We start from the raw sequence: 57,428 nt of genomic DNA on the forward strand, positions 1-57,428 counted from the left end.
CCACTTTGCCGGCGACCTGGCCTTGGCGCGCACGTCGCAGCTGGACCCGGAAATCCGCGTCTGCTACGACATCGCCAATGGCGACGTCTATGTCAGCTTCATCAACAGCGGCAAGGACGCCTGCACGTTCGAAGTCACGCCCAACGCTTACTACACCAACAATGAGCGGTGGACGCTGACGGTGCCGGCGGGCAGCAAGGTGGAACAGCACTGGGCGCTGGAAGCCAGCGGCCACTGGTACGACTTCACGGCCCGCCTGGCCGAAGACCCGTCGTACCTGCGCCGCTTCGCCGGCCACGTTGAAACGGGCAAGACGTCCATCACCGACCCGGCGATGGCGAGCTAAGCCCCAAGGGCGTAAGCCCTAAGCAGGCAAGCCCTGAGCAGGTATGCCCTGAGCAGGCAAGCCCCCAGCATCAGGCGGTGGTTTGCGGTTCGCGCGCCCGGAAGGCCGTGGCGCACGCTTCGCAGATCGCCGCCGTGATGCTCTGGCGTGCGTGCTCGCGCCGTTCCAGCATGCCGATGGCCCGCGAAAGCGGGCCTAAGTCTTGGGGCAGCGTCAGAATCCGAAGTTCGGGGCTGTGTTGCCAGTTGGACCCGTTGATCAGCGGCAACAGGGTCACGCCGACCTCTTGGCGCACCAGCTCCACCAGCGTCTCGATGGCGTTGAGTTCCAGGAATTCGTTCAGCGGCACCGCCAGGCGCCGCAGCAGGCGGTCAATCTGCAAGCCCGTGCGTTGCGTGCGGTCAAAGCGCAGGAAGGGGTTGTTCGCCAGCACCTGGCGGGCGTCCTTGCCCGTGGCGGATGCCGGCGCAATCACCACCAGCTGCTCTTCATATAGGGGAGTCCAGCGCGTGCTGGCCATCTTGCGGCCGGCTTCGACCAGAAAGGCCGCGTCCAGCTCGCCGTCTTCGACCTTGCCGGCCAGCTCGCTTGCCTTGCCCGACAGGATGCGCACGTCCAGCTTGGGGTGGGCCTTCTTCAAGCCCGACACCACCTTGGACAGCGTGCCCATGCACGACACGATGCTGCCCACCGAGACCGACCCGGCCAGTTCGCCCGGCACCGTGCGCGGCAGGCGCATTCGGTCGTATAAATCCAGTAAATGCTTGATTTCAGGTAGCAATTCCCGGCCGGCTGCGTTAAGAATGGCAAGCCGGCCGCTACGGTCGAAGAGTTCGCGCCCCAGCTCCGCTTCCAGCGAGCGCATTTGAAAGCTGACGGCAGCTTGAGTCAGCGCCACTTGCTCGGCCGCTTCGGAAAAAGAGCCATGGTGGGCAACCGCCAGAAACGTGCGCAAAAACCGGATGGTGCTCATAGCGATGACCCATAAAAATTTCTTTTATGACGGAACAAAAAATCAAATTGATTTAATTAGATCACGAGAGTACCTTCGCCTGCTTAACCCGATTTGACCCGTTCAGACCTGTTTAGAGACAAGCCACATGAAATCCTTCGACTGGGGCAACCCGTATCCTTCCGTTCGCATCCCGCTGTTTGCGCGCAACGTGGTGTCCACGTCGCATCCGCTGGCAGCCCAAGCCGGGTTGCGCATGCTGCTCAAGGGCGGCAACGCCGTGGACGCCGCCATTGCGGCCGCCGCCACGATCGTGCTGGTTGAACCGGTCTCCTGCGGCTTGGGCGGCGACTGCTTCGCCATCGTCTGGGACGGCAAGGAACTGCATGGTTTGAACTCGTCGGGCGTGGCTCCGGCGGCCTGGAACACCGCGTACTTCAAGGCGAAGTACGGCACAGGCCCCGACGGCCTGGCCATTCAGCCCAAGCGCGGCTGGGACGCCGTGACGGTGCCGGGCGTGGTGGCCGGATGGGCTGCATTGCATGAAAAGCTGGGCAAGCTGCCGTTCGAACAACTGTTCGAACCCGCCATCGAAATCGCCGAGCGCGGCTACGCCGTGCCGCCGGTCGTGGCGCACAAGTGGGGCGCCGCCGCCGAAGAACTGAAGTCGCAGCCGGGCTACGCCCAGGCGTTCATGCCGGAAGGCCGCGCGCCCAAGGTTGGCGAACACTTCCGTTTCCCGGATGCCGCCAACACGCTGCGCCGCATCGCAGAATCCAAGGGCCGCGACTTCTATGAAGGCGAGCTGGCTGAACGCATCGCCGCCTTCAGCAAGGAATGCGGCGGCGCGATGACGCTGGAAGATCTGCGCAATTACCGTCCGGAATGGGTCAAGCCGATTTCCAAGTCGTACCGCGGCTACGAACTGCACGAGATCCCGCCGAACGGGCAGGGCATTGCCGCGCTGATCGCGCTGGGCATCGTCGAACGCTTTGACATGTCTGACATCCCGGTGGATTCGGTGCAGTCGCAGCACATCCAGATCGAAGCCATGAAGCTGGCGTTTGCTGACCTGTACAAGTACGTGGCCGACCCGCGCGCCATGCMGGTGACGCCCGAGCAGATGCTGTCGGACGCCTACCTGGACAGCCGCGCCAAGCTGATCCGCCTGGATCAGGCCACGCACTTCGAAGCGGGCCGCCCGCATGCCGGCGGCACCATCTACCTGACCGCCGCCGACGAAAACGGCATGATGATCTCGTTCATCCAGTCCAACTACATGGGCTTTGGGTCGGGCGTGGTGGTGCCGGGCACCGGCATCAGCATGCAGAACCGTGGCGTGGGTTTCTCGATGGACCCCAAGTCGGCCAACGTGGTCGAAGGCGGCAAGCGCCCGTTCCACACGATCATCCCGGGCTTCCTGACGCGCGGCGGCAAGCCGGTCATGAGCTTTGGCGTGATGGGTGGCGACATGCAGCCGCAAGGCCACATGCAGACCGTTGTGCGCATGATCGACTACCACCAGAACCCGCAGGCCGCSTGCTGCGCSCCGCGCTGGAAGGTCAACCGSGAYTTCACGCTGGACATCGAAACCAATATGAAGGCGTCCACCATTGCAGGCTTGAAAGACCTCGGGCATGCTTTGAAGTCTGTTGACGATCCGTACATGGACTTTGGCGCGGGCCAGTTCATCTGGCGCATGTCGGAAAGCGACAACGAGCTGGGTTACGTCGCCGCCAGCGACAGCCGCCGCGACGGCCAGGCCGTCGGCTTCTAAGACGGCCATCCACATTCAAGCATCGCAAGCAACAAGGGGAAATAACACAATGAAACGCTTGACCTTGACCTTCGGCGCCAGCCTGCTGGCGCTGGCTGCGGGCGCCGCGTGCGCCCAGAACATCCGGATCGGCCTGCAGGAAGATCCCGACGTTCTGGACCCGCATCGCGCCCGCACCTACGTGGGCCGCATCGTGTTCACGTCGCTGTGCGACAAGCTGGTGGACATTGATCCCAAGCTGCATTTCGTGCCGCAGCTGGCCACGTCGTGGTCGTTCAGCCCTGATAACAAGGTGCTGACGTTCAAGCTGCGCGAAGACGCGCTGTTCCATGACGGCGCGAAGTTCGACGCCGCCGCGGCCAAAGCCAACCTGGAACGCGCGATGACGCTGCCGGACAGCCTGCGCAAGGGCGAACTGGCCTCGGTTGAAAAAGTGGACGCGCCGGACGCCACGACCCTGGTGCTGACGCTGAAAAAGCCCGACGCCACCTTGCTGGCCCAGCTGTCTGACCGCGCCGGCATGATGCTGTCGCCCAAGACCTTCGCCGACGCAGACGTGGCCTCGGTGGGCCGCAAGCCCGTGTGCTCGGGCCCCTACAAGTTCGTTGAACGCATCCAGAACGACCGCATCGTGCTGGAAAAATTCGACCAGTACTACGACGCCAAAGACTACGCGTTCAAGCGCGTCACCTTCCTGCCCATTCCCGACACCACGGTTCGCTTGTCGAACCTGCGCGCCGGCGATCTGGACTTGCTGGAACGCCTGAATCCGTCCGACGCGCCGCAAGTGAAGACCGACGCCAGCCTGACGTTTGCGCCGGTGGCCGGCCTGGGCTTCCAGCAGTTCATGTTCAACGTGGCCAACGGCAAGCGCGCCGAAGACAACCCGTTCAAGAACAAGCTGGTGCGCCAGGCGTTCCAATACGCCATCGACCGCAACGCCATCAACGAAGTGGCAGGCGGCGGCATTTTCGAACCGGCCCAACAGCCGTTCCCGCCGGCAAGCCCCTATCACAGCGACAAATTCCCCGTCACCAAGCGTGACGTGGCCAAGTCCAAGGCCTTGCTGAAAGAAGCGGGCCTGGACCGCGTGAAGGCGGAGCTGGTATTCGGTAACAACACCACGACCTCGTCAGTGGCTGAAATCGTTCAGGCGATGGCGTCCGAGGCGGGCTTTGACCTGTCCTTGCGCCCCACGGAATACGCGGCCCTGCAAAAGGAATCGTCGGGCGGCAACTTCCAGGTCGTGATGCTGGGCTGGTCTGGCCGCGTGGACCCGGATGGCAACATCCATTCGTTCGTGACCTGCAAGGGCGCGCTGAACGATGGCCACTACTGCAATCCGGAAGTGGACAAGCTGCTGAACGAGGCCCGCACGGTTACGGATGAAGCCAAGCGCAAAGCGATTTACGAGCAGGCGCAGACCATCATCCAGGACGAACTGCCGGGCGTGTACAACTACTACCAGCCGTGGCCGTTTGCGATGGGCAAGAAGGTCAAGGGCTTTACGCCGTATCCTGATGGCATGATCCGCCTGAAGGGTGTGACGTTCGCGCAAAAGTAATGACGACGCGCGGCGCGCCTTTTGGGGCGCTGCGCACATGGGATGCGGCGACGCATCCCATGGTTCTTTGCGGCGGCCGCGCGCCAGGTGTTGTTGGCCTGACGCCGTCCGCCGTTCCTGTTCTACGGTTTTTCCCACATGCTTAAACTAATCTTGCGCCGCGTGATCGTCGCGATACCGACACTGATACTGGTGTCGATGATCGTGTTCATGCTGCAGAAAATCCTGCCCGGTGATCCGGTGCTGACCTTGGCCGGCGAAGAGCGCGACCCGGCCGTCCTGGATTACCTGCGCGACAAATACCGCCTGAACGATCCGCTGCCGATGCAATACGCGGCCTGGGCCGGCCAGGTGCTGCAAGGCGATCTGGGCAAGTCCCTGCGCACCGACGTGCCCGTCACGACGCTGATCGCGCAAAAGCTGCCCGTTACCCTGCAACTGGCCGCCATGGCCATGTTCTTCGCGCTCTTGATCGGCATCCCGATGGGGATCATCGCCGCGGTGCGCAAGGGCAAGCCCATTGAAATGGGCGCCAACATCGCGGCGCTATCCGGCATGTCCATCCCCAACTTCTGGCTGGGGATCATCCTGATCATGGTGGTATCCGTGCAGTGGAAGCTGCTGCCGGCGTCCGGTTATGTGTCGCCCGCGGAAGATTTCTGGCTGTCGATCAAGACCATGCTGATGCCGTCGCTGGTGCTGTCCACCGCGATTGCCGCCTACCTGATGCGTCACACGCGTTCGTCCATGCTGGAAGCGCTGTCGGCCGATTACGTGCGCACCGCGCGCGCCAAGGGCGTGTCGCCGCGCCAGGTCGTGCTGCGCCACGCGCTGCGCAATGCGCTGATGCCGATTGTGACGCTGGTGACCTTGCTGTTCGGTGAATTGCTGGCCGGCGCCGTGCTGACCGAACAGGTCTTCACGATTCCGGGCTTCGGCAAGCTGGTGGTGGACGCGGTGTTCACGCGCGATTACGCGGTGGTGCAGGGCGTGGTGCTCTGCGTGGCGGTGGGCTTCATTCTGATGAACCTGCTGGCCGACATTCTGTACATCCTGGTCAACCCCCGCCTGAGGCACTCATGAGCGCACTTCCTGCAACGGCCGCTGCCGTCACGCCGCCCCGCAGCCGCAATCGCGCCTGGGGAAAATTCAAACGCAATCACATCGCGATGCTGGGTCTGGCCATCGTCGCGTTCTTCGTCCTGTTGGCCGTGCTGGCGCCTTTCATCGCCAACCACGACCCCTTGCAGACCAGCTTCACCACCATCCGCAAGGCGCCGTCGGCGTCGTACTGGCTGGGCACCGATGAGCTGGGCCGCGACATTTTCAGCCGCATGGTCTATGGCGCCCGCGCGTCGTTGATGGCGGGCCTGGTGTCGGTGCTGATCGCGCTGGTGGTCGGTGTGCCGTTCGGGCTTGCCGCCGGTTATTTCGGCGGCTGGACGGACAGCATCATCTCGCGCGCCACGGAAGCGCTGCTGGCCATTCCGTTCCTGATCCTGGCCATCGCGCTGGCCGCCTTCCTGGGGCCGAGCCTGACCAACGCGATGATCGCCATCGGCGTATCGGCCGCGCCCAAGTTCGTGCGTTTGACGCGCGGGCAGGTGCTGGCGGTGAAGAACGAAGACTATGTGCAGAGCGCACGCGCGTTGGGCGCATCTGACCTGCGCATCATCGGCCGGCACGTGTTCCCCAACGTGATGCCGCCGCTGATCGTGCAAGCCACGATCACCATCGCCACGGCCATCATCGCCGAGGCCAGCCTGTCGTTTCTGGGCCTGGGGCTGCAACCGCCGACCCCGTCGTGGGGCTCGATGCTGAACACGGCCAAGAACTTCATGACCCAGGCGCCCTGGATGTCGATCTTCCCCGGGTCGGCCATTTTCCTGGTGGTGCTGGGCTTCAATCTGCTGGGCGACGGCCTGCGCGATGCGCTTGATCCGCGTCAGGAAAAGTAATCACTATGGCAACCATGGACCCTAAACGCGTCGTTCAGGTCAGTGACCTGACCGTGCGCTTCAAGACCCCCGACCGCACGGTGGAAGCCGTGCGCAATGTGTCGTTCCACGTTGACCGTGGCGAAACGCTGGCGATTGTCGGCGAGTCCGGTTCGGGTAAGTCGGTAACGTCGCTGGCGCTGATGCGCCTGGTGGAATACGGCGGCGGCAAGATCGTCAATGGCGATATGTTCCTGCGCCGCCGCAATGGCGAGGTGCTGGACTTGGCCCATGCCCCCGACACCACGCTGCAACGCGTGCGCGGGGCGGACGTGGCGATGATTTTCCAAGAGCCGATGACCTCTCTGAACCCGAGCTTCACGGCCGGCAACCAGATCGCCGAAGCCCTGCAATTGCACCAGGGCCTGGACGCGGCAGCCGCGCGCGCCGAGACGCTGCGCATGCTGGAACGCGTGCGCATCCCTGAGGCCCGCGCCATTCTGGACCGCTATCCGCACCAGTTGTCGGGCGGCATGCGCCAGCGCGTGATGATCGCGATGGCGTTGTCCTGCAAGCCTCAACTGCTGATCGCCGACGAACCGACGACGGCGCTGGACGTCACCATCCAGGCCCAGATCCTGCAACTGATTCGTCAGCTGCAAGAAGAAATGGACATGGGCGTGATTTTCATCACGCACGATATGGGCGTGGTGGCTGAAGTGGCTGACCGCGTGCTGGTGATGTATCGCGGCGACAAGGTGGAAGAGGGCGGTTCGGACGAGATCTTCGCGCGTCCGCAGCATGCCTATACGCGAGCGCTGTTGTCGGCGGTGCCGCGCCTGGGCGCGATGCATGGCACGGATGAACCCGCGCCGTTCCCGCTCTTGAAGGTGGAAGAGGCCGCGCATGTGGCGGACCCGGCCGCGTTGGTGGATGCCCCGGTGGCGGCGCCGTCAACCGTGCGCCGCGAGAACGGCCCGGTGCTGAAGGTGCGCGACCTGACGACCAGTTTCGACATCACCGGCGGCATTCTGGGCCGGGTGCAGAAGCGCGTGCACGCGGTGGAGAAGGTCAGCTTCGATCTGTATCCCGGCGAGACGCTGTCGCTGGTGGGCGAGTCCGGTTGCGGCAAGACGACGACGGGCCGTTCGCTGTTGCAGCTGGTGAAGAGCAAGAGCGGCACGATTGAGTTCGACGGCAAGAATATCGGCGCGTTGCGCGGCAGCGCGATGCAGACGTTGCGCCAGCACATCCAGTTCATTTTCCAGGACCCGTTCGCGTCGCTGGACCCGCGGATGACGGTGGGCTATTCCATCATGGAGCCGCTGCTGATCCATAACGTGGCGCGCGGCAAGGCGGCGCAGGATCGCGTGCGCTGGCTGATGGACAAGTGCGGGCTGCTGCCCGAGATGATCGACCGCTATCCGCATGAGTTTTCGGGGGGTCAACGTCAACGCATCTGCATTGCGCGGGCGTTGGCGTTGAATCCGAAGGTGGTGATTGCGGACGAGTCGGTGTCGGCGCTGGACGTGTCGATTCAGGCGCAGATCGTGAATTTGCTGCTGGATTTGCAGCGGGAATTGGGGGTGTCGTTCCTGTTCATCTCGCATGACATGGCGGTGGTGGAACGGGTGAGCCACCGGGTGGCGGTGATGTATCTGGGGCAGATCGTGGAAATCGGCCCGCGCCGGGCGATCTTCGAAAATCCGCAGCATCCGTATACGAAGAAGCTGATGGCTGCGGTGCCGATCGCTGATCCCCAGCGGCGGCATCGGGAGCGGTCATTGCTGGTGGATGAGATTCCTAGCCCGATGAGGAAGCTGGGGGATGATCCGCTGGTGGAGCCGTTGGTGGCCGTGGGAGAAGGGCATTTTGTCGCCCGACATTCGGTGGGGGTTTATTGAGGCTGGTTTTTTTGGGGTTGGCGTTTTAGGGGCCGTTGTGGGTTCTTGAGACGGGTGTGGCGTCTTGGGGGCTGTTGTGGGATCTTGACGCGTGCGTGTGGGGCTGTTGTGGGTTCTTGACACGCGTGTGGCGTCGGGGCGGGGGTGAGCGGGGCTCAACGATTGCGGTCCGGAGCCTTCGCTCCGGACTGCCCCCTCGTCATCTTCGTTGTTGCCTGCGGCAACTGCCTTCAGATTCCCTCGGGCGCATCGACTCGCCCCGCTCACCCCCGCCCCGACGCCACACGCTGCAATAGCGGCCAGTGACGGGCGCTGGGGAGGGCGGTTTGCTTGGCATTTTTGCCTCGGGTTTTAGTGGGGTGGAAGATCTTGCGGGGCCGCCAAAGCCGGCCGCGCGGGCGGCCTTTTTTGGCGTTTGGGTGGTGGGGCGTCGTGGCGGTGTTGGATTGGAGGCTGGCGTCAGGGCTTGGGCGATCAGTATGCTAAGTCACTTGCACGGCTGGCCACACTTCATCCGTTCTACAAATGATCTCCATGATTTGAGCCGGCTGCTGTCGGTGGTATCACCGCCTTTGCAAGGCCAGCTTTAATCCAAACGCGATGAAGACCGCGCCTGTCATGCGGTCCAGGCCGCGGGTGACTGCGGGCTTTGACAGCCATTTTGCTAGCGGGCGCGTTGCGGCGACTAGCAATGCGAACCAGAGTACGCCCAGCAGCGCGTGGATCGCGGCGAGCAGCAGGCTGAAAGTCAGCACGTTGGTGCCGGCTGGAATGAATTGGGGCAGGAAGGTGATGTAGAAAATGCCCACCTTCGGATTCAACGCGTTGGTCAGGCAGCCTCGCAAGAACCAGCCGGTGGCGCTGGTAGTGGAGGGTATCGCGATGGGTTCGGCGGGCTGCAACGGCGTCGTCTTTTTGCCCGGCAATGTGCGCCACAGCAATTTCGCACCCAGATAAAACAAGTACGCGGCCGCACAAATCCGCAGAGTGTCATAGGCCAACGTCGACACCGCCAGCAACGACCCCAAGCCAAAAGCGGCAATAGCCCCCCAGATCAGGCACCCGGCACAAACGCCCAAGCCCGCCATCAGCGCACGGCGTCCGCCTTCGACTGCGGCGGTTCGCAGTACCAGCGCGGTATCCAGCCCCGGCGTAATCATGAGGATGGTGGCAGCCAACGTAAAGGCGAGCAACGCAGCGGTAGCGGTCATAAAAAAGGGCAAGATCGACGCGAACCAAAAAGTGTACGCCGCAATTCGTCACTTGAACCCCAGTGCCGGATGGGCGGCGCGCGCGAGAAAGTCACCACAAGAAATCAGCCGCTATCGCGCGCCGCCCATCTCTACCATCCCCCACGAAGGCGGCCCCCTAAACGAACCGCTCTCCGCACGCGCGCAAGCGTCCTTCGTCAACGTCCCACAACCGCGTATGCCGATTGCCGCCGCCCGGGCGGCAGCAATTCGGCGGGCCCCGCACGCCTCGTCCCTGACCACGGCTCTAACAGCGCATCAAACCAAGACATCGCCAGCCCGTTGCCGTGGCCGTCATGGCTGCGAGCAACCTCGATGCGCCCGAGGGAATCTGAAGGCAGTTGCCGCAGGCAACAACGAAGATGACGAGGGGGGCGTCCGGAGCGAAGGCTCCGGACCGCAATCGTGGGCGCGAGCAGCCATGACGGCCACGGCAACGGGCGACCTACGAAGTGCCCCCCGAACGCCGTTCCCACGAAGCGCCTCTAGAGCGCCGTTCCTACGAATCACCTCTTGAGCACAGTTCCTACGAAGCACCTCCCAAGCAACCGCCCCTACGAAGCCTCCCAGGCAGCCTCCACAAAGCCCCCAACGGTCATCAAGCGTTATCATTGCGCCCTTCAAGCAATTAGCAAGACTTCACGGATTACCGCCATGGCCCTGCGCGCCACCATCTACAAGGCCGAACTCAACGTCGCCGATACCGACCGTCATTACTACGGCAGCCACTCGCTGACCGTCGCCCGTCATCCGTCGGAAACCGACGAACGCATGATGGTGCGCCTGGTCGCTTTCGCCCTGCATGCGCAGGAAGAATTGGCGTTCACCAAAGGCTTGAGCGACACCGATGAGCCGGACTTGTGGGTCAAGGATCTGACCGGCGCCGTCAAGCTGTGGATCGAAGTGGGCCAGCCTGAAGAGCGCCGCATCTTGCGCGCCTGCGGCCGCGCTGATGAAGTCATCGTGTATTGCTACGGCGGCTCGGCCAGCAAGATCTGGTGGGATGGCGTGCGTAACAAGCTCGAGCGCACCCGCAACTTGAAGGTCATCAACCTGCCGTCGGACCAGAGCAAGGCGCTGGCCAAACTGGCCGAACGCACCATGCAGCTGAACGCCAATATCTCGGACGGCATCGTTTACTTCTCGGCCGAGAAGGGCGAAGTCAGCGTCGAGCCAGAGGTCTGGCGCTAAGCCGTCAGGCGTGGCTCGTCGACCCGGAAGTCTGGCGCTAGGCCGTAAACCGTTGCTCGTCGACCCGGAGGTCTGGCGCTAGGCCGTCAGCCGTTGCTCGTCGAGCCAGAGGTCTGGCGCTAAGTCATCAGACTTCCTGCGCCGCCCGCACGCCGGGCGGCGCACGTTACAAATCCCCCTTAAAAATCGCTTGCGCGCCGGATTTCTGCGGGATTAATATGACGATCATCATATTTAGAAATCCCAAGGTCCCCATCATGGCTGGCCCGTCCTCCCGCAAAGAGCTCTCTCACGAACGTATCGTCGACGCCGCCGCGCGCGCGATCCGGCGCGAAGGGTATGCAGGTGTGGGTGTAGCGGACGTCATGAAGGAAGCCGGTCTGACTCACGGCGGGTTCTATGCGCACTTTCCGTCTCGCGAGGCCTTGTTGGCCGCCGCCATGGAGCGCGCCGGGCGCGACGGCGCCGCGCGCATGATGAAGAGAATGGCCGAACGGCAGGCCGAGGGCGCGAGCCCGTTGCGGGCGTGGGTGGAAACGTATTTGGGTGATGCGCATTTGACGGGTTGCGAGAGTGGTTGCCCGGTGTCGGCGCTGGCATCCGAGATTCCGCGTCAATCGGCCGAAGTCCGCGAAGTGTCGGCGTTGCGCGTGCGGCGCTTGCTGGATGCGCTGCGGCAGGTGCTGCCGCCCACCGCTGGCGAGCATGCCGCGGTGGCGGTGACGAGCACGTTGGTGGGCGCGTTGCAGTTGGCCCGGGCGCTCGGGGATAACGACGAGGGGCGCGCCGTGTTGGCCTCTGCCCGCCAAGCCATCCTGGAACAGTACGACCACAAGGACGCCGCGCTGTCCGCCTGAATACTTACCGATTTTTCCAAGGCCGCAGTGCGCGGCCTTTTTACCCAACCTAAATATGATGATCATCATATTTTGATCGCGCAGTCCCACTTGTTCTAAGGAACTCATCATGGATTTGAAGAATGCAGTCGTTTTGATTACCGGCGCCAACCGCGGATTGGGGCTGGCATTCGCCCGCGAGGCGTTGGCCCGTGGCGCCCGCAAGGTGTATGCCGGCGCGCGTGATCCGTCCACCGTCACCTTGCCTGGCGTGGAAGCCATCAAGCTGGACGTGACGAATGCCGCTGATGTGGCGGCCGCCGCCAAGCATGCGTCGGACGTGACGCTCGTGATCAACAACGCTGGTATCGCGGCAACAGGCGGCTTTTTGGCGGAAGGCAGCATCGAATCGGTGCAACGGCATCTGGACACCAATCTGATCGGCTCCTTGCGTGTCGCACAGGCGTTTGCTCCCGTGCTGGCCGCAAATGGCGGCGGTGCGCTGCTGAACGTGCTGTCGATCGCCAGCTGGATCAATGGGCCGTTGCTAGGCGTGTACGCGATGAGCAAATCCGCGGCCTGGGGCATGACGAACGGCCTGCGCAACGAGCTGCGTGCGCAGAAGACGCAGGTGCTGGGGCTGCATATGGGCTTTGTGGATACGGATCTGACCAAGGGGCTGGATGGCCCGAAGTCCACGCCCGAAGCCATCGTTGCCCAGGCGTTTGACGGTTTGGAGGCGGGCGCGGAGGAAGTGCTGGCCGATGATCGGACGCGTCTGGTGAAGCAGGGCTTGTCCGCCGAGCCGGCGGTGTATCTGAAGGCGCTGGGATAAGACGGCCATGCACGCTACCGCTCGTTCCTCTGCGCCTCCCGCAGGTTCGCTTGCCGCAGCATCGGCTGCCGCAGCATCGGTTGCCGCAGGATCGCCTGCCGCAGCTTCGCCTGCCGCCGCTCCGGCCGCCACCTCTCCCTGGCCGATCTTTTGGGTCGCCAGCATCGCCGTGTTCCTGGTGTCGCTCGACAGCACCATGCTGTACGCCGCGTTCGGCGCGCTGCGGGCCGGGTTTCCCGAGGCGTCGGCGGCGGATATGTCGTGGGTGCTAAACGCCTACACGGTCGTCTTCGCCGCCATGTTGATTCCGTCGGGCGGGTTGGCTGACACGCACGGCCGCAAACGCATGTTCATGGTGGGCGTGGTGCTGTTCCTGGCGGCGTCCGCGGCGTGTGGGCTGGCGGGCAGCGTGGGGTGGCTGATTGCCGCACGCGTGGCGCAGGCCGTGGGAGCGGCTTTGCTGACGCCGGCGTCATTGTCGATTGTGCTGGCCGCGTTTCCGACCTCGCAGCGCGCGGTGGCGGTCAGCTTGTGGGGCGCCGTGGGCGGATTGGCGGCGGCTGTGGGTCCCAGCTTGGGCGCGTTCGTCGTTGACTGGGCCGGTTGGCCGTGGGCGTTCTACATCAACCTGCCGCTGGGCGCGTTGTCGCTGTGGTACGGCGCTGGGCTGCTCAAGGAATCGGTGAAGCCGGAAGCGCGGCGGCGTGTGGATGGCGTGGGCATGGCCTTGCTGATGGTGGCGGTGGGCGCGCTGGCGTTGGCGATTGTGCAGTCGGAATCACCCACCTGGACACGCCTGGAGCTGGGTGTGGTGGCGGCGGTGGGCGTGGTGTCGCTGGGCGCGTTTGTGGCCTGGGCGCGGGCCACGCCGCATCCGCTGGTGGATCTGGCGCTGTTCAAGCACCGTACGTATCGCTATGTGAACCTGGCCACGCTGAGTTTTGGCATCGCGTTTGCGATGATGTTCTTCGCGTTCTTTTTCTACATGACGGGCGTGTGGCATTACAGCCTGCCGCGCGCCGGGCTGGCCGTGACGCCGGGGCCGCTGCTGGTGATGCCCACCGCGATTCTGACCGGGCGATTGGCGGCGCGCATGGGCCATCGGCCGTTCCTGGTGGGCGGTGCGCTGATCTATGCGGCAAGCGGCCTGTGGTTCTTGCTGGTGCCGGGCGAGCAGCCCGCGTACTTGACGCAATGGCTGCCGGGCTTGCTGCTTAGCGGGATTGGTGTGGGCATGGTGCTGCCGTCGTTGTCGGGCGCGGCGGTCAGCAAGCTGCCGCCCCAGCACTACGCGGTGGGCAGCGCGGTCAATCAGGCCACGCGCCAGATCGGCGGGGTGATGGGGGTGGCGATCACGGTGCTGTTGTTGGGGCACGGCGCGGTCAGCCACGCGGCATTCTCACCGCTGTATGTGGGGCATGTTGCCCTGGCTTTGGTGACGGCGCTGCTGTGCCTGGCGGTGGACACGCGGCCGGGGAAGGGGTGACGGCCCCTGTGCCGTGATCCCTTGCTGTCCTTAGCCTGCGGTTTGAAACTTCAGAAAACGTTGGCCTTCGTAGGCCAACTCACCCACCAATTGGAAGCCCAGCCTGGCAAGACCTCTAAGCCGTGTCCGGCTGGGCGGCAGCAGGATGCTGACCGGCCCGATGCCCAGCGCATGGCGGCGGGCCATGAAGTGGCGAAAGATCATCGCACCGTGCCCCCAGTACGTCGGCAGCAGAACCAATGCAAGGTCGGCCTCGTCGCCTTCCTTTTGAAAACCGCCCCAGCCAGCAAAGCTGCCATCAATCCGTAGTGCCCAGGGGCCATACCCGTTCGCGAGCCACTGGGCGTCTTTGCCCTTGGCCCAATCCGCGACGGCTTTTTCGGTCCACTCGCCGGTGGAAAGCGGCATGTGCCGGATCACGTCGGGGTGGTTGAGCAGGCCAATCCAGTCCTCGGTCGGGATCTCGGCAAAGGCGTGCAGCGAGAGCGTCATGCTTCGTCCCTTTGATCGTTCTGGTTCGACGCTTGATGCCGCCTGATGGCGTCGGCCCGGGATGGCGGTCAGCTCGCGCAGGCGTCCGCCGCGGTGTTGGCGGGGTCGCTGCAAGCCTTCCATTTTTCGGGCGGCATGGCGGGCACCAACAGGATGCGCGTCGCCGGGTCTGGATAGAAATAGACGCGCCAGGGGTGATCTCCCATCGTCTTCCAAACCTGTTGCTGCTGCGCGGGCGTCAAGACCGCCACGTTCTGCGTACTGTCGGCGCCCTGAGCCAGCACGATCTGCGTCTCGGGGTCCCAAGACATCATGTCGTCATCCATCGGCACATCGTCCTTGATCCGGACGATGCGCCATGGGTTTTCAGGCACCTCGAGCGGCAGGGCGGCCAGCGTTTTCTGTTCCAAAGGGTAAACGCGTTCGCGCGGTTTGACGAGCGGGTCCGCGTACGCCAAGGGCGTTTGGTCGGCGCCCGGCACAAAGTAGTTGGTGGCCAGGCGCACGTAACGCGGCCCCGGTTTGCCTTGCGCATCCAACAGCTGAACCGACACCGGCTGCCCCGGCGACACCAGATCGATTACCCGCAGTAAGCGCCCCGAGTCGTCGCGCACAAAGTGGCGGCGGGCGCCGGCGCCTTCCGTGTCGCCGCAACCATCATCAATGAACGTAGCCAGCTGGCCTTGCGCGTCGCGTTGCAGGCAGGCGCTGCGAGTGGCGTAGTAGGGCTGTGGGTTGGACGGGCTGGACAGGGAATATTCGGTGTACGCGGTCAGCGCGCCCGAGGCGTTGTACGACAGCGTGTAGCCGCTTTCAAGCACGGCCTCGCCGCGCATCGAGCGGTAGCGTTCAACCCGGCAGAGCTGGCCTTCCGGGTCGAAATGCAGTTTGGTGGGGGCGGGGCGGGCGCGCTTGTCGCTGACCCGATACGCGGACCAGTCGACCTTGTCCATCCACGTGCGCGGCATCAGTTCGCCGTCGTCGAGCACGGCCAGCCGGGAATTTGTTGGGACGCGTTCGCCGCGCTTGCCCAGCAGCACGCGTTCGCCGTCCAGATCAACGGAGATCGATACGGCAGGCAAGGTCGACGCCACTGAAAAATCAGTATCCGCCGGGCCGCAGGTGGCGTGCGCCGCCGAGGCGAACAGCAGCGGCGCGGCGGCCAGGGCAACGCGTAAGACACGCGGCGGCTTATGCATATTGCAGCGAGTCCATGAACTTCACCAGGTCCCAGAATTCCTTGGACACGCCGCCCAGGCGCAGCTTGCCCTGGGTGTCTTCGAACAGCAGAAAGGGGTAGGCGTTGCGCGCGTAGACGCCGTTGTCCGGCAGCCGGTAGGGCGTGAAGACTTCCGGATTATTGAAGTAGCGTTCCAGCCGCCCGCCGCCATCCACATGCATATAGCGCACGCGCAGCGTCTGAGATTTGTAGGTGGCGTGCGTGTCGGGATAGACGCCGCCGTCGCCCGCGACCACCGAGTCCGACAAGGCCGCCATGAACACGCGCGCGATACCCACGAAGTGAATCTCGCCGCTGGTGCTGCCGCCCTTGGCCTTCGCCAGTTCCTTCACCAGCTGCGTGGCGCGCGAACCCGGCACCAGCGTGTTGGCAAACATCGCATCCACATCCGCGCTGGCCGGATCGGGCAACTGGCGCAGCCTTTGGAAGTCTTGCCGGAAGGCTTCCAGCCATTGCTGATAGCGCTGGTTTTCCTGCTGACGATCAAAGGTTTGGGCGTGGCTTGTACCGGCGTGCAGCGCAATCAGCACGGTAAAGAGGACGGTGATGGCCAGCAGCCAGATGCGCCGGAGCCCCGCGGCGGACAACGGCATATTCTTGTAGGAGTGTGTGTGCATAGGGGAGCGATGATATCGCCCAAGATGATGCTGATTTGCGCGCGAACGTGACAGATTGTGATCGGCAAAAAGGGCTTAGTGTTTTCCCGATAGAACAGCCCGTCAGGGTGTTTGTTCCATTGACGGTACATTAGGACACCCCTAGAGTTCCCGGCATGGGAACCTCACTACCTTTGCCGAAGTACCACCAGATCTACCTCGTGCTGCGCGAGCAGTTGCAGGAAGGGCGATTCGATCAGGATGGGCTGCCTGGCGAGCACGCGCTGGCCGATCAGTTCGACGTGGCCCGCATCACCATCCGCAAGGCGATGGAGATGCTGGTGGCCGACGGCCTGGTGTCGCGCCGCCCCGGGTTGGGGACGTGGCCGTTGCGCGGGGCGTCCGCCGCCCACACCGCGCCCGCCGCCAATGCGCCACAGAAGGCGCACCTGACCGGGCTGCTTGAGAACATCGTCAACATGGGGCTGCGCACCTCGGTGCAGGTGCTGGACAGCACGCTGGTGTTTGCGCCGCCAACCGTCGCCGAGTCGCTGCGCATCCCGCCTGGCACACCCGTGCACAAGAGCCTGCGCGTGCGCAGCACCGAGGCCGGGCCGCTATCCCATATCACCACGTACGTGCCGCAAGCCGTGGCAGATTTCACGCGCGAAGACCTGGAACGCGAACCCTTGCTGATGCTGCTTGAGGCGGCCGGCGTGGAATTTGGCGGCGCCACGCAGACGATATCTGCGCGGCTGGCCGATGCGCAGGTGGCGCGCCATCTGGATGTGTCAGTGGGCTCGGCGCTGCTGGCCGTTACCCGCGTCGTGCGCGACGTGAACGACCGTCCTGTTCAGCTATTGCAGGGCCTGTACCGGCCCGACCGTTATCAATACCAATTGCAGCTGTCGCGCGTCGGCAGCATCGACGCCAAGGTCTGGGTCAGCGAAGAGCTGTCGGCCCAATTTCATTGAACCCCTTCGGAGATCACCCATGAATTCGCGCCGCACCTTCCTCTATCGCTCCGCCGCCGCCGCGGCGCTCGTGTCCACGCCCTGGGTGGCGCGCGCGCAAGGCGCAACGCCCGTGAAGATTGGCGTGCTGCACCCGGTGACGGGCGCACTGGCGTACTCGGGGCAGCAATGCCGGCTGGGCGCGCTGCTGGCCATCGAAGACATCAACAAGGCGGGCGGCATCAAGTCGTTGGGCGGCGCGCCGCTGTCGGCGGTGTTGGGGGATGCGCAGTCGCGCCCCGAAGCGGGTTCGGCCGAAGTCGAGAAGATGAACGAGGCGGGCGTGTCGGCCATTGTGGGCGCGTATGCGTCGGCCATCTGCCTGGCCACGACGCAGACCGCCGCCAAGTACAACCTGCCGCACGTGGTGGATGTGGGGGTGGCCGACCAGATTGTGGAGCGCGGCCTGAAGAACACCTTCCGCTTCGGGCCCGGCTACCGCGCCTGTAGCGAACGCGCCATCGCCGACCTGGCCGCCTTGAACGACGCGGCTGGCAAGCCGGCCAAGACCGTCATGATCGTGCACGAGGATTCCCTGTTCGGCACCGGCACGGCGGCGCTGTTGGCGAAGTCGCTGCCGGAGCACGGCTTCGAAGTGAAGGAAGTGGTGAAGCACCCGAACCCCACGCGCGACTTCAACAACATCGTGCTGCGCATGAAGTCGGTGAATCCGGACATCGTCATTCCGGCCAACTACTACAACGAATACGCGCTGCTGCTGCGCGCCATGAAGCAGCAGAAGGTGCAGCCCAAGGCCATCTATTCGGTGCTGGGGGGCGCGGCGTCCAGCTACAAGTTCCTGAAGGAATTTCCGGACATCGCCAACGGCATCATCGACTGCAACCACTGGTTCAACCCCAAGGACCCGCGCGTGGCGCCGCTTAAGGCGCGCGTCGAAGAGAAGGGCGCGTACTTCAGCTATGAAGTGTTCATGACCTACGTTGCGGTGCAGTTGCTGGCCGATGCCATCGAGCGCGCCAAGTCCGCTGACCGCGCCGCCATCATCGACGCGCTGGCCGCCAGCACCTTCCACGACAACCTGATGCCCTATGGCCCCACAAAGTTCGTCAACGGCCAGAACACGGGCGCACAGCCGCTCTTGACGCAGGTGATCGGCGGCGACATCAAGGTGATCATCCCGGCGCAATACCGCCAGGCCGACGCCATCTTCCCGTTGAAGGCCTGAGGGCAAGCATGCTGGACCCTGCCATCCTCTTTTCGTCGGTGCTCAACGGCCTGACGACCGGCGCGGTGTACGCGCTGATCGCCCTTGGGCTGACCCTGATCTACGGGGTGCTGCACATCATCAACTTCGCCCACGGCGCCGCCCTGATGGTGGCGCTGTATGCGGTCTACCTGCTGAAAGACCGGCTGGGTATCGACCCTTACGCGGCGCTGCCGCTGGTGGTGGCCGGCATGTTCGCGCTGGGCTATGCGTTGCAGCGCTTCGTGATCAACCGCGCCAGCCACGGCAAGGACGAAAACATTCTGCTGGTGACGCTGGGGCTGGCCATCGTGCTGGAGAACCTGGCGCTGGTGTGGTTCAAGTCGGACACGCGCAGCATCGACACGGCCTACACCTTGTCTACCGTCGAGATCGGCCCCGCCATGATTGCGCTGCCCAAGGTCATCGCGTTTTGCGGCGCGCTGGCAGTGGCGGCGGTGCTGTTCTGGATCATCCGCAGCACCGACCTGGGCCGCGCCATCCGTGCCGTGGCGCGTGAAAAGCAGGGCGCCAAGCTGATGGGCATCGATGTGGAAAAGGTCTATGCGCTGTCGTTCGGTATTGGCATGGCCTGCCTGGGCGCGGCCGCCTGCTTCTTGCTGCCCGCGTACTACGTCAACCCGCAAGTGGGCAGCGGCTTCGTACTGGTGGCGTTCACGATTGTGGTGCTGGGCGGCATGGGCAGCTTTGTGGGCGCGCTCGTGGGCGGCTTGTTGATTGGCGTGGTGGAGTCCATCGGGGGCCTGTTCCTGGGCGACTCGCTGGGTCAGATGGGCATTTTCGCGATCTTCATCGCGGTGCTGCTGTTTCGCCCGCAGGGGCTGTTCGGGGCGAGGGGCTGAGCATGAACCGAGATCTTTCCGCAATTGCGTTGTTCGGGGTGGCGGTGGCCGCTTTGGCCACGTTCGCGCAGTCAGGCGTGCTGCTGACCTTTGTGATGATGTCGTTGTACGCGGCGCTGTTGTCGCAGGCCTGGAACATTCTGGGCGGCTATGGCGGCCAGCTGTCTTTCGGCCATGCGCTGTTCTTTGGCGTGGGCGCGTATGCGCAGGCGCTGGGCCAACTGAACTTAGGCATCAACCCCTGGCTGGCGCTGCCGATGGCCATTGCGCTGGGCGCACTGGTCGGCATGGCCGTGGGCGGGCTGACGTTTCGCTACGGCTTGAAGGGTTCGTACTTTGCGCTGGTGACGCTCGCCTTTGCCGAGGTGTTTCGCATCCTGGCCTTGTCGGCGTCCTTCACCGGAGGCGGGGTGGGGCTGATGGTGCCGCTGCAAGAGGGCGCGGCGAACATGCAGTTCGCGTCGCGCCGTGGCTACATCTATCTGCTGCTGGCCTTTGTGGTGCTCGCGCTGTTGGTCACCGCCTGGCTGCGTCATTCGCGCTTTGGCGCGTACCTGCAAGCAGTGCGCGACAACGAAGACGCAGCCCGCGCCATCGGCGTGAATCCGCTGCGCGTGAAGCTGGGCGGCATTGCGCTGTCGGCGGCGTTCATGAGCGCGGCGGGCGCGTTCTATGTGCAGGTGTTCCAGTACATCGACCCCGGTATTGCGTTTGGCTCGGCCGTGTCGGTCGAGGCCCTGGTGGGCGCGATCGTGGGCGGCATGGGCACGCTGTGGGGGCCGGTGCTGGGCGCGGTCGCGCTGCATGGGCTGGCCGACCTGACACGCAACCTGTTTGGCGAACTGCCGGGCATCAGCATGGTGATCTACGGCGTGGTGCTGATTCTGATCGTGATGTTCCTGCCGCGCGGCATCAGTGGCGGCGGCCAATCGCTAGGCCGCCTGTTTGGCAAGGAGCGCGCCCGTGCCTGAGATCCTGCTGCAAGCTCGCAATCTGTCGATTTCGTTTGGTGGCCTGAAGGCCGTTCAGGACGTGAACCTGGCCGTGCCGCAAGGGTCGTTGACCGCCTTGGTTGGCCCCAACGGCGCGGGCAAGACCACGCTGTTTGCGCTGCTGTCGGGTTTCTTGAAGCCCAGCGCTGGCTCGGTGCATTTTGCCGGGGAAGACATCACGGGCCGCGCACCGCACGAATCCGCGCAACTGGGCCTGACCCGCACCTTCCAGATCGTGCAGCCGTTTGGCGCGCAGACGGTGCGCCAGAACATCGCCGTGGGCGCGCATCTGCGCTTGCGTGACCGGCGGGCGGCGCTGGCCGCGGCCGAAGACGTTGCCGCACGCGTCAACCTGCAAGGGGCGCTGGACAAGCCCGCGGCCGACCTGACCGTGGCGGGCCGCAAGCGCCTGGAACTGGCCCGCGCACTGGCCACGCGGCCGCGCTTGCTGCTGCTGGACGAAGTGCTGGCTGGCCTGAACCCGAGTGAGATCGACGAGATGATTCCGGTCGTGAAAAAGCTGGTGGACGATGGCGTCACCGTATTGATGATCGAACACGTGATGCGTGCGGTGATGAGCCTGGCCGAACACGTGTGGGTGCTGGCCCAGGGCCGCTTGATTGCGTCGGGTACGCCCGGCGAAGTCACGCGCGACCCGACAGTGGTGGAAGCCTATCTGGGGCATGGCGCGGCGGCACGCCTGGCCGCGCAAGGGGCGCCGGCATGAGCGCGCTGCTGGAAGTGAGCGGCCTGCGGGCAGGCTACGGGCGCATGGAAGTGCTGCGCGGCGTGGACCTGACGGTGGGCGAAGGCGAAATTGTCGTGCTGCTGGGCAGCAACGGCGCGGGCAAATCCACGCTGAACAACACCGTGTGCGGGCTGTGCAAACCCTGGGGCGGCTCCGTCCGCTTCGACGGCCACGACCTGACCGGCCGCCACTATCGCGACGTGGTCAAGGCGGGCTTGATTCAGGTGCCTGAAGGCCGCCGCATCTTCCCGAACTTAAGCGTGCTTGAAAACCTGGAACTCGGGTCCTTCACCCGGGCGCGTGAACATCGCGCCGCAAACGTGGACAAGGTGCTGGATATCTTCCCGCGCCTGCGCGAGCGCCTGACGCAGCTGGCCGGCACCATGTCGGGCGGCGAACAGCAGATGCTGGCGATTGGCCGGGGCTTGATGGCCGAACCCCGGCTGCTGATTCTGGATGAGCCGTCGCTGGGCTTGTCGCCCTTGATGGTCGAGGAATTGTTTGGACTGATCCAGCGCCTGCACGCCGACGGGCTGGCGATTTTGCTGGTGGAGCAGAACGTAGGCCAGTCGCTGGAGACGGGGCAACGCGCCTATGTGCTGGAAAACGGGGCGGTGCGCTATAGCGGATCGTGCCCGGAACTGATGGCCAGCGACGACGTGCGCCGCGCCTATCTGGGGATGTAGCGATGTCTGCTTCTGAAGTTCATCAGCCTCAAACCCACCGGCCTCAAACCCTGGCGCAAAAGCTGATCGCCGCCGCCTGCGGCCGGCCCGCTGTCGATGAAGGCGAAATCGTGACCTGTGCCGTGGACCTGGCGATGTTCCATGATTCCAGCGGCCCCCGGCGCTTGCAGCCCATGCTGGAAGAATTGGGCGCGTCGCTGTGGGACCCGGCAAAGATCGTGCTGGTCATTGACCACTACGTGCCCGAATCCGACGACGAATCGCGCCGCATCGTCCGCATTGCGCGCGACTGGGCGGCCGGGCAGCAATTGCCGAATGTGTATGACTCCGTCGGCATCTGCCACGTGGTGGTGCCGCAGCACGGCCATATCCGGCCCGGCATGTTCTGTGTAGGCGGCGACTCGCATTCGCCCACAGGCGGCGCGTTCGGCGCCTATATGTTTGGCATCGGCAGCACCGAGATGCTGGGCGTGGCCGTTACCGGCCAGATCTGGGTCAAGGTGCCCAAGACGCTGCTGATGCGGTGGAGCGGGCGGCTGGCCGCAGGCGTCACCGCCAAGGACATGATGCTGCACATGATCGGCCGCTACGGCATGAATGGCGGGCGCTATCAGGCCGTGGAATTTTGCGGCGAGGCCGTGCGCGCGCTGTCCATGCAGGAACGCATGACCTTGTCGAACATGAGCGCCGAGCTGGGTTCGCAGGTTGGGCTGATCGCGCCTGACGACACCACGGCCGCCTATCTGCGCCAGGCCGGCGTCACGGCCGAGCTGGACCTTGCCCGTTGGCAAAGCGATGCGGGCGCGGACGCCGAATGGCACGACTTCGATGCCGCGTCGCTGGCGCCGCAAGTGGCGGCTCCGCACAGCCCGGCCAACGCGCGCGACGTGGATGAATACCCAGATGTGCCGCTGCAAGTGGCATACATCGGCGCCTGCACGGGCGCCAAGCTCGACGACTTGCGCGCCGCTGCCACCGTGTTGCGCGGACGCAAACTGGCTGCGGGCATGCGCCTGATGGTGGCGCCCGCCAGCCTTCAAGACCAGCAACTGGCGGATCAGGAAGGCGTGATGCAGGTGCTGCGCGACGCGGGCGCGGACGTGTTGGCAACGTCTTGCGGGGCTTGCGCCGGCTATGGCGGTTCCATTCCAGACGGCGCTACGGTCATCTCCACCACCGCACGCAACTTCAAAGGACGCATGGGCTCCGAGACGGCGCAGGTCTATCTGGCGTCGCCCTACACCGTGGCGGCGTCGGCGGTGGCCGGGCGCATCGCCGACCCCCGGGAGTTCATGGCATGACGGACCACACGAGTGCGCACCGCGTCTGGCGCGTGGGCGCGGACATCGACACCGACGCGCTCGCCCCGGGCGCCTTTATGAAGTTCGGCATCGACGAAATCGCGCGCCACTGCCTGCAACGCGTGCGGCCGGAATTTGCGGCGCAGGTGCAGCCGGGCGACGTGCTGGTGGCCGGACCCAACTTCGGCATCGGCTCATCCCGCGAGCAGGCCGCCGCCGCCTTGGTGCGCCTGGGCGTGGCCGCCGTCATCGCGCCGTCGTTCAACGGCTTGTACTTTCGCAACGCCTTCAACGTGGGCTTGCTGCTGCTGACGTGCCCGCAAGCGGAAGCGCTGGCGGACGGCGAACGCATCACGTTCGACGCCACCGCCGGGCGCGTCGGCCGCGAGCAGGGCGGCACACATTCTGAATTGCACTGCGAGACCGTTCCCGCCTTCCTGATGGACATGGTGCGGGCCGGCGGACTGCTGAATCTGCTGAAACAGCGTCAAACCTCTTAGGAAGAACACCATGCTTGATCCCGTCACCCTGGCGGTCCTGAAGGGCCGTCTGGAACAGATTGCCGATGAGATGGACGCGACGCTGTACCGCAGCGCGTTCAACCCCATCATTGCCGAGGCCCACGACGCCTGCCACGGTATGTACGACGCGGCCACGGGCGCCACCCTGATCCAGGGCAAGTCTGGCTTGCCCGTCTTTGTGGGCGCGATGGCCTTCGCCGTGAAGGCCGCCGCCAAGGTGGCGGCCGAGCGCGGCGGCATGGTGGAAGGAGACGTCTGGCTGTTTAACGACCCCTACGAAGGCGGCACGCACGCCAATGATTTCAAGCTGGTGCGTCCGGTGTTCCGCGGCGGCCAGCTGTTCTGCTTTCTGGCGTCCGCCGCGCATTGGCACGATGTGGGCGGCGCGGTGCCGGGCAACTACAACCCGGCGGCCACCGAATGCTGGCAGGAAGCCGTGCAGATTCCGCCCGTGCGTATCGTGCGCGCGGGCGTCCTGGACCTGGACGTGCTGGCCATCCTGAAGGCCAACACCCGCTTGCCCGACAGCCTGTGGGGCGACCTGAATGGCCAACTGGCCGCGCTGGAATTGGGCGCCGGCCGCTTGGATGGCCTGCTGGATGAGTACGGCGACGCCATCGTGCTGGAATCCCTGGACACCTTGCGCGAGCGCGCGCGCCGCTTGATGCGTGACCACATCGCGCAGCTGCCCGACGGCGAATACGCGTTCGAGGACATGCTGGACAACGACGGCGTGCGCGACGTGGCGCTGCGCATCGCGCTCACGCTGAAGATCGCGGGCGACCGGCTGACGCTGGATTTCACCGGCACGTCGCCCGCCTGCGCGGGCCCCGTCAATATTTCGCGCGCCACCGCCATTGCCGCGTGCTACGTGGCGCTGAAGCACCTGTTCCCGGATGTGCCGGCCAATGCGGGCGTGCTGGACGCGGTGGACGTGGTGTTGCCCGATGGCCTGGTCATCTCGGCCGACCGGCCGCGTCCGGTGGGCGGCTACACCGAAACCATTCTGCGCATGATCGACGTGATCTTCTGCGCGATGGCGCAAGCCGCGCCCGAACGCGCCATGGCGCAGGCTTACGGCACGATCAACGCGCTGTCCATTGCCGGCTATCGCAGCGATGCGGCACGCAAGGGCCAGCGCTGGGTGATGTTCAGTTTCTTTGGCGGCGGCCACGGCGGCCATTCCGATGGCGATGGCCTGAGCCACGGCAACGCGCCGATCTCCACCGCCACCATTCCGCCGCTGGAAATCCTTGAGGCCGCCTATCCCGTGCGCTTCACGCAATGGGCGTTGCGGCCGGACTCGGCGGGCGACGGGGCGCATCGCGGCGGCTTGGGCGCCATCTACGAAATTGAATTGTTGGAAGACAGCGCCGAGGCGTTCATCTTTGGTGAGCGCGGGCGCAGCGCGCCCAAGGGCATCGCGGGCGGCGGCCAGGCCGCGCTGAACGTATTCCGCTATCAGCAGGACGGGCAATGGCGCACGCCGCCCATGAGTTCAAAAATGCTGGGCATCCAGTTGCAGCGCGGCGACCGCGTGCGGCTGGAGACGCCGGGCGGGGGCGGGTATGGCGACCCCGCCGGCCGCAGCACGGCGGCGCGTGAGCATGATCGCAAGATGGGCTATGTGGGCGATATCGCCCACAACAAGAAGGAGCAGTTGGCATGAGCGCGGCAGATCAAACACCCACTCAAGGATTGGTCGTCGGTGTGGACGTGGGCGGCACGTTTACGGACCTGTTCGTGCTGGACGAGGCCGGCGGCACGGCGCGTGTCGTCAAGGTGCCGTCCACGCGCGGCGAAGAAGCGCGCGGCTTCATGAACGGCATTGCTCGTGTGGCGGATGGCGCGGGCGCCATCGCCACCATCGTGCACGGCACCACCGTTGGCACCAACGCGCTGCTGGAGCGCAAAGTGGCGCGCACGGGCATCATCACCACGGCGGGCTTTCGCGACGTGCTGGAAATGCGCCGCCGCGATCGTCCTCAAACCTGGGGCCTGCGCGGCAACTACGAGCCGGTGGTTTCGCGTGACCTGCGCCTGGAAGTCAGCGAGCGCGTGCTGGCCGACGGCACGGTGCATACGCCGGTGGACCTGGACCAGGTCGAGGCGGCGGCGCGGTCGTTGCTGGAGCAGGGCTGCGAAGCGGTGTGCGTGTTCTTCGTGAATGCGTATGCGAACCCGGTCAACGAAGCGCAGGCCGTGGCCCGGGTGCGCGCGATCTGGCCGAACAGCCATGTCACTGCGGCGACTGAAGTGCTGCCCGAAATCCGCGAATTTGAACGTTGCTCCACCGCCGTGCTGAACGCCGCGTTGCAGCCGGTGGTGGGCAGCTATCTGACCCGTCTGGAGTCCGACCTGCGCGAGCACGGCTTCGAGGGCGAACTGCTGGTGGTGCAGAGCAACGGCGGCGTGATGTCGCGGCAGACGGCGTGCGATGTGCCGGTGCGCACCGCACTGTCAGGGCCGGCGGCGGGCGTGATCGCCTGCGCGGCGATTGCGCGCGCGTCTGGCTTTCCCAACGTCGTCACCGGGGATATGGGCGGCACGTCATTCGATGTGTCGCTGGTGGCGGGCGGCGAAGCCTCGCTGTCCGCGCAAACCGTGATCGACTTTGGCATGGTCGTGCGCGCGCCGATGATTCAGATCGAAACCATCGGCGCGGGCGGCGGTTCAATCGCCAGCGTGGATGCGGGCGGCCTGTTGCAGGTCGGCCCCGAATCCGCGGGCAGCAACCCCGGCCCGGCTTGCTATGGCCGGGGCAACACCCGCCCCACCGTCACCGACGCCAACGTGCTGCTGGGCCGCATTTCGGCAGACCGCCCGCTGGGTGGCGGCCTGCTGGCCACGATGAACGTGGCGCTGGCGCGCGCCGCCATCGACGAGCACGTCGCCAAGCCGCTGGGCCTGGACGTACACGCCGCGGCCGAGGCCATCCTGACGGTGGCCAACGCCAAGATGGCGGGCGCCATTCGCGTGGTGTCGATTGAACGCGGGCACGATCCGCGCAAGTTCGCCTACATGCCGTTCGGCGGCGGCGGCGCGCTGCACGTGTGCGCCATGATGAATGAAGTCGACGCAGCCCACGGCATCGTGCCGCGCTACCCGGGCGTGACGTCTGCGCTGGGTTGCGTCATGGCCGACATGCGGCACGACGGCGTGCAGACGCTGAACACGGCGCTGGATGCGCTGGATACCGAGGATCTTGTCGCGCGCATCGACGGCTTGGCGGCGGCTTGCCAGGAACGGTTGGACTCGGCAGGCGTGGCCTTTGAGGGCATCCGTGAAAGCATCGAGCTGGACATGCTGTACGTGGGCCAAAGCCACACCGTGCGCGTGGAGGTCACGCGCGATGCATTGACACGCCCGGGCATTGCGGCCGCCTTCGAACGCGCCTACCGCGCGGCGTTTGGCCGAACCTTGAGCGGCATTGCCGTGCGCATTCTGAACCTGCGCTATGCCCGCATTGGCCAGCGTCCCAAGTTTGACCTGTCGCTGCTGGCGCCGACCTGCCAGGACATGCCCGCAGCGCTGGGTACGCAACACGTCTTTCACGCTGGGCACTGGCACGACGCCGTGCGCTATGCGCGCCTGGACTTGCCGGTAGGCGCCGAGGTGCCGGGCCCCGCCATTCTTGAGCAGCCGGACACCACCATCTGGATCGAACCCGGCTTTGCCGGCCGCGTCGATGCGCTGGGCAATCTGCTGATCAGCCGTCAAGACGCCTAGGAGACCACCATGCATCCCTTGGACCCTCGCACGACGGCATTGCTCATCGTCGATCTGCAAAACGATTTTCTGACGCCGGGCGGCGCGTATGACCGGGGCGGCGCCGTCAGCCGCGAGGCGCGCGTCTTGCCGGCCCGCGTGGCGCCGGTTGCCCGCGCGGTCAAGGCGCATGGCGGCTTGGTGGCCGCCAGCCTGTTCACCTTGTGGCCTGATGCGCATGGCGAACCCATGATCTCGCCGCATCTGAAGCAGTTACGCCCGTTCCTCGCGAAAGGCGATTTCGCCGCCGGGTCGCGCGGTCAGGCCAACGTGGCCGAGCTGGACGGGCTGGTGGACGTGTCGGTCTGGAAGGTGGCGTATTCGGCGTTCTTCAATACGCAGTTGGACTGGGTGCTGCGCCGCGCGGGTGTGTCCAGCGTGGTCATCGCCGGCATCGTCACCAACGGTGGTGTGGCCAGCACGGCGCGCGATGCTCACATGCGCGACTATCACGTGACGGTGCTGGCCGACGGCTGCGCCGCGCCCACGCCTGCCATGCACGATGCCGCGCTGGCTGACTTGCGCACGGTGGCCGACATCACCACCTGCCAGGGCTTTATGGACCGGCTAGCAGGATGAGCGCACCCGTCGTCAAACAGGGCAAGCCAGATGCCGCGTCCCACGCGGACGCCATGCATGTGCCCGTGCTCATCATCGGCGCGGGCGCTTGCGGGCTGACCGCCGCGTTGCGGCTGGCGGAAGCTGGCATTGAAACGGTATTGATCGAGCGCGACGCCACGCCCAGCGGGTCGACGGCGCTGTCTTCGGGCTTCATTCCGGCGGCGGGTTCCGCCGTGCAGCGCGCGGCCGGCATCGATGACGACGCCGCGCGCTTTGCGGCCGACATCCAGGCCAAGGCGCACGGCACGGCCGCGCCGCATCTGGTGGCCGCCTACACCGGCGCAGCCGCCGCGGCCATGGACGCGTTGGCGCGCCATGGTTTGGCGTTCGACGTGCTGGACGGCTTTCTCTACCCCGGTCACGCCGCGCGCCGCATGCACACGTTGCCGGAACGCACAGGCCAGGCGCTGGTGGCCGCACTGGAACGCGCCGCGACCACGGCGGGCGCGATGTTGCTGACGCGAGCACTCGCCCGCGACATCTGGGTCGATGACGACGGCCGCGTGACCGCTGTCGGATGCGAACGGCCCGATGGCTCGATGGATGTGATCGGCTGCGACGTGCTGCTGCTGGCCTGCAACGGCTTTGGCGGCAACACGGCCATGGTGGCCGAGCATCTGCCCGCCATGCGCGAGGCCGTCTACGGCGGCCATGTCGGCAACGACGGCAGCGCCATCGCATGGGGCAGGCAGTTGGGCGCACGGCTGGCGGATTTGGGCGGCTACCAGGGGCATGGTTCCTGGGCAACGCCGCAAGGGGCGCTGATCTCGTGGGCCGTGATGATGGACGGCGGCGTGCAGATCAACGCGCGCGGCCAGCGCTTTCATGACGAGACGCACGGCTATTCCGAAGCCGCCGTCCACGTGCTGGCGCAGCCGGGCGGCGTGGCCTGGAATGTGTTCGACGACCGCACGCTGGCGTTGGCGCGCGGTTTTCCGGATTTCGTTGCGGCTGAAGCGGGCCACGCCGTCAAGACGTGCGCCGGCCTGGCCGAACTGGCCGCGCTGATCGGATGCGACATGGAGACATTGCGTCGAACCTTGGAAGGGGTCCGTCCGAATGCAACGGATTCCGACCCGGACCTGGGCAGTGACTCGGGCGTTGACTCGGGCATTAACTCGGGCAATGGGTCGGGCAGCGGTTCGGGCAGCGGCTCGGGCAGTGAGCCGAACGCTGACCCTGACCCACACAGCCGCCGTTTCGAACGCAGCCTGCAAGCGCCGTATCACGCCATCAAGGTCACGGGCGCGCTGTTCCATACGCAAGGCGGGCTGGATATCGATGCGCAATGCCGCGTGCTGAATCACGACGGCCAACCGCTGCCCAACCTGCTGGCCGCGGGCGGCGCGGCGCGCGGCGTGTCGGGCAACGACGTGTCGGGCTATCTGTCCGGCAACGGACTGCTTAGTGCAGTGGCGGGCGGCCATATTGCCGCCGCCACCGCGGCCGCGCTGCTTCACCGCACGCTTGTACAGGAATCTTCATGATGCAACCTTTGAACGCGCACTTGGCCACAGGCGCCGTGTTGGCGCCCGGCGTCTACGACCCCTTGTCGGCATTGATCGCCGAGCAGGCAGGCTTTTCCGCTTTGTATTTGTCGGGCGCGTCAATCGCCTACACCCGGCTGGGCCGCTCGGACATCGGGCTGACCACCTATTCGGAAATTGAAGACACGCTGGCCCGAATCACCGAACGCGTGGCCACGCCGGTCATCGTGGATGCCGATACGGGCTTCGGCAACGCGTTGAACACGCAACGCACCGTGCGCGGTTTCGAACGCGCAGGGGCCGCGATGATCCAGCTGGAAGACCAGACGTTTCCCAAACGGTGCGGCCATCTGGACGGCAAGACGGTGATCCCCGCCTCTGAGATGTGCGGCAAGCTGCGCGCGGCGGTGGATGCGCGGGCGTCGTCGTCCACGTTGATCCTGGCGCGCACCGATGCGCTGGCCGTCGACGGATTGAACGCCGCGTTGGACCGGGCCGAAGCTTATCTGGAAGCGGGCGCCGACGCGTTGTTCATCGAAGCCTTGCGCACCCCTGAACAGATGCAGGCGGCCTGCGCTCGCTTTGCCGCCCGCGTGCCGCTATTGGCCAACATGGTCGAAGGCGGCAAGACGCCAGTCCAGAGCGCTGACGCATTGACCGCGCTGGGCTTTCGCATCGTCATCTTCCCGGGTGGCACGGCACGCGCCGTGGCGCACACCTTGCAGGGCTACTACGGCAGCCTGCGCCAGCACGGCACGACGGCGCCGTGGAAGGATCAGATGCTGGATTTCGACGGCTTGAACGCCGTGATCGGCACGCCGGAATTGCTGGAGCAAGGGCGGCGTTACGAAGGGTAGACAGGCAAGGGTACGACTGCACCCCTTGGTGTCCGGCCCTGGCATCAGCCGCAGTGCGGTCTTATTCCTGATGGCCTAAGCGCGCTGCCTTGTTGATGTCGAAGGCGCCAGCATTTCGCTCGCGCCTTCGCCCGCGGCATGCTCAGAAATTCGTCGCAGGCAATGCATTTCGCCGATCAACGGCGCTAACATGGATTCGCTGCGACCACTCGGCCAACTATTGTGCTGGCCGGGCAAGCGCTGTCTGTGCTGGACGAAGACGGCGGTATCGGCACGAGGGGGCAAAATGACTAGAAGAATTCGGGTCTCCATCCTTGCTGTGTTGCTGCTGATCTTGACGCCCGCGCTTTGTGCCGCGGCGGACGACGCGCGTTCGGAAGCGGCGTCGCTTGAACTGGCGTTGGAGACGGCGCCGGTCGAGATCGACGGGCAAGTGCTGTTCAAGGTCCGGGGGCTGTCCTCTTTTCCTGCCGGTAAGCGCGCCGAGGCCATCACCGAGCGTATCAAGAACGCGGCGGCGGATGCCTCGTTGGCAAGCGCCGATCTCCGAACCGACACCGTTGGGAACGGGACGGTGATCATGGCGGGCAAGAACCCGTTGATCATTGTGAGCGACGCGGACGCCCAGCTTGAACAGACCACCCGCGACAATCTTGCGGCGTTGCACTTGCTGCGAATCAAACAAGCCATTGACGAATTCCGGGCGGCGCGCCGAGCCGACACGTTGCTCAAGGCTGGCCTTTACTGCGCCGGGGCTACGGTCCTGCTGGCGCTGGTCATTGCCGTGTTGCTCTTGCTTAACCGGTGGCTGGACAAGGCGGTATCCAAGCTGTTGAAGAGTCGTGTCAAGGCGGTCGATATCCAGTCTTTTGAGATTCTGCGTTCAGACACCATTTGGAAGGCATTGCACGGCCTGGTGCTGGCGATTGGTGTCGTGACCGTGGTGGCATCGGTGTATGTGTACCTGCAATACGTGCTTGCGCTCTTTCCCTGGACCCGGTCCCTGTCCAACGGCCTGTTGAACGTGGCCACTGACACCGCCGAGAATCTGGGAAAATCCGCGGCGGCAGTGATCCCGGACATTCTTATCCTTGTCCTCATCTTCTACCTGGCACGGTTTGCCCTGCGGCGGGTCAGGCATTTCTTCGATGCGGTTGAGCACAAGCGCGTGACGTTTGCGCAGTTCGAGCCGGAATGGGGCATGCCCACGTACAAGCTGGTCCGGGTGCTGATTCTGGCCTTCGCGTTCATCGTCGCGTACCCCTATATTCCCGGCTCTGAAACGGCGGCGTTCAAGGGCATTTCGATTTTCATTGGCCTGGTCATATCGCTGGGCTCATCGACGGCGATTTCGAACTTTATCGCCGGCTATCTCATGACGTATCGACGGGTGTTCAAGGTGGGGGACCGGGTCAAAGTGGGTGACGTGATCGGCGAAGTCGTCTCCGTTCGCCTTCAGGTGACCCATATTCGGACGAACAAGAACGAGGAAATCACAATTCCGAATTCCCAGATCCTGAACAGTGACGTCACCAACTACAGTTCGCTGGCCAGCACCCAAGGGCTGATTCTTCACACCACGGTCGGCATCGGCTATGAGACCCCGTGGCGTCAGGTGGAAGCCATGTTGTGCGCCGCGGCTGAGCGGACGGCGGTCGTGCTTACCGATCCCAAGCCCTTCATCCTGCTGACCAAATTAGGAGACTTTGCGGTTACCTATGAACTGAATGTGTATGTCCGCGATACGCAGAGAATTGCCAAGATCTATGCAGATCTGCACCGCCATATCCTGGATGTTTTCAACGAATACGGCGTGCAAATCATGACCCCCGCCTACGAAGGAGATCCCGACGTGCCGAAGGTGGTGGCGCCGGAACAGTGGTATTCGGCGCCGGCGGCGCCGGATAAGAGCACCGAACGCTAAACGATGAACCGTCACCATCAGGCGTGTTCTGCGGTGGCCGCTCGCGGTGGTTGATCCTTGTCAATAATTTGACCAGTCAGGCTGTATTCGCCGCGCACACGTTCGTGCGGGGTCGATAAAATTCAGTTAAGCCGTCAGAAGTAGGCACGCGATGTCTGGGAGCGAGACACCATGATCGAAATGAGAGCGATCCCGCCTAATGAGTACGTCAAGCTGATTAATAGCCTTAATGGGCAGGCGCATCCTGGCCGTGGTCGACGTCTGGTCACCTACACGGTCACCGGGATGAACCTGGACCAGCGCACGCACCTCAATATTCCCCGCAACGCGCTGTCTGCGTCGGCGTCGTCAATTATTGAGTTGCGGCAGCGCGGCGTATTCTGTTTTCCCATCCTTGCCCCGCTTGATGAGGACCGCCCCGTTGCCTCCAAAACGCGAATGCGAAAGCTCAGCTAGTGATGCCGGTTGTCGGCGAAGGGCGTTGCAGAAAGGTGTCCTGGTACTTGTGAACCGCCCCTTCAAGCGTCTGGAACAGACGCTCTGCGCCTAGCGTTTCGCCCAGCGGTGACCGCCTGACCGTTGCAAGCACGCCGGGGGTCAGGTTCGCCAGCCACAGCGAGACGCCGTCGCGGCTCAGCCGGCTCTCCGCCTCGCTCATTCTCTTCAGCGCGGTGTATTCGATGTCGAACACACTGCCCATATCCAGCACGACGACATTGGGCCGCGTCGTGGCGATCCACTGCGTGATCTTCCGGCCGATGTTGTCTGCATTCGCAAAGAATATGCGTCCCTCGGGCCGAAGCAGCAGAAGGCCTGCAAGCGCCTCATCGTCGGGGTGATCGGGGGACGCAGGCCGGTACAGGTTCGTGTGCGGCTTGCGCAGCAGCCGGTGCAGGGGAGGGTTGGACACTTGATGGGCCAGGGCGGCCAGCGACACGATGATGGCCACCAGAATGCCTTGCAGCGTGCCAAGCAGCACCACCCCGGCCAGTGCAACCAGCGCCCAGACCAGCTCGGTGCGCCGCACCCTGGCAATCGCTTTGAACTCAGCCGGATTGAACAGGCCAACCGAATACATGATGACGACCGCCGCCAAGGTGGTGTGCGGCATCATGCCAATCAAGGGGGCCAATAGCAGCATGACTCCCAGCGTGACGGCGGCCGTGACGCAACCGGCTGCTTGCGTGCAGGCGCCGGCGCGCCGATTCACTGCGGTTTGGCTGGTGCCGCCGCCCGCAGGCATGGCGCCGAAGAGGGCGCCGCCTACATTCGAAAAGCCCGTGGCGATCAATTCCCGATTGGCGTCGGGCAAGGCCTCGCCCACTTTCGCAAAGGCGCGTCCGGCGGCGATCGTCTCGGTGAAACTCATCAACGCAATGCCAAGGGCCATGGGCCAGAGCTGACCGATCAACGCAGCGTCCGGCAGGGTCAACGACGGTAAGCCCGTGGGTACCGCGCCCACCGTCTGCACGCCAAGATCACTCAGGCCGAACAGGCTGGCGGCCGCGATGGCGATGGCGACGGTCACCAGCGGTGCAGGGACGCGCGGCATGCCGCGTTCAAGCACAAGGAGCAGGACCAACGTGATGGCGCCGACGACGGCTGTGGCGATTGAGAGGTGCGGAAGCCCTTGCAGAATGGACAGGGCGTTCGATAGAAACGAGCCCTTCGGGAAGTGGATGCCGAGCAGCTTGGGCACCTGATCAACCACGATCACAATCGCAATGCCCGCCTTGAATCCGGTCAATACGGGCTCGGAAATAAAGTTGGCCAGGTATCCCAACCGAAAGAGCGACGCCGCGATCAGCACGATGCCCACCAGCAGCGCAAGCGTCGCGGTCGCAATCAGAAGTTGAGCGGGCTCTCCGCCAGGCACGGCGCGATCCAGCGCGGTTGCGGTAAGAATGGCCAGCGTGGTGGTGGTGCTGACACTGAGCGGCCGGGACGTGCCAAGGAAGGCATACACGATCATCGGCACGAACGCGGTATAGAGCCCCACCTGCACCGGTAAGCCTGCAACGGTGGCATAGGCAAGGGACTTGGGAATGACCACGGCTGCCGCCGTCAGCCCCGCCGTGACGTCCTTCACCATCCACTGCTTGTCGTAATGGCGTAACCATTCAGGCAGGGCAAGGTGCGGCCGGCGTCTAGATTTTCCCGGCGCTTCGATTTTCATGGCGGGCCTCCGGGAGCCACCACCTGATGCTGCCGATGCTGGCAGCTGAATTTGATTGTGATCCCGGGCAACGCGTGACGTCCATGATGATCCCGGCGAAAAGGCGTAAGAATCGAACCGGCGCGTTCAAGCTCGCTGTCGCATTCGGCTTGGCGTGATGACGATTCATCGCGTTCTTCGTTTGCGGGGACTGACGGTATTTTGCCGAAATTAGCATGGACTTTGCGCTTGATCGGTAGCAACAATGCATCACATATCCGCGCGCGCAGCCGGAGGACGCCAGCACCCAGGTGCGCGCCGCATCCACGATCCAGAACGTCGACTTTCGAGGGCCGAACGCCATGGACTTCCTAAGCAACATGCTGCAGCGCTATCCCGAGCTAGCCGTCTTCCTTGCAATCGGACTGGGCTATTGGGTCGGTGGATTCAAGGTTCGCGGTGTGGGCTTCGGGCCGGTGACCGGGTCCTTGCTCGCGGGGCTGCTGATTGGCTACTTCGTCCGTGTGCCGGTGTCCGACACCGCCAAGCAGGTGCTGTTCCTGATGTTCATGTTCGGCATTGGCTACTCCGTGGGGCCAAGCTTTTTTCGCGGCATGAAGGACGGCGGATGGCGGTGGGTGGTGATTGGCATTGTGGTGCCGGTTGCGGGCTTGCTCACGGCATGGGGGCTGGCGGTCTTGCTAAAGCTCGAGGTCGGGTATGCCGTTGGCCTGCTATCAGGCGGGCTGACGGAATCGCCAGCGATTGGCACAGGCAGCGAAGCGATCCGGAATCTTCCCATCAGCGTCGAGGAGAAAGACCGGCTGATCAGCCAAATCGCCGTGGCCGATGCGCTGTGCTACATCTTTGGCACGTTCGGCGTCATCTGGTTCTGCTCGAGTTTGGGGCCAAAGTTATTGGGCTTGGATCTGAAGGCCGAAGGCGCCAAGCTTGAGTTGGTCTATGGAATTCAGCGGCAGAAAGCTGGCGTGACTTCCGCGTGGCGCAAGTTCGACTTGCGTGCCTATCGCTTTCAGTCTGATCACCCCGCGGTGGGCCAAACCGTCGCCTGGGTTGAATCGTTGTACGCCCCGGAGCGCGTGTTCGTGGAACGCATCCGGCGCGACGGCTCCCTCCTGTTGGCCTCGCCCGATACCGTCTTGCGCGCGGGGGATATCCTTGCCGTCTCTGGCAAAAGCGACGTGATCATCAAGCTGTTGGACGGCAACGCCGTCGAAGAACCCGACCGGGAACTGCGCGACATTCCAAGCGCGGTGTTCGATGTCGTGCTGTCTGACTCGCGGCTGTTCGGCAAGACGGTCGCTCAGGTTGCGGAGCAAGCCGAGGAAGTGCGCGGCGTGTTTCTGCGCAGAATCCGGCGCGATGGCGTAGAAATACCGGTGGGTTCCGGCACGGTGCTTCAGCGTGGTGACGTGCTCAGCATTGTTGGGCTTGAGCCTGCCGTTGAACGCGTGGCCGCGCGTATCGGCAGCGTGGTGCGGGATATGGATTCCACGGATTTTGTTGCGTTGGGTTTTGGAATTTTCATCGGCGCGGTGGTGGGGACGTCGCTTGTGCTGCCGATTGGCAGCATGCATATCGCCATTGGAAGCAGTGTGGGCACCCTGATCCTCGGCTTGTTGGTGGGCTGGCGGAATTCGGCGAAGCCTTTGTTTGGCCGCATCTCGCATGGCGCGCTTGAGTTCATGAAGTCAATCGGCTTGGCCGGTTTCGTGGCCATGATCGGTTTGAAGGCAGGCCCGGTCTTTGTCGATGCCCTGCGCGAAGTCGGGCTGACCATATTCTTGGCGGGCATTGTGGTGACAATGGTTCCGCAATTCGTCGGATTGCTGGTGGGACGATATCTGCTTGGCCTGGAACCGCTTTTACTGCTGGGGGCGCTGGCCGGGGCGCAAACGATGACGGCCGGCCTGGCCGCGGTTCAGGACAAATCGGATAGCCCGGTCGCCGTCATTGGTTACTCGGGCACCGTGGCGCTCGGGCATATTCTGCTGACCACGTGGGGAACGGTGATCGTTTGGCTGCTGGTTTGACGATCGTGCTTATCGGCCTGCGCCTTCATGCCTGCCACCATGCCCACGCCCGCCTCTGATGAGGGTCCGGCCCAGCGGTGGCTGCGCTGGCTGCCCGGGCTGGCCGTGTTGCGGTCCTATCAAGCGGCGTGGCTGCCGAGGGATCTGGCTGCCGGCCTGGCGTTGACGGCGATGCTGGTTCCTGTGGGCATTGCCTATGCCGAGGCGTCGGGCGTGCCGGGGGTCTATGGGCTGTACGCTACGATTGTGCCGTTGTTGGCCTATGCAATTTTTGGTCCGAGCCGCATTCTGGTGCTGGGGCCGGACTCCGCGCTCGCGGCGCCGATTCTGGCGGTGGTGCTGAGCGTGTCGGGCGGCGACCCCATGCGCGCGGTGGCCGCGGCCAGCCTGATGGCGATCATCGCCGGGCTGTTCTGCATCGTGTTGGGTCTGCTGCGGCTCGGGTTCATTACCGAGCTGCTGTCCAAGCCCATCCGCTATGGCTACATGAATGGCATTGCGCTGACGGTGCTGGTCAGCCAGTTGCCGAAGTTGTTCGCGATTCCGATTGAGGATGCCGGCCCATTGCAAGAACTGTGGCGGCTCGCGCAGGCGGTGGCCGATGGACAGGCCAACGGGTATGCCTTTGCGGTGGGGGCGGCCAGCTTGGCCGCGATCTTGCTGCTTAAGCGCTTTGACCGGGTGCCAGGCATTCTGATCGCCGTGATCCTGGCGACATTGGCCGTGAGCCTGCTGCGGCTGGACGTCCAGGGGGTAAAAGTGCTGGGCGAGATTCCGCAGGGGCTGCCGACATTCACGTGGCCATGGCTCAGCAATGCGGACTGGGCCACGATTGTGCTCGGCGGCTGCGCCGTGGCGATGATTTCGTTTGCGGATACCAGCGTGCTGTCGCGCACGTACGCCGCGCGCACGCACACGCGCGTCGACCCGAACCAGGAAATGGTGGGGCTGGGCATGGCCAACCTGGCGGCGGGTTTCTTCCAAGGCTTCCCCATCAGCAGCAGCGCATCGCGCACGCCCGTGGCCGAGGCAGCAGGCGCGCGGACACAGCTGACAGGGGTGATCGGTGCGGCGGCCGTGGCGCTGTTGCTGGTGTTTGCGCCCAACCTGCTGCGCTATTTGCCCAGCAGCGCGCTGGCCGCCGTGGTGATCGCCGCCGCCCTTGGCCTGTTCGAGTTCAAGGACTTGCGGCGCATCTACCGCATCCAGCAATGGGAGTTCTGGCTGTCGATGTTGTGTTTTGCCGCTGTGGCGGTGTTCGGCGCCATACCCGGCATCGGCTTGGCCGTGGTCATCGCCGTCATCGAATTCCTGTGGGACGGCTGGCGGCCGCATTTTGCGGTGCTTGGGCGTGTGCCGAACTTGCGCGGCTACCACGACTTGAAGCGGTATCCGCATGCCGCGTTGATCGATGGGCTGGTGCTGTTCCGCTGGGACGCGCCGCTGTTCTTTGCGAATGCCGAGCTGTTTCAGCAACGGCTGCTGGAAGCCGTGCAGGCGTCACCCACGCCAGTGCGGCGCGTCGTGGTCGCGGCCGAGCCCGTCACAAGCGTCGACGTCACGTCGGCGGACATGTTGCGCGAGTTGAGCCAACATCTGGCAAAGGAAGGCGCCGCCCTGCATTTTGCCGAGATGAAAGACCCGGTTCGAGACAAGCTCAAGCGTTTCGAGCTGACGGAGATTCTGGGCGACGACCACTTTCATCCCACAGTGGAAAGCGCCGTGGACAATTATCTGGGTCTATGACTTTTGGCCTATGACTTTCGGCTTGCCAATTTTCGGCCTGCCGATTTCAGACGACGACCCTCAGTCTGCGGCTCGTAGTCTGTAACCCTTACCGCGCCGTGCGTTGATGCGGCACCAGCGGCGGCGCCGGCTGATTGGCGATCAAGTCCCAGAACCCGGGCAGGAAGCACTCCGCCACCAGCAGCGGCTGGCCTTGGCGCCAGAAGACGGACCTTCGTGCCCAGACGCGGCCCGCGTCCTGTTCGCGGCGATCCGCCGGCAGTACATCGCGCGCGGTGGCGTAAAACGGCACGGGCGAGGCCAGGCGGCGGCACGCGAACGGTGAGCGGATGACGGTGCTGTCGTGATACAGCATGTCGGCCAGCGGCCGGGTCAGCAGGCGGCGCATGCCTTGCCAGGCGCCGTGCGAGGCGCGCAGCGGTGTCAGGCTGCGGGCGGGCACGCTGTCCACGCCGTTCACCGACATCAGCACTTCGCGTATCCATACCGGCGAGCCGGGGGCGATGCCCATGGCCAGCGCTTCGTCGCGGGGCGCGCCGTCGGCGTACTCGGCCAGCACGCGCAGGCGGACGTGGCCAACCTGGCGCAGGCCGGCGGTGAGTGCGCCCGGGCGGAACAGCCAGTGGCGCAGGGCAGGGGGCAGGACGGGCGGCGCGGCGGCCAGCCAGCCTGCGGCAAGAGGGGGGTGATGGGCTGCGGGTTTCATCATGGCTGCGTATTATGCCAAGCCCTGCTGGCGGCCTGCCTGCGTCGCAATGCCGCAGGCGGGGGCGCGGCGCTCAGCCGGCGCTTGACGTGCACATGCGGGCGGCCCATGCAGGTCACCCGCGTCCGCATACAATACCGCCCATGGAAAAAGTACGAATCTCCAAGCTCATGTCCGAGCGCGGACTCTGCTCGCGCCGCGAGGCCGACAGCTATATCGAACGCGGCTGGGTCCGCGTGGACGGCGTTGTGGTGTCCGAATTGGGCGCCAAGGCGTATCCCGATCAGGTCATCACGCTGGAGCGCGCCGCGCAGGCGCGCCAGACCTCGCGCGTCACCATCCTGATCAACAAGCCGGTGGGCTATGTGTCGGGCCAGGCGGAAAAAGGCTATACGCCCGCGGTGGCGCTCATTGATTCGCGCTCGCGCTTTGCCGGATGCCGGCATCCGCAACGCTTCGAGCGCGCGCATCTGGAAGGGCTGGCCGTGGCCGGCCGGCTGGATATTGATTCCCAGGGCCTGCTGGTGCTGACGCAAGATGGCCGCATCGCCAAGCATCTGATCGGTGAAGACTCCAGCGTCGACAAGGAATACCTGGTGCGCGTGCAGGGCGACTTGTCCGACCGTGGGCTGGCGCTGCTGAACCACGGCCTGTCGCTGGACGGCAAGGCGCTGAAACCCGCGCAGGTGCGTTGGCAGAATCACGACCAGCTGCGCTTTGTGCTGCGCGAAGGCAAAAAGCGCCAGATCCGCCGCATGTGCGAACTGGTTGGCCTGAAGGTCATAGGCTTGAAACGCGTGCGCATTGGCCGCGTGTCGCTGGGCGATCTTCCCCTGGGGCAGTGGCGCTATCTGCGCGACGACGAGGGATTTTGAATTGATCGGCCCCGTCGACAAGTGATGTCGGCGGTCAGTAGATTTTTCAATCTGTTTCCGCGACCCCGCTATTTCATGAAAGCGGGCGTATCCTTCGTTTGCCCGCCGCTGCCCAGACGCTCCATCAGAAATTCGATGAAGATCCGGGTCTTGGCGGGTAGAAGCCGGGTTTCGGTGACCGCATAAACGGGAAACGGCCCCAGCTGCCAATCTGGCAGCACGCGCCGCAACTGCCCAGACTGCTGTTCGGCCGTCTGGCCGCCCACCAGCACCGCGATGCCCGCGCCCAGCATGGCCAGGCGCCGCGCCATGGCCACGCCGTTGACGGAAAACCGGTTGCCCGGCGTGAACTCGATGTGCTGGTCACCGCAGTTGAGCGGCCAGCGCGTGACGCGGCCGGCGCCTTCTGCGCGGAATTCGATGCACTCGTGGCGGGTCAAGTCACTGGGATGTTTGGGTTCCCCGTGCTTCTCCAGGTATTCGTGCGAGGCATACAGATGGGCGGGCAGCATGCCCAGCAGCCTTGCAATCTGCGTCGAGTCGGGCAGGTCGCCGATTTCGATCGAGATATCGCACGTCTGGAACACGCGTGAGGCGTGGTCCGGATTGGCCAGATCCAGGAAAAACGTGACGTCGGGATAGCGGCGGGAGAACTCCATGAACGATTCAGCCAGGAAGTCCGTGCCGAAATCCGCGGGCATGTTCACCCGCAGCGGCCCGGCTGGCGTATCGACCAGCTTCTGCAATTCTTCATGGGCAATCTGCGCTTCGGCGACGATGCGCTGGCAGCGTTCAAAGTACAAGCGCCCGGCGTCGGTCAGTTCGACCTTGCGGGTGGTGCGGCTCAGCAATCGCAGGCCGACCGACCGTTCCAATTCGGCCACCTGGCGAGACAAGGTGGATTTCGGGACGCCCAATGTCGCGGCAGCACGGCTAAAACTATGCGTTTTGGCGACTTCGACGAAGAGTTCCATGCCTTGTAATCGTTTCATGGCGAGATTCTGTCATAGACCGGGTGCTCGGAATTGTCCCATAAATGGAATGATGTTTTCTTATTGCGCCCCTTTGTTTCTGGGGCGGGATAACTCAAAATGCGGGTTCCGCAATGCAGCAATGCGATAAAGCCCAGCCTGCGTGTTCAACGCGAATCCACCCAGTTGATGCACATGGTCCCGCACATCCGCGAGAGCGGACGCTGCGTGGGGGCCGACTATTTTTTTCGGGAATGCAATCTATGAATAAGAAAAGCGCTATGTGGCGCAGCGCGGCAGTTGTCACGCTGACGGCATCGGCTCTCACGCTGGCCGCTTGCGGCAAGAAGCAGGACGCGCCGCAGGCGGGCAAGCCGCAAGTTTCGGTGGTGACCCTGACGACGCAGCCCGTTTCGCTCACCACTGAATTGCCGGGCCGCACGTCCGCATTCCGCGTGGCTGAAGTCCGGCCCCAGGTGAACGGCATCGTTCAGAAGCGCCTGTTTACCGAAGGCGGCGAGGTCAAGGCCGGCGAACAGCTCTATCAGATCGATCCCGCGTTGTACCAAGCCAGCTTCGATAGCCAGAAGGCCGCATTGGCCCGCGCGCAGGCGCAGCAGAAGACGGCTGCCTTGCTGGCCGAACGCTACAAGCCGCTGGTTGCCACCCGCGCCGTCAGCCAACAGACCTATGACAACGCCGTGGCCTCACGCGACCAGGCCGCCGCCGACGTGCTGTCGGCCAAGGCCGCGCTGGACACCGCGCGTATCAACCTGGTTTACACCAAGGTGCTGTCGCCGATTGACGGCATCATCGGCCGTTCTTCCGTGACCGAAGGCGCGCTGGTTACGGCCAACCAGACGGGCGCTTTGGCTGCAGTGCAGCAAATTGACCCGATCTACGTTGACGTGACCCAGTCCAGCGTGCAGCTCTTGCGTTTGCAGGACGCCTTGGCCAGCGGCCAGTTGAAGCGGGCCGACGGCGAACAAGCCGCGCTGGTCACGCTGACCTTGGAAGACGGCTCGCAATACAAGCAGACCGGCAAGCTCCAGTTCTCGGAAGTGACCGTAGACCAGGGCACGGGTTCCATCACGCTGCGCGCGGTGTTCCCCAACCCGGATCGCCGTCTCTTGCCCGGCATGTTCGTGCGCGCCCGCCTGGCTGATGGCGTGGCCGCCGACGGCCTGCTGGTGCCGCAACGCGGTGTGACGCGCAACCAGCGCGGCCTGCCCACGGCGCTGGTCGTCAATGCCAAGAACCAGGTGGAACTGCGTGAACTGAAGACCGACCGCGCCATTGGCGACAAGTGGCTGGTCACCGACGGCCTGGCCGCGGGCGACAAGGTCATCGTGGAAGGTCTGCAAATGGTGCGTCCGGGCGTGGAAGTCGTTGCGACGGAAGCCGGCGCCAATGCGCAGCAGCCGCAAGCGGCGAATGCGGCTAACGCGGCGAATGCCGCGCCGGCCAAGCAGTAATCAGGGAGCCATGCATGGCAAAGTTTTTTATCGATAGGCCGGTTTTCGCCTGGGTGATCGCGATCGTGCTGATGATGGCCGGCGCGCTGTCCATCCTGCAATTGCCGGTCTCCCAGTACCCCAACATCGCGCCGCCGGCCATCGGCATCGCGGTGACCTACCCGGGCGCGTCCGCGCAGACCGTGCAGGACACCGTGGTGCAGGTGATCGAGCAGCAGATGAACGGTCTGGACGGCTTGCAGTACATCTCGTCGGAAAGCAACTCCGACGGCAGCATGTCCATCACGCTGACGTTCAAGCAAGGCACCAACCCGGACACGGCGCAGGTGCAGGTGCAGAACAAGCTGGCGCTGGCGCAGCCGCTCTTGCCGCAGGAAGTGCAGCAGCAGGGCATCCGCGTCACCAAGGCCACGAAGAACTTCCTGATCGTGGCGGGCTTTGTGTCCACCGACGGCACGATGACCAAGGACGACTTGGCCGACTACGTCGCGTCGTACGTCCAGGACCCCATCAGCCGTACGCAGGGCGTGGGCGACTTCCAGCTGTTCGGCTCGCAGTACGCGATGCGCATCTGGCTGGACCCCGCCAAACTCGTGAACTACGGGCTGACCACGGTTGACGTGGTGGCGGCCATCAAGGAACAGAACGTGCAGGTGTCGTCCGGCCAGCTGGGCGGCCTGCCGTCCGTGCGTGGGCAGCAGCTGAACGCCACCATCATCGGGCCGTCGCGCCTGGAGAAGCCGGAAGATTTCGGCCGCATCCTGCTCAAGGTCAACACCGATGGTTCGCAAGTGCGCCTGGCCGATGTCTCGCGCATTGAACTGGGCGGCCAGACCTACGCCATCGACAGCTTCTACAACGGCAAGCCCGCCTCGGGCCTGGCCATCAAGCTGGCGCCGGGCGCAAACGCCCTGGACACGGCGCAGGCCGTGCGCGACACCATCAACAACTTGAAGCCGTACTTCCCGCCGGGCATGGACGTCGTGTATCCGTATGACACGACGCCGTTTGTCAGCCTGTCGATTCACGAAGTGTTCAAGACGCTGGTCGAGGCCATCATCCTGGTGTTCCTGGTGATGTACTTGTTCCTGCAGAACTTCCGCGCCACCATCATCCCCACGCTGGCCGTGCCGGTGGTGCTGCTGGGCACGTTCGGCGTGCTGGCCGCCTTCGGTTATTCCATCAATACCTTGACCATGTTCGGTATGGTGCTGGCCATTGGCCTCTTGGTGGACGATGCCATCGTGGTGGTGGAAAACGTTGAGCGGGTGATGGCCGAAGAAGGGCTGACACCCAAGCAGGCAACCCGCAAGTCCATGAGCCAGATCACCGGCGCGCTGATCGGTATCGCCATGGTGCTGGCCGCCGTGTTTATCCCGATGGCGTTCTTTGGCGGTTCAACGGGCGTGATCTATCGCCAGTTCTCGATCACGATCGTGTCGTCGATGGTGCTGTCGGTGCTGGTGGCCATCGTCTTCACGCCGGCCTTGTGCGCGACGTTGCTCAAGCCCATTCCGAAGGGCCATCACGGCACGAAGCGGGGTTTCTTCGGCTGGTTCAACCGCACCTTCGAACGCAGCAGCAACGGCTACGCCAACAGCGTGGCGCGCGGGCTTAACCGCACCAAGCGTCTGATGGTGGTGTACCTGGCGCTGGTCATTGCAATGGGTTGGCTCTTCACGCGCATTCCCACGGCGTTCCTGCCGGCGGAAGACCAGGGCATTTTGTTCGCCCAGATTCAGACGCCTGCGGGCGCCACGGCGGAAGCGACCAAGGCCGTTATCGATGACGCCACCAAGTATCTGCTGACCGAAGAGAAGGACGCCGTGACCTCGGTGTTCGCCGTCAACGGTTTTAACTTCGGCGGCCGCGGCCAGAACGCGTCCATCCTGTTCATCAAGCTGCGAGACTGGGAAGAGCGGGGCGACGCCAAGCTGAAGGCCGGCGCCGTGGCGGCACGCGCCAACGCGCACTTCGGCAAGACCGAGCGCCGTGCGCAACTGTTCGTGGTGCCGCCGCCGTCCGTGATGGAACTGGGTAACGTCACCGGCTTTGACTTCCAACTGATGGACCGCGCAGGCGTGGGCCATGAAAAGCTGCTTGCAGCGCGCAATCAGCTGCTGGGCGAAGCGGCGAAGAGCCCGGTGCTGGTGGGCGTGCGCCCCAACGGCATTGAAGATGCGCCGCAGTACCAGCTGGATATCGACCGCGAAAAAGCGCGTGCGCTTGGTGTGGCCGTGTCGGACATCAACAGCACGCTGGCCACCGCGTGGGGCTCGTCGTACGTCAACGACTTCATCGACCGTGGCCGCGTGAAGAAGGTGTTTGCGCAGGGCGAGGCCTCGTCACGCATGCTGCCGGAAGACCTGAACAAATGGTATGTGCGCAACAGCGCGGGCGACATGGTGCCGTTCTCGGCGTTCTCGAAAGCGACGTGGAGCTTCGGCCCGCAAAAGCTGAACCGCTATAACGGCGTGCCGTCCTACAACATCCAGGGCCAGGCGGCGCCGGGTTATAGCTCGGGCGCGGCGATGGAAGAAATGGAAAAGCTGGCGGCCAAGCTGCCGGTGGGCGTGGGCTTTGAATGGACGGGCTTGTCGTTCGAAGAACGCCTGTCGGGTTCGCAGGCGCCGGCCCTCTACGCCATTTCGCTGATCGTGGTGTTCCTGTGCCTGGCCGCGTTGTATGAAAGCTGGTCGATTCCGACGGCGGTCATGCTGGTGGTGCCGCTGGGGATTATCGGCGTGCTGCTGGCGACGTTGGCGCGCGGCTTGTCCAACGACGTGTACTTCCAGGTGGGGCTGCTCACCACAGTGGGGCTGGCGGCCAAAAACGCCATCCTGATTGTGGAGTTCGCCAAAGAGCACTTTGAATCCGGCGCGAGCCTGACGGAATCGGCCATTCACGCCGCCCGCCAGCGCCTGCGGCCGATTCTGATGACGTCCCTGGCGTTCATCCTGGGCGTGACGCCGCTGGCGATCTCGTCGGGTGCGGGGTCGGGCAGCCAGAACGCCATCGGCACCGGCGTGATCGGCGGCATGTTGACCGGCACCTTCCTGGCTATTTTCTTTGTCCCCGCGTTCTTTGTGATCATGCTGCGCATGTTCAAGGTGAAGCGCATGAGCGAGAACCTCGACAAGCACGACACCAGCGCCAATGGCTCGCAGGACGTGTCCGCGGAAGGACGACCGTAATGAAATTTCCGATGAGAACCTTGTTGTCTGTTTCTCTGGCGGCGGCCCTGGCGGGCTGCTCGCTGGCCCCGACCTACGAACGGCCCGACGCGCCGGTCGACGCCGCGTACCCCACCGGCCCGGCCTACAAGGCGGACGGTTCGCAGGCGGCGTTGGGGATGTCCACCGCCGATATCGGCTGGCGCGACTTCTTCAGCGATCCGCTCTTGCAGCAGCTGATTGAACTGTCGCTGGCGAACAACCGCGACTTGCGTGTAGCGGCACTGAACGTGGAAGCGGCGCGTGCGCAGTACCGCATTCAGCGCGCCGACCTGATGCCCAGCGTGGGCATCGCCGGCCAGGAATCGGCCCAGCGCACGCCGGCGGACTTGTCCGCCAGCGGCCGCGCCACGACCAGCCACAGCTACCAGGTGGGCGCCGCCATGTCCGCCTGGGAACTGGACCTGTTCGGCCGTATCCGCAGCCTGAGCGACAAGGCGCTGGAATCCTATCTGGCGCTGGACGAAACCCGCACGGCCACGCAACTGACGCTGATTGCCGAAGTGGCTAACGCTTATCTGACGTTGCGCGCCGACCAGGAACTGCTGAGCCTGACGCGCGATACGTTAAAGAGCCAGGAAGATTCCTTCCAGCTGACGAAGCAAAGCTACGACCAGGGCCTGGCCACCGCGCTGGACTTGAGCCAGGCGGAAGTGTCGCTGCGCACGGCCCAGCGCAACCTGTCGCAATACACGCGCCAGGCTGCGCAGGACCGCAATGCGTTGACGCTGCTGGTGGGCCAGCCCATGTCGCCCGAGATCACCGCCGCGCTGGATCAGGCCATGAAGCTGGACGACGGCATGCTGCCGACGACCTTGCCCGCCGGCCTGCCGTCTGACCTGCTGGCGCGCCGTCCGGACATCCGTGCGGCCGAGCATCAGTTGAAGGGCGCCAACGCCAACATCGGCGCGGCGCGCGCGGCGTTCTTCCCCACCATCAGCCTGACCGGCCAGGCGGGTACCGCCAGCGCCAGTCTGGGCGGCCTGTTCGACGGCGGTTCCGGCGCCTGGAGCTTCGTGCCCCAGATCACCGTGCCGATTTTCGCGGGCGGCTCGCTGCTGGCGGGTCTGGATTTGGCCAAGGTGCAGAAGAACATCCAGGTCGCGCAGTACGAGAAGTCCATCCAGACGGGGTTCCGCGAAGTGGCGGACGCGCTGGCTGGACGCGGTACGCTGGACGACCAGATTCAGGCGCAGCGCCTGTTGGTCAACGCCAACCAGCGCGCCTACGACGCGTCGGATCAGCGCTTCCGTCAGGGTATCGATGACTACCTGAGCGTGCTGGATTCCCAGCGTTCGCTGTACAGCGCGCAGCAGGCGCTGGTGGACACGCGCCTGGCCCGCTTGTCGAATCTGGTGACCTTGTACAAGGTGCTGGGCGGCGGCTGGACCGAGCGCACGGTGATGGCGCAGCAGTCAGCGGGGCAATCCCCAGCGCAACCCGGAGTTCAACCGGCAGCGCAACCCGGAGTTCAATCGGCAGTTCAACCCGGAGTTCAACCGGCAGTTCAACCCGCAGCGCAGGCGGCAAGCCAGACGGCGCCGGCGGTGACGGGTTCCGGGTCTTAAGCGATATCCGCCGCACCCCGCGCGCCGGAATGCAAAACGGGCCGATCGAAAGATCGGCCCGTTTTTTATTGCTTACCCGGCAGGAATCGTCAGGTGCGTTTCTTGGCGATCAGGCCCACCACGAACAGGACGATGATGGCGCCCACCACCGACGCGATCCAGCCGGCCGGTTCGCCCTGGGCGTACCAGCCCATCGACTGACCCAGAAAGCCAGCGACCACCGCGCCGACGATACCCAGAATGGTGGTCATGATGATCCCCATGTTCTGGTCTCCGGGCATGATGGCGCGGGCGATCAGGCCCACGATGAATCCGACGATGATCATGATGACAATGCTCATGCGCTTACTCCTTACCAGGGAAAAAGGGACGATGTGCAGTGATGATACTCATGCTCGGAATCGTTCGGCTGTAACAACTGGTGTGCGGGGGTTCGTTCTGAACGGCCTGGCTCAGGAGGTGATATCGATCAACTGGCGTACGTCTTTGGTCAGCGCTTCGATGCTGTCGGTGTCGGACGCCAAGAGGCGGGCGCGGCCGTCCTTGTCGAAAATATACACACCGCGGCTGTGCGTCACTTCGTACATGTCGGCGTCGTCACCCGGGCGGGGTTTTTCAATTTGATAGGCCACGCGGTAGCGGCGCGCCAGGTCAGCAATCTGCTTTTCGTCGCCCGTTACGCCAATGGCGCTGTTGTTGAACGCATTGACGTAGGCTTGCAGGATGTCGGGCGTGTCGCGGTGCGGGTCCACGCTGACGAACAGGATGCGCACGTCCTTGGCCTTGTCGCCCAGGTTTTGCAGCACGGCCGTCAATTGCGCCATGGTGGTCGGGCAGATGTCCGGGCAGCTGGCGTAGCCGAAAAACAGCAGCACCGTCTTGCCCTTTAAGTCGTCACTGCTGACGGTCTTGCCGCCCGCGCCGGGCAGTGAGAATTTCAGGTCGGGCAGGTGGCCCTTGACGTTGTAAAGCGTCCAGTCGACGTTTCGATCGCCGCAAGCCGCAAGCAGCACGCAAAAGGCCAACAGCAGGCCGCGCCAGGCGCGGCCGGTAAGAAGGTGTCGCATGAGTCCAGGAGAGGCCGAAAGAGTTGTAGGAGCGATACGTCCAGGAACAAGCCCGGTCAAACCCGTTGATTCTACCTGCACGCGCCCGGCTGACTGGCGCCGGGCGGGCCTTAAGCGGTGTGGCGCGAGCCAGCTTCTTGTTCTGGCGCAAACATTCGTTGCGGGCGCACGGCCCCACGCCATTTGTGAAGCTTTGTGGGGATAGTGTTCGAGAGGCGCGCAAAGTCATTCCATCGGCGTGGTGTGCAGTCTATATTCAGAGCCTTGTCCAGTAATACAGCTACAGGAAGGTCCTGAACGTGGATATGGCATCCGGCACGGCAATTCGTTATCCGTTGTTCCCGTATTACCCGGTAGTGGTCGAAGTTCTGCGCAGCCGCAACGCCGATCGGGTGTTGGATGCGCCCTGCGGCACCGGCTGGCTGGGCGATATGTTGTCGGCCACCGGTACGCGCAAAACCGCCGTGGATGGCGTGGGCCTGTGGGAATTTCCGCCAGCATCGGCAGGCTATCAGTCGGTTATCGAACACGATCTGGACACCCCCTTGGCCGTCAGCACGGCCTATGATGCGGCCGTGTGTTGCGAGGCCATCCACCTGATGACCAACCCGGGCGTGCTGGTGCAAAGCCTGTACCGCGCGCTGCGGCCGGGCGGCACGCTGATCATCACCACCCCCAACACGTGGTATCTGCGGTCACGGTTGCAGTTCCTGATGCGGGGGTTTCATTCTGGCTTTCGCCCCATGGTTGGGCGGCAGCGCGGCGAAGACTACATCACGTATTTCCCCTTCAGCTTTCCGCAACTGCACCTGCTGCTATCGCACTACGGCTTCACGGACATTACCTTGCACGAGGTCGACGAGCCCAAGCCCAAGCGGATGATCGAACGTCTGCTGGCGATTCCTTCGCGCCTGTATAACCGGCGCCGAGTCAAGCGCGCCGAGAACGAAGACGTGCGCCATTTCTGGAAGCAGGCCGGGTCTGATCAGTCAGTGCATGGACGCTGGCTGGTGGTGTCGGCGCGCCGGCCGGACGAACCGGTTTCAGTGAAGGCATGAAAAAGGCCCCCAGCAAATTGCTGGGGGCCTTTCACGATGGGGCCACTGTGGGCCTTTTACGATAAAGCGGCGTGATCAGTTGCCGCTCATGCCGCTGTGGCGCAGCAGGGCGTCGATGCGCGGTGCGCGGCCACGGAAGGCGGCGAACGAATCCGCCGCCGGACGCGAGCCGCCCACGGCCAGCACTTCGCGGCGAAAGCGCGCGCCGGTTTCCGGATCAAGCGTGCCCAAGGGGTTGCCGGGCTGCTTGGCCGCCGCTTCCTCGAAGGCTTCGTACGCGTCAGCGGACAGCACTTCGGCCCACTTGTAGCTGTAGTAGCCCGCGCCGTAGCCGCCTGCGAACAGGTGCGAGAACGCGTGCGGCAGGCGATGCCAGGCGGGCGGGAACAGCACCGCCACTTCCTGGCGCACTTCTTGCAGCAAGGCCAGCACTTCGGTGATGGTGGCGCCCTTGGCGCGGTCATGCATCAGCATGTCGAACAAGGCGAATTCGATCTGACGCACGGCCTGCATGCCGCTTTGGTAGTTGCGCGCGGCGACCAGGCGGTCGTAGAGCGCACGCGGCAGCGGTTCGCCGGTGTCCACATGGGCCGACAGCTTTTGCACCACCGCCCATTCCCAGCAGAAGTTCTCCATGAACTGCGAGGGCAGTTCAATGGCGTCCCATTCGACGCTGGCGAACGCGGCGGCGCCGGGCTCGTCAACTTCCGACAGCAGGGCGTGCAGCGCGTGGCCGGTTTCGTGGAACAGCGTGATGACGTCGTCGTGCGTGAGCACGGCGGCGCGGTCGCCGTTGGGGCGCGAGAAATTGCAGGTCAGGTAAACGACGGGCGTCTGCACCTGGCCGGCGATGACGCGGCGCGCGCGTTCGCTATCCACCCACGCGCCGCTTTGCTTGCCGGAGCGGGCGTACAGATCCAGGTACAGATAGCCGATCAGGCCGCCATCGGCGCGCTCCACACGCACACCGCGCGCGTCGCTATGCCAGGTAGAGACGGGCGTTTCCGTCAAGCGGACGTCGAACAGTTTTTCAATGACTTCGAACAGGCCCGCCAGCACGCGCGGCTCGGTGAAGTACTGCTTCACTTCGTCTTCGGAATAGGCGTAGCGCGATTCGCGCAGGCGTTCCGAGGCAAAGGCCACATCCCACGGCTGGAGCTCGTCCAGGCCGAGCTCGCCGGTGGCGTAGGCCTTCAGTTCCGCCAAGTCGCGCTGGGCGTAAGGCTTGGCGCGGGCAGCCAGATCACGCAGGAACACGGTGACTTCGCTGGCGTCGCGGGCCATGCGGGTTTGCAGGCGCAGCGAGGCGTAGGTGCCCAGGCCCAGCAGGCCGGATTCTTCGGCGCGCAGCGAGAGCAGTTCTTCGATAAGGGGGGAATTGTCGAACTTGGCGTCGCCTTGTTCGGACGCCACCGTGCCGTAGCCGCGGTACAGCGCTTCGCGCAGCGACCGGTCTTGCGCGTATTGCATGACGGGCAGGTAGCAGGGCATTTTCAGCGTCAGCTTCCAGCCGGGCTTGCCATCTTCTTCGGCGGCGGCGCGGGCGGCGGACAGCACATCAGCCGGGATGCCGGCCAGACGGGCGTCGTCTTCGACCAGCAGCGACCAGGCGTCGATGGCGTCCAGCACGTTTTCCGAGAACTTCTGCGAGGCCTGGGCTTCGCGGTCGGAGATGGCGGCGTAGCGTTCGCGGTCGGCGCCTTGCAGCTCAACGCCGCTCAAGCGGAAATCGCGCAGCGCCATTTCCACGATGCGGCGGCGCACGGGCGACCAGGTGGCGAAATCGGGGGCGGCAGCCAGACGCTGGTACTGCTTGTACAGCCCTTCGTGCAGGCCGACCCAGGTCGAAAATTCGGTAATCAGCGGCAGCGCGGCGTTATAGGCCTCGCGCAGTTCCGGCGTGTTGACCACCGCATTCAGGTGGCCCGCCACCGACCACGCGCGCCACAGACGTTCGGATGCGGTATCCAGCGGTTCCACGACCGCTTCCCAGGTGGGCGCCAGCGCAGCATCGGCGGCGTGGTCGACGGCCTTGCGGGCGATGCCCAGCAGTTCCTCGACGGCGGGCACGATGTGCCCGGGCTTGACGGCCGCATAGTCGACCAGGTCGGAGACGGGAGCGAGCAGGGGGTTCTGGGTCATGGTGTTACCGGCGTAAGACGTAGCAGGCGGCGCGCGAGACAAGCAGCCCGGCGCCGGCGAAAGACATACGAATCAGATAGGGGCGATACGCCCGAATGCAAGGGCAAGGGCAAGGGGCCTGGGGCGCCTGCAAAAGATAGGGCGATGCGCACCCGTGTGGGTGTGCGCATCGCCGTGTCACGATCAGCCTGCGGCGCGTTCCGCGGCTTCAACCGTGTTGACCAGCAGCATGGCGATGGTCATGGGGCCCACGCCGCCGGGGACGGGGGTGATGGCGCCCGCCACTTCCTTGGCGGAAGCGAAATCCACGTCGCCGCACAGCTTGCCGTCTTCGCCGCGGTTGATGCCCACGTCGATGACGACGGCGCCGGGCTTGATCATCGAGCCGTCGATCATGCCCGGCTTGCCGGTGGCAACCACCAGGACGTCAGCGCGGCGGGTCTGGGCCGCCAGATCGCGCGTCTTGGAGTTGCAGATGGTGATGGTGGCGCCGGCTTGGAGCAGCAGCATCGCCATCGGCTTGCCGACGATGTTGCTGGCGCCGACGATCACGGCTTCAGCGCCGCGCAGCGTCACGCCTTCCGATTCCAGCATCTTCATCACGCCGTAGGGCGTGCAGGGGCGGAACAGCGGCTGGCCGGTCATGAGCAGGCCGGCGTTGCTGATATGGAACCCGTCCACGTCCTTCTCGGCCGCGATGGCTTCGATGACTTTGTGGGAATCCATATGCTTGGGCAGCGGCAGCTGCACCAGGATGCCGTGAATGGTCGGGTCCTGGTTCAGGACGGCGATGCGGGCCAGCAGTTCGGCCTCGGTCATCTCGGCCGGGTACTGTTCCTTGATGGAATGCAGGCCGGCTTTTTCGCAGGCGGCAACCTTGTTGCGCACGTAAACCTGGGACGCGGGGTCCGCGCCCACCAGCACCACGGCCAGGCCGGGGCGGGTGCCCTTGGCAGCCAGAGCGGCGACGCGTTGGGCGACTTCTTCGCGAATGCGCAGCGACAGTGCTGCGCCATCGATAACTCTTGCGGTCATGCGTGTGCCTCGGGTTTGGCCAAGGCCACTTTCATCAAATCAGCAACGGTAGTCACTTCCAGTTTTTCCATAATGTTGGCGCGGTGCGCCTCGACGGTCTTGATGCTGATGCCCAGGTCGTCGGCGATCTGCTTGTTCAAGCGGCCGGCGACGATGCGCTCCAGCACCTGCTGCTCGCGCGCGGTCAGGCGTGCCAGCATGGCTTCGTGGTCCTTCTGAGCCTGGTGCTTGCTGACGCGCTGCGTGGCTTGCTCGAGCATGCGCGCAACGATTTCGCGCAGGTCCGACTCGTTGAAGGGCTTTTCCAGAAAATCGACTGCGCCTTTCTTCATCGTGGACACGGCCATCGGCACGTCGCCGTGGCCGGTGATGAACACGATGGGCAGAGGCGCGTTGCGGGCGATCAGTTGTTCCTGAAGCTCCAGGCCGCTCATGCCGGGCATGCGCACGTCGGCGATCAGCACGCCGATCTGGCTGGCGTCGTAGTCTTCCAGGAAGGATTCGCCGCTGGCATAGGCGCGAACGCGGTAGCCGTTGGCTTCCAACAGCCAGCGCAGCGAATCGCGGACCGCTTCGTCGTCGTCAACAATGAATACCGTGCTCGACAGGTGGGGCGTGTTCATGCGTGCAACTCCTCGGACTGATCATTCTGGGCCTGCGTCTGGGACGCAGCGCAGGGCAGGGTAAAGCGGAAAATAGTACCGCCGGCGGGGTTCGGGTCAGCCCAAAGACGGCCGTGGTGCGATTCAATAATGGTACGGCAGATATTCAGCCCCATGCCCAGGCCCTGGGTCTTGGTGCTGAAGAAGGGTTCGAACAGGCGCTCGGGTTCAGCCAGGCCATGGCCGCGGTCAACCACGGCCACTTCGATGTGCTGCTCGTGCAGGATGACCGCCACTTTGAGCTCGTCGGACTCGCTGTTTTCCATGGCTTCCAGCCCGTTCTTCAGCAGGTTCAACAGCACCTGTTCGATCAGGATGGGGTCAGCCAGGACGTCAGGCGCGTTCGACGGCACGAAGCTGTCGATACGGATGCGGCGCTTGCGGGCGTCGATTTCGGCGAAACCGATGGCGTTGTCGACAATGCGGCCAATGGCCACGCGCTGGCGGCGCGGCTCGCTGCGCTTCACGAATTCGCGGATGCGGCTGATGATCTTGCCGGCGCGCTCGGCCTGCGCCGCGGCCTTTTCCAGCGCCGGCAACAGCATGTTGGGGCTGGTGTGGCCAGCTTTGACCAGGGCGACGGCGCCCATGCTGTAGTTGGCGATGGCGGTCAGCGGCTGGTTCAGTTCGTGCGCCAGGGACGAGGCCATTTCGCCCATCGTCGTCAGGCGGCTGGTGAGCTGGATTTTTTCCTGCTGCACGCGCGAGGCCTCTTCGTGGCCACGGCGTTCGGTGATGTCGCGCGCGACTTGCATGCGCACGCGGCGGCCGTCGGTCCAGGCCAGCATGCGGTGATGCACTTCAAACCAGCGCTGCACAGACGGCGCGAACACTTCCACCGATTCGTCGGTGAAGCGGCCGCGGCGGCCAGCCAGCAATTCGTCGTGGCCGCCCGTCTGCGCGCCGAACACGCGGCGGTAGGTGCGGTTGGCGAACAGCAATTCCAGGCCGTCGTGCGTGTCGGCCGTGACCGAGATGGCGTCGTCCAGGCCTTCCAGCACCGTCATGAAACGCTCGTGCGCGGCGGTCAGGGCCTCGCGGATGCGCTTGGGTTCGGTGATGTCGGTCATGGAGGTCATCCAGCCGATCTGGTTGCCGTTGGGGTCCASCAGCGGCGACACATACATGCGCGCCGTGAAGCGCGAGCCGTCGCGCCGCTGCGCTTCCACTTCCAGGCCGCTGCTGGGCGTCTTGCCCGACATCAAGACGTCGAGCGTGTGCTGATGCTGTTCGTGGCGGCCGGGCACCCAATAGGGGAAGGGCGGGCTGCGGCCAATGAGGTCGGCCTCGTTCCAGCCGATCATGCGGCAGAAGGCGGGGTTCACGTAGGCGATGCGGCCTTCCATATCCAGCACGCGCATGCCGGTGGACATGGAATTTTCCATGGCGCGGCGAAATCCGGTTTCAGCGATCAGCGCGGCTTCGGCGGAGGAACGAAAGCGGGTATAGCGCCACAGCATCAGCAAGCTGATGACGATCACGCATGACAATGCCAGCACCACCCAGATCAGGCGTTGCTGACGCATTTCCTGGTCGATCGTCACAAACATGACGCTATCGTCATGAATGCGTTGAAGCCAGAAGAACACCCCCATCACACAGATGTACAGAATCAGCACCATGGCAGGCGTGACCCAGTACACGCCGCGGCGGCGGGTGCGGGCGTGATCGTGAAACGGCGTAGGAATATTGGACTTGGGCGCGCTGGACATGGAATTCGGGCCAGATAGACCGCGCATTTTAGTGCGTGTTCGGGGTGAAGTCCCGGGAAACACGCCCCGCTTTTGGCGTACAGCGTAAAAAGACCGGTAAGGAAGCATTCAGCTCGCGTTCATAATTTCACATTATGAAATGCCGTACCGCAACATGAAATTTTGCTTGCGACCGGTTATTCTTCTTTCTTAGAATGCCGGCTGATAGGGAACCGACCCAAAGCAGGTCTCTAGAAAAACACCCCGACCCATGCCTGACATGGTAGCCCGGATGATCCCGGCTACCATGCAGAGTCCGCGAGTTGAACGAAGCGGGTGTGGTCACGAACGAACCCCAACAGGAGACACACGATGTCCTCTTTCGCCCAGGCTGGCGCCCCGCAGGCTGCCAACGACGAAGACACCCTTGAAACCCAGGAGTGGCTCGAAGCCCTGGCGGCAGTCCTTGATCGCGAAGGGCCGCAGCGCGCGCACTACCTGCTGGAACGCCTGATCGACGAAGCCCGTCGTTCCGGCGCCCACATCCCGTTCTCGCCGAATACCGCTTACGTCAACACGATTCCTCCGGGCCTGGAGCCCGCGCATCCGGGCAACCTGGAACTGGAAACGCGTATCCGTTCGTACGTGCGCTGGAACGCGATGGCCATGGTCGTCAAGGCCAACAAGCACAACCCGCCGGACGGTGGCGACCTGGGCGGCCACATCGCGTCGTTCGCCTCGCTGGCCACCATGATCGGCTGCGGCCAGAACCATTTCTGGCACGCGGAAGACGAAGGCCACGGCGGCGACCTGGTCTACTTCCAAGGCCACACGTCCCCCGGCATGTACGGCCGCGCCTACCTTGAAGGCCGCCTCACCGAAGACCAACTGAACCACTTCCGCCAGGAAGTGGACGGCAAGGGCCTGTCGTCCTACCCGCACCCGAAGCTGATGCCGGATTTCTGGCAATTCCCGACGGTGTCGATGGGCCTGGGCCCGCTGATGGCCATCTACCAGGCCCGCTTCCTGAAGTACCTGCACGCCCGCGGCATCGCCGACACCAGCAACCGCAAGGTCTGGGTGTTCTGCGGCGACGGCGAAATGGACGAACCCGAATCGCTGGGCGCCATCGCCTTGGCCGCCCGTGAAAAGCTCGACAACCTGATCTTCGTGGTGAACTGCAACCTGCAGCGCCTGGACGGTCCGGTGCGCGGCAACGGCAAGATCATCCAGGAACTGGAAGGCGACTTCCGTGGTTCGGGCTGGAACGTGATCAAGCTGATCTGGGGCGGCTACTGGGACCCGCTGCTGGCGCACGACAAGGAAGGCATCCTGCGCCAGATCATGGAAGACACCGTTGACGGCGAGTACCAGGCGTACAAGGCCAACGACGGCAAGTTCGTTCGCGAACACTTCTTTGGCAAGCACCCCAAGCTGCTGGAAGCCGTCTCGCGCATGAGCGACGAAGACATCTGGCGCCTGAACCGYGGCGGCCACGATCCSCACAAGGTGTACGCCGCGTTTGACGCCGCCACCAGCCACACCGGCCAACCCACCGTCATTCTGGCCAAGACCATCAAGGGCTACGGCATGGGCCACGTGGGTCAGGCGAAGAACCCGACCCACCAGCAAAAGAAGCTGGAACTGGAATCCATCCGCGAATTCCGCGACCGCTTCGGCATCCCGATTCCGGATGACAAGCTGGAAGACCTGCCGTACTTCAAGCCGGCCGATGATTCGCCCGAAATGAAGTACCTGCACGAGCGCCGCGCCGCGCTGGGCGGCTACCTGCCGCGCCGCCGCGCCAAGGCCGACGAGCAACTGAAGGCCCCCGCGCTGGACGCCTTCAAGGCCGTGCTGGAACCCACCGCCGAAGGCCGTGAAATCTCCACCACCCAAGCCTTTGTCCGCATCTTGAACCAGGTGCTGCGCGACAAGGAACTGGGTCCGCGCGTGGTGCCGATTCTGGCCGACGAATCGCGTACCTTCGGTATGGAAGGCCTGTTCCGCCAGATCGGTATCTACGCGCCGGAAGGCCAGAAGTACACCCCGGTCGATAAGGACCAGGTCATGTACTACAAGGAAGCGGCCGACGGCCAGCTTCTGCAGGAAGGCATCAACGAAGCGGGCGCAATGAGCTCGTGGATTGCGGCGGCCACGTCGTACTCCTCGAACAACCGCATCATGATCCCGTTCTTCATCTACTACTCGATGTTCGGGTTCCAGCGCATTGGCGATCTGGCCTGGGCGGCGGGCGACATGCAAGCGCGTGGCTTCCTGTTGGGCGGCACTGCCGGCCGCACGACGCTGAACGGCGAAGGCTTGCAGCACGAAGACGGCCACAGCCACATCCTGGCGTCCACCATTCCGAACTGCGTGTCCTACGACCCGACGTTCGGCCATGAGCTGGCCGTGATCATCCAGCATGGCTTGAAGCGCATGGTGGAAGACCAGGAAAACGTCTATTACTACCTGACGGTGATGAACGAAAACTACCCGCAGCCCGGTCTGACCCAGGGCGACGAGGAAGGCATCATCAAGGGCATGTACAAGCTGAAGTCGCACGGCAAGGGCAAGAACCGCGTGCAGCTGATGGGTT

General features: G+C 64.3%; 47 protein-coding genes (2 of these 47 only partly in view). 33 read left to right on the plus strand and 14 right to left on the minus strand.

The window, feature by feature from the left end:
• Positions 1-346, plus strand: the 3' end of a protein-coding gene (locus AC1DSJ_RS07675) for a phosphocholine-specific phospholipase C (protein ID WP_441371229.1). It extends 1,826 nt beyond the left edge of the window; only the last 346 of its 2,172 coding nucleotides appear in the window; its start codon lies beyond the left edge, outside the window; it ends in the stop codon at positions 344-346.
• Positions 347-416: 70 nt separating this feature from the next.
• Here the strand turns inward: AC1DSJ_RS07675 and AC1DSJ_RS07680 are convergent, their stop codons facing one another.
• Positions 417-1,319 (minus strand): LysR family transcriptional regulator, encoded by a 903-nt coding sequence (locus tag AC1DSJ_RS07680; RefSeq protein ID WP_054426085.1) that lies wholly within the window; start codon positions 1,317-1,319, stop codon positions 417-419.
• A 127-nt stretch (positions 1,320-1,446) separates the two neighbouring features.
• Here AC1DSJ_RS07680 and ggt point away from each other — a divergent pair, with 127 nt between their 5' ends.
• The 5 genes from ggt (at position 1,447) to AC1DSJ_RS07705 (ending at position 8,480) form a co-directional block, all read left to right on the plus strand.
• A complete protein-coding gene (ggt, locus tag AC1DSJ_RS07685) occupies positions 1,447-3,075 on the plus strand; it encodes a gamma-glutamyltransferase (protein WP_476760291.1) in 1,629 nt (542 codons plus the stop codon).
• A gap of 49 nt (positions 3,076-3,124) precedes the next feature.
• Positions 3,125-4,639 (plus strand): ABC transporter substrate-binding protein, encoded by a 1,515-nt coding sequence (locus AC1DSJ_RS07690; RefSeq protein WP_175169998.1) that lies wholly within the window; start codon positions 3,125-3,127, stop codon positions 4,637-4,639.
• A gap of 138 nt (positions 4,640-4,777) precedes the next feature.
• Positions 4,778-5,722 carry an ABC transporter permease gene (locus tag AC1DSJ_RS07695; RefSeq protein WP_054426079.1) on the plus strand — a complete coding sequence of 315 codons (945 nt, stop codon included), beginning with the start codon at positions 4,778-4,780 and terminating at the stop codon, positions 5,720-5,722.
• Positions 5,719-6,597, plus strand: a complete 879-nt coding sequence (nikC, locus tag AC1DSJ_RS07700) for a nickel transporter permease (RefSeq protein ID WP_054426077.1) — start codon at positions 5,719-5,721, stop codon at positions 6,595-6,597. The genes AC1DSJ_RS07695 and nikC overlap by 4 nt, the downstream gene beginning before the upstream one ends.
• A gap of 14 nt (positions 6,598-6,611) precedes the next feature.
• Positions 6,612-8,480: a dipeptide ABC transporter ATP-binding protein gene (locus AC1DSJ_RS07705; protein WP_342067437.1), complete on the plus strand. Its 1,869-nt coding sequence runs from the start codon at positions 6,612-6,614 to the stop codon at positions 8,478-8,480.
• Positions 8,481-9,043: 563 nt separating this feature from the next.
• Here AC1DSJ_RS07705 and AC1DSJ_RS07710 read toward each other — a convergent pair.
• The gene (locus tag AC1DSJ_RS07710; RefSeq protein ID WP_441371230.1) at positions 9,044-9,691 is read right to left on the minus strand and encodes a LysE family translocator; all 648 of its coding nucleotides are present in this window, start codon (positions 9,689-9,691) and stop codon (positions 9,044-9,046) included.
• Positions 9,692-10,384: 693 nt separating this feature from the next.
• On the opposite strand from AC1DSJ_RS07710, the gene AC1DSJ_RS07715 reads away from it, so the two are divergent.
• The 4 genes from AC1DSJ_RS07715 to AC1DSJ_RS07730 all read left to right on the plus strand — a co-directional run bounded on the left by AC1DSJ_RS07715 (position 10,385) and on the right by AC1DSJ_RS07730 (position 14,078).
• Complete coding sequence (locus AC1DSJ_RS07715) at positions 10,385-10,921, plus strand: YaeQ family protein (RefSeq protein ID WP_054426071.1); 537 nt, start codon at positions 10,385-10,387, stop codon at positions 10,919-10,921.
• Between the two features lie 257 nt (positions 10,922-11,178).
• A complete protein-coding gene (locus AC1DSJ_RS07720) occupies positions 11,179-11,778 on the plus strand; it encodes a TetR/AcrR family transcriptional regulator (protein ID WP_342068039.1) in 600 nt (199 codons plus the stop codon).
• 109 nt (positions 11,779-11,887) lie between these two features.
• Complete coding sequence (locus tag AC1DSJ_RS07725; protein WP_054426070.1) at positions 11,888-12,592, plus strand: SDR family oxidoreductase; 705 nt, start codon at positions 11,888-11,890, stop codon at positions 12,590-12,592.
• 7 nt (positions 12,593-12,599) lie between these two features.
• A complete protein-coding gene (locus AC1DSJ_RS07730) occupies positions 12,600-14,078 on the plus strand; it encodes an MFS transporter (RefSeq protein WP_441371231.1) in 1,479 nt (492 codons plus the stop codon).
• A 30-nt stretch (positions 14,079-14,108) separates the two neighbouring features.
• Here the strand turns inward: AC1DSJ_RS07730 and AC1DSJ_RS07735 are convergent, their stop codons facing one another.
• The 3 genes from AC1DSJ_RS07735 to AC1DSJ_RS07745 form a co-directional block, all read right to left on the minus strand.
• Positions 14,109-14,570 carry a GNAT family N-acetyltransferase gene (locus AC1DSJ_RS07735; protein ID WP_346552072.1) on the minus strand — a complete coding sequence of 154 codons (462 nt, stop codon included), beginning with the start codon at positions 14,568-14,570 and terminating at the stop codon, positions 14,109-14,111.
• Positions 14,571-14,638: 68 nt separating this feature from the next.
• Entirely contained in the window at positions 14,639-15,769 is a 1,131-nt protein-coding gene (locus AC1DSJ_RS07740) for a hypothetical protein (protein ID WP_441371232.1), read from the minus strand.
• Complete coding sequence (locus tag AC1DSJ_RS07745) at positions 15,762-16,427, minus strand: hypothetical protein (protein ID WP_441371233.1); 666 nt, start codon at positions 16,425-16,427, stop codon at positions 15,762-15,764. Before AC1DSJ_RS07745 ends, AC1DSJ_RS07740 begins: the two co-directional genes overlap by 8 nt.
• 155 nt (positions 16,428-16,582) lie before the next feature.
• Between AC1DSJ_RS07745 and AC1DSJ_RS07750 the strand changes: the two genes are divergently transcribed.
• From AC1DSJ_RS07750 to AC1DSJ_RS07820, 15 genes are all read left to right on the plus strand, one after another.
• Positions 16,583-17,380, plus strand: a complete 798-nt coding sequence (locus AC1DSJ_RS07750) for a GntR family transcriptional regulator (RefSeq protein WP_054426061.1) — start codon at positions 16,583-16,585, stop codon at positions 17,378-17,380.
• Positions 17,381-17,399: 19 nt separating this feature from the next.
• The gene (locus AC1DSJ_RS07755) at positions 17,400-18,605 is read left to right on the plus strand and encodes an ABC transporter substrate-binding protein (protein WP_054426059.1); all 1,206 of its coding nucleotides are present in this window, start codon (positions 17,400-17,402) and stop codon (positions 18,603-18,605) included.
• Positions 18,606-18,613: 8 nt separating this feature from the next.
• A complete protein-coding gene (locus AC1DSJ_RS07760) occupies positions 18,614-19,486 on the plus strand; it encodes a branched-chain amino acid ABC transporter permease (RefSeq protein WP_054426057.1) in 873 nt (290 codons plus the stop codon).
• Between the two features lie 2 nt (positions 19,487-19,488).
• Positions 19,489-20,457, plus strand: a complete 969-nt coding sequence (locus tag AC1DSJ_RS07765; protein WP_175168391.1) for a branched-chain amino acid ABC transporter permease — start codon at positions 19,489-19,491, stop codon at positions 20,455-20,457.
• On the plus strand, positions 20,450-21,205 hold the full coding sequence (locus AC1DSJ_RS07770; protein WP_342068032.1) for an ABC transporter ATP-binding protein: 756 nt from the start codon (positions 20,450-20,452) through the stop codon (positions 21,203-21,205). Before AC1DSJ_RS07765 ends, AC1DSJ_RS07770 begins: the two co-directional genes overlap by 8 nt.
• Positions 21,202-21,912, plus strand: coding sequence for an ABC transporter ATP-binding protein (locus tag AC1DSJ_RS07775; protein WP_054426051.1), 711 nt, complete (start codon positions 21,202-21,204; stop codon positions 21,910-21,912). Before AC1DSJ_RS07770 ends, AC1DSJ_RS07775 begins: the two co-directional genes overlap by 4 nt.
• 2 nt (positions 21,913-21,914) lie before the next feature.
• Positions 21,915-23,213: a 3-isopropylmalate dehydratase large subunit gene (locus tag AC1DSJ_RS07780; protein WP_441371234.1), complete on the plus strand. Its 1,299-nt coding sequence runs from the start codon at positions 21,915-21,917 to the stop codon at positions 23,211-23,213.
• The gene (locus AC1DSJ_RS07785; protein ID WP_441371235.1) at positions 23,210-23,713 is read left to right on the plus strand and encodes a LeuD/DmdB family oxidoreductase small subunit; all 504 of its coding nucleotides are present in this window, start codon (positions 23,210-23,212) and stop codon (positions 23,711-23,713) included. The genes AC1DSJ_RS07780 and AC1DSJ_RS07785 overlap by 4 nt, the downstream gene beginning before the upstream one ends.
• A gap of 10 nt (positions 23,714-23,723) precedes the next feature.
• The gene (locus AC1DSJ_RS07790; protein WP_441371236.1) at positions 23,724-25,403 is read left to right on the plus strand and encodes a hydantoinase B/oxoprolinase family protein; all 1,680 of its coding nucleotides are present in this window, start codon (positions 23,724-23,726) and stop codon (positions 25,401-25,403) included.
• The gene (locus tag AC1DSJ_RS07795; RefSeq protein WP_441371237.1) at positions 25,400-27,463 is read left to right on the plus strand and encodes a hydantoinase/oxoprolinase family protein; all 2,064 of its coding nucleotides are present in this window, start codon (positions 25,400-25,402) and stop codon (positions 27,461-27,463) included. The genes AC1DSJ_RS07790 and AC1DSJ_RS07795 overlap by 4 nt, the downstream gene beginning before the upstream one ends.
• A gap of 9 nt (positions 27,464-27,472) precedes the next feature.
• Entirely contained in the window at positions 27,473-28,081 is a 609-nt protein-coding gene (locus AC1DSJ_RS07800) for a cysteine hydrolase family protein (RefSeq protein WP_441371238.1), read from the plus strand.
• Entirely contained in the window at positions 28,078-29,610 is a 1,533-nt protein-coding gene (locus tag AC1DSJ_RS07805; protein WP_441371239.1) for an FAD-dependent oxidoreductase, read from the plus strand. Before AC1DSJ_RS07800 ends, AC1DSJ_RS07805 begins: the two co-directional genes overlap by 4 nt.
• Positions 29,607-30,467, plus strand: coding sequence for an isocitrate lyase/PEP mutase family protein (locus AC1DSJ_RS07810; protein ID WP_441371240.1), 861 nt, complete (start codon positions 29,607-29,609; stop codon positions 30,465-30,467). Before AC1DSJ_RS07805 ends, AC1DSJ_RS07810 begins: the two co-directional genes overlap by 4 nt.
• Positions 30,468-30,657: 190 nt before the next feature.
• Positions 30,658-32,391: a mechanosensitive ion channel family protein gene (locus tag AC1DSJ_RS07815; protein WP_254600379.1), complete on the plus strand. Its 1,734-nt coding sequence runs from the start codon at positions 30,658-30,660 to the stop codon at positions 32,389-32,391.
• A gap of 171 nt (positions 32,392-32,562) precedes the next feature.
• Positions 32,563-32,847 (plus strand): hypothetical protein, encoded by a 285-nt coding sequence (locus AC1DSJ_RS07820; RefSeq protein WP_175168397.1) that lies wholly within the window; start codon positions 32,563-32,565, stop codon positions 32,845-32,847.
• Here the strand turns inward: AC1DSJ_RS07820 and AC1DSJ_RS07825 are convergent.
• Complete coding sequence (locus AC1DSJ_RS07825) at positions 32,840-34,567, minus strand: SulP family inorganic anion transporter (RefSeq protein ID WP_441371241.1); 1,728 nt, start codon at positions 34,565-34,567, stop codon at positions 32,840-32,842. The two genes, AC1DSJ_RS07820 and AC1DSJ_RS07825, sit on opposite strands and share 8 nt — an antisense overlap.
• A gap of 341 nt (positions 34,568-34,908) precedes the next feature.
• On the opposite strand from AC1DSJ_RS07825, the gene aspT reads away from it, so the two are divergent.
• Positions 34,909-36,600 (plus strand): aspartate-alanine antiporter, encoded by a 1,692-nt coding sequence (gene aspT, locus AC1DSJ_RS07830; RefSeq protein WP_441371242.1) that lies wholly within the window; start codon positions 34,909-34,911, stop codon positions 36,598-36,600.
• Between the two features lie 27 nt (positions 36,601-36,627).
• Positions 36,628-38,346 carry a SulP family inorganic anion transporter gene (locus AC1DSJ_RS07835; protein WP_254600380.1) on the plus strand — a complete coding sequence of 573 codons (1,719 nt, stop codon included), beginning with the start codon at positions 36,628-36,630 and terminating at the stop codon, positions 38,344-38,346.
• Positions 38,347-38,434: 88 nt separating this feature from the next.
• On the opposite strand, the gene AC1DSJ_RS07840 is transcribed toward AC1DSJ_RS07835, so the two are convergent.
• Positions 38,435-39,055 carry a chorismate--pyruvate lyase family protein gene (locus tag AC1DSJ_RS07840; protein ID WP_441371243.1) on the minus strand — a complete coding sequence of 207 codons (621 nt, stop codon included), beginning with the start codon at positions 39,053-39,055 and terminating at the stop codon, positions 38,435-38,437.
• A 140-nt stretch (positions 39,056-39,195) separates the two neighbouring features.
• Here AC1DSJ_RS07840 and AC1DSJ_RS07845 point away from each other — a divergent pair, with 140 nt between their 5' ends.
• Positions 39,196-39,927 carry a pseudouridine synthase gene (locus AC1DSJ_RS07845; RefSeq protein WP_054426027.1) on the plus strand — a complete coding sequence of 244 codons (732 nt, stop codon included), beginning with the start codon at positions 39,196-39,198 and terminating at the stop codon, positions 39,925-39,927.
• Positions 39,928-39,995: 68 nt separating this feature from the next.
• Here AC1DSJ_RS07845 and AC1DSJ_RS07850 read toward each other — a convergent pair whose 3' ends face one another.
• Positions 39,996-40,901: a LysR family transcriptional regulator gene (locus tag AC1DSJ_RS07850; RefSeq protein WP_054426024.1), complete on the minus strand. Its 906-nt coding sequence runs from the start codon at positions 40,899-40,901 to the stop codon at positions 39,996-39,998.
• Between the two features lie 278 nt (positions 40,902-41,179).
• On the opposite strand from AC1DSJ_RS07850, the gene AC1DSJ_RS07855 reads away from it, so the two are divergent.
• The 3 genes from AC1DSJ_RS07855 to adeC are packed head-to-tail and all read left to right on the plus strand — an operon-like array spanning position 41,180 to position 47,174.
• The gene (locus AC1DSJ_RS07855; RefSeq protein WP_156336856.1) at positions 41,180-42,373 is read left to right on the plus strand and encodes an efflux RND transporter periplasmic adaptor subunit; all 1,194 of its coding nucleotides are present in this window, start codon (positions 41,180-41,182) and stop codon (positions 42,371-42,373) included.
• Between the two features lie 14 nt (positions 42,374-42,387).
• Positions 42,388-45,567, plus strand: a complete 3,180-nt coding sequence (locus AC1DSJ_RS07860; RefSeq protein WP_054426020.1) for an efflux RND transporter permease subunit — start codon at positions 42,388-42,390, stop codon at positions 45,565-45,567.
• Positions 45,567-47,174: an AdeC/AdeK/OprM family multidrug efflux complex outer membrane factor gene (gene adeC, locus AC1DSJ_RS07865; protein ID WP_441371244.1), complete on the plus strand. Its 1,608-nt coding sequence runs from the start codon at positions 45,567-45,569 to the stop codon at positions 47,172-47,174. Before AC1DSJ_RS07860 ends, adeC begins: the two co-directional genes overlap by 1 nt.
• A gap of 89 nt (positions 47,175-47,263) precedes the next feature.
• On the opposite strand, the gene AC1DSJ_RS07870 is transcribed toward adeC, so the two are convergent.
• Entirely contained in the window at positions 47,264-47,515 is a 252-nt protein-coding gene (locus AC1DSJ_RS07870; protein ID WP_175168402.1) for a GlsB/YeaQ/YmgE family stress response membrane protein, read from the minus strand.
• A gap of 111 nt (positions 47,516-47,626) precedes the next feature.
• Positions 47,627-48,241, minus strand: a complete 615-nt coding sequence (locus AC1DSJ_RS07875) for an SCO family protein (RefSeq protein WP_346552058.1) — start codon at positions 48,239-48,241, stop codon at positions 47,627-47,629.
• A 305-nt stretch (positions 48,242-48,546) separates the two neighbouring features.
• Between AC1DSJ_RS07875 and AC1DSJ_RS07880 the strand changes: the two genes are divergently transcribed.
• A complete protein-coding gene (locus tag AC1DSJ_RS07880; protein WP_441371317.1) occupies positions 48,547-49,299 on the plus strand; it encodes a class I SAM-dependent methyltransferase in 753 nt (250 codons plus the stop codon).
• A gap of 75 nt (positions 49,300-49,374) precedes the next feature.
• Here the strand turns inward: AC1DSJ_RS07880 and AC1DSJ_RS07885 are convergent, their stop codons facing one another.
• The 4 genes from AC1DSJ_RS07885 to AC1DSJ_RS07900 all read right to left on the minus strand — a co-directional run bounded on the left by AC1DSJ_RS07885 (position 49,375) and on the right by AC1DSJ_RS07900 (position 54,850).
• Positions 49,375-51,441 (minus strand): M3 family metallopeptidase, encoded by a 2,067-nt coding sequence (locus tag AC1DSJ_RS07885; RefSeq protein WP_175168404.1) that lies wholly within the window; start codon positions 51,439-51,441, stop codon positions 49,375-49,377.
• 183 nt (positions 51,442-51,624) lie between these two features.
• Positions 51,625-52,476, minus strand: a complete 852-nt coding sequence (gene folD, locus AC1DSJ_RS07890; RefSeq protein WP_441371245.1) for a bifunctional methylenetetrahydrofolate dehydrogenase/methenyltetrahydrofolate cyclohydrolase FolD — start codon at positions 52,474-52,476, stop codon at positions 51,625-51,627.
• On the minus strand, positions 52,473-53,099 hold the full coding sequence (locus AC1DSJ_RS07895) for a response regulator transcription factor (protein WP_006219003.1): 627 nt from the start codon (positions 53,097-53,099) through the stop codon (positions 52,473-52,475). Before AC1DSJ_RS07895 ends, folD begins: the two co-directional genes overlap by 4 nt.
• On the minus strand, positions 53,096-54,850 hold the full coding sequence (locus tag AC1DSJ_RS07900; protein ID WP_476760292.1) for a PAS domain-containing sensor histidine kinase: 1,755 nt from the start codon (positions 54,848-54,850) through the stop codon (positions 53,096-53,098). The genes AC1DSJ_RS07895 and AC1DSJ_RS07900 overlap by 4 nt, the downstream gene beginning before the upstream one ends.
• A gap of 351 nt (positions 54,851-55,201) precedes the next feature.
• On the opposite strand from AC1DSJ_RS07900, the gene aceE reads away from it, so the two are divergent.
• Positions 55,202-57,428, plus strand: partial view of a pyruvate dehydrogenase (acetyl-transferring), homodimeric type gene (gene aceE, locus AC1DSJ_RS07905; RefSeq protein ID WP_175168406.1) — the 5' portion only. It continues 482 nt past the right edge of the window; the window shows 2,227 of its 2,709 coding nt (coding positions 1-2,227); its start codon is at positions 55,202-55,204; its stop codon lies beyond the right edge, outside the window.

The organism is Achromobacter sp. 01N37 (assembly GCF_056399725.1).

Excerpts from the sequence above, each read along its gene's own strand:
- AC1DSJ_RS07680 (WP_054426085.1), bottom strand. The coding sequence starts at position 1,319 with ATGAGCACCATCCGGTTTTTGCGCACGTTTCTGGCGGTTGCCCACCAT.
- AC1DSJ_RS07690 (WP_175169998.1), top strand. The coding sequence starts at position 3,125 with ATGAAACGCTTGACCTTGACCTTCGGCGCCAGCCTGCTGGCGCTGGCT.
- AC1DSJ_RS07695 (WP_054426079.1), top strand. The coding sequence starts at position 4,778 with ATGCTTAAACTAATCTTGCGCCGCGTGATCGTCGCGATACCGACACTG.
- nikC (WP_054426077.1), top strand. The coding sequence starts at position 5,719 with ATGAGCGCACTTCCTGCAACGGCCGCTGCCGTCACGCCGCCCCGCAGC.
- AC1DSJ_RS07705 (WP_342067437.1), top strand. The coding sequence starts at position 6,612 with ATGGACCCTAAACGCGTCGTTCAGGTCAGTGACCTGACCGTGCGCTTC.
- AC1DSJ_RS07710 (WP_441371230.1), bottom strand. The coding sequence starts at position 9,691 with ATGACCGCTACCGCTGCGTTGCTCGCCTTTACGTTGGCTGCCACCATC.
- AC1DSJ_RS07715 (WP_054426071.1), top strand. The coding sequence starts at position 10,385 with ATGGCCCTGCGCGCCACCATCTACAAGGCCGAACTCAACGTCGCCGAT.
- AC1DSJ_RS07720 (WP_342068039.1), top strand. The coding sequence starts at position 11,179 with ATGGCTGGCCCGTCCTCCCGCAAAGAGCTCTCTCACGAACGTATCGTC.
- AC1DSJ_RS07725 (WP_054426070.1), top strand. The coding sequence starts at position 11,888 with ATGGATTTGAAGAATGCAGTCGTTTTGATTACCGGCGCCAACCGCGGA.
- AC1DSJ_RS07730 (WP_441371231.1), top strand. The coding sequence starts at position 12,600 with ATGCACGCTACCGCTCGTTCCTCTGCGCCTCCCGCAGGTTCGCTTGCC.
- AC1DSJ_RS07735 (WP_346552072.1), bottom strand. The coding sequence starts at position 14,570 with ATGACGCTCTCGCTGCACGCCTTTGCCGAGATCCCGACCGAGGACTGG.
- AC1DSJ_RS07740 (WP_441371232.1), bottom strand. The coding sequence starts at position 15,769 with ATGCATAAGCCGCCGCGTGTCTTACGCGTTGCCCTGGCCGCCGCGCCG.
- AC1DSJ_RS07745 (WP_441371233.1), bottom strand. The coding sequence starts at position 16,427 with ATGCACACACACTCCTACAAGAATATGCCGTTGTCCGCCGCGGGGCTC.
- AC1DSJ_RS07750 (WP_054426061.1), top strand. The coding sequence starts at position 16,583 with ATGGGAACCTCACTACCTTTGCCGAAGTACCACCAGATCTACCTCGTG.
- AC1DSJ_RS07755 (WP_054426059.1), top strand. The coding sequence starts at position 17,400 with ATGAATTCGCGCCGCACCTTCCTCTATCGCTCCGCCGCCGCCGCGGCG.
- AC1DSJ_RS07760 (WP_054426057.1), top strand. The coding sequence starts at position 18,614 with ATGCTGGACCCTGCCATCCTCTTTTCGTCGGTGCTCAACGGCCTGACG.
- AC1DSJ_RS07765 (WP_175168391.1), top strand. The coding sequence starts at position 19,489 with ATGAACCGAGATCTTTCCGCAATTGCGTTGTTCGGGGTGGCGGTGGCC.
- AC1DSJ_RS07775 (WP_054426051.1), top strand. The coding sequence starts at position 21,202 with ATGAGCGCGCTGCTGGAAGTGAGCGGCCTGCGGGCAGGCTACGGGCGC.
- AC1DSJ_RS07780 (WP_441371234.1), top strand. The coding sequence starts at position 21,915 with ATGTCTGCTTCTGAAGTTCATCAGCCTCAAACCCACCGGCCTCAAACC.
- AC1DSJ_RS07785 (WP_441371235.1), top strand. The coding sequence starts at position 23,210 with ATGACGGACCACACGAGTGCGCACCGCGTCTGGCGCGTGGGCGCGGAC.
- AC1DSJ_RS07790 (WP_441371236.1), top strand. The coding sequence starts at position 23,724 with ATGCTTGATCCCGTCACCCTGGCGGTCCTGAAGGGCCGTCTGGAACAG.
- AC1DSJ_RS07795 (WP_441371237.1), top strand. The coding sequence starts at position 25,400 with ATGAGCGCGGCAGATCAAACACCCACTCAAGGATTGGTCGTCGGTGTG.
- AC1DSJ_RS07800 (WP_441371238.1), top strand. The coding sequence starts at position 27,473 with ATGCATCCCTTGGACCCTCGCACGACGGCATTGCTCATCGTCGATCTG.
- AC1DSJ_RS07805 (WP_441371239.1), top strand. The coding sequence starts at position 28,078 with ATGAGCGCACCCGTCGTCAAACAGGGCAAGCCAGATGCCGCGTCCCAC.
- AC1DSJ_RS07810 (WP_441371240.1), top strand. The coding sequence starts at position 29,607 with ATGATGCAACCTTTGAACGCGCACTTGGCCACAGGCGCCGTGTTGGCG.
- AC1DSJ_RS07815 (WP_254600379.1), top strand. The coding sequence starts at position 30,658 with ATGGATTCGCTGCGACCACTCGGCCAACTATTGTGCTGGCCGGGCAAG.
- AC1DSJ_RS07820 (WP_175168397.1), top strand. The coding sequence starts at position 32,563 with ATGATCGAAATGAGAGCGATCCCGCCTAATGAGTACGTCAAGCTGATT.
- AC1DSJ_RS07825 (WP_441371241.1), bottom strand. The coding sequence starts at position 34,567 with ATGAAAATCGAAGCGCCGGGAAAATCTAGACGCCGGCCGCACCTTGCC.
- aspT (WP_441371242.1), top strand. The coding sequence starts at position 34,909 with ATGGACTTCCTAAGCAACATGCTGCAGCGCTATCCCGAGCTAGCCGTC.
- AC1DSJ_RS07835 (WP_254600380.1), top strand. The coding sequence starts at position 36,628 with ATGCCTGCCACCATGCCCACGCCCGCCTCTGATGAGGGTCCGGCCCAG.
- AC1DSJ_RS07840 (WP_441371243.1), bottom strand. The coding sequence starts at position 39,055 with ATGATGAAACCCGCAGCCCATCACCCCCCTCTTGCCGCAGGCTGGCTG.
- AC1DSJ_RS07845 (WP_054426027.1), top strand. The coding sequence starts at position 39,196 with ATGGAAAAAGTACGAATCTCCAAGCTCATGTCCGAGCGCGGACTCTGC.
- AC1DSJ_RS07850 (WP_054426024.1), bottom strand. The coding sequence starts at position 40,901 with ATGGAACTCTTCGTCGAAGTCGCCAAAACGCATAGTTTTAGCCGTGCT.
- AC1DSJ_RS07855 (WP_156336856.1), top strand. The coding sequence starts at position 41,180 with ATGTGGCGCAGCGCGGCAGTTGTCACGCTGACGGCATCGGCTCTCACG.
- AC1DSJ_RS07860 (WP_054426020.1), top strand. The coding sequence starts at position 42,388 with ATGGCAAAGTTTTTTATCGATAGGCCGGTTTTCGCCTGGGTGATCGCG.
- adeC (WP_441371244.1), top strand. The coding sequence starts at position 45,567 with ATGAAATTTCCGATGAGAACCTTGTTGTCTGTTTCTCTGGCGGCGGCC.
- AC1DSJ_RS07870 (WP_175168402.1), bottom strand. The coding sequence starts at position 47,515 with ATGAGCATTGTCATCATGATCATCGTCGGATTCATCGTGGGCCTGATC.
- AC1DSJ_RS07875 (WP_346552058.1), bottom strand. The coding sequence starts at position 48,241 with ATGCGACACCTTCTTACCGGCCGCGCCTGGCGCGGCCTGCTGTTGGCC.
- AC1DSJ_RS07880 (WP_441371317.1), top strand. The coding sequence starts at position 48,547 with ATGGCATCCGGCACGGCAATTCGTTATCCGTTGTTCCCGTATTACCCG.
- AC1DSJ_RS07885 (WP_175168404.1), bottom strand. The coding sequence starts at position 51,441 with ATGACCCAGAACCCCCTGCTCGCTCCCGTCTCCGACCTGGTCGACTAT.
- folD (WP_441371245.1), bottom strand. The coding sequence starts at position 52,476 with ATGACCGCAAGAGTTATCGATGGCGCAGCACTGTCGCTGCGCATTCGC.
- AC1DSJ_RS07895 (WP_006219003.1), bottom strand. The coding sequence starts at position 53,099 with ATGAACACGCCCCACCTGTCGAGCACGGTATTCATTGTTGACGACGAC.